Genomic DNA, 55692 nt, shown 5'->3' with positions numbered 1-55692 from the left:
CGATCTCCTGAACCAGGGAAAGTCCGATCCCGAGGCCTCTCAAATCTCCAAGGGGCTTTTTCTCTCCTTGGAAAAATCGGGTGAAGACCTCTTGATGGGATTGGTGAGAGATCCCGATGCCGGTGTCCTGGATGCGCGCCACCGCGGACCGATCATCTTCCGTCAGGGTGACGACGATCTTCCCGCCAGGACGGTTATATTTGATGGCGTTCGAGAGCAGGTTGTTGAAGAGCTGGTCGAGCTTGTCCGGCACGCCCTCAATGATCAGGGGGCCCTCTGGGATTTGCCTCTCCACGTGGATTTGATATTCCTTGGCCAGGGGTTCGATCGTCGCACAGGCGAATTGGATCGTCTTCACCAGATCGACCGGCTCGAAGACATAGCCCTCTTTTCGGATCCCGATCTCCGCCAGCTCCAGAAGGTTGTCGATGTTCTTTCCCAACTTGTGGAGGTTTTTATAGGAAATCTCCAAAAACCTCTTCTGTTGTTCCGTGAGGGGGCCGACCTTCTCCGCGAGGATCATCCCGATATAGCCCATGACGGAGATCATCGGGGTTTTCAATTCATGGCTAACGTTGGAGAGGAAATCATCCTTCAGGCGGTTTAAGCGGACCAACTCTTCGTTGGCCGCCTCAAGCTTTTTGAGGGCTTCCCTCAATCTCTCCTCCCCCTTCTTGCGCTCTGTCACCTCCTGAGAGACCACGAGGGTGCCCAAATATCGATGGTCCGGCCCATAGACAGCCGTGTAGGTGTTGTCATAAAACTTTCCCTTAACCAGCTGGACGTTCATCAGGTGGTGGCCTTCGATTTTCCCCGATTTCAGCTCTTCGATAATTTTTAATAGTTTCGCATGGACCTTTTCGGGATGGCAGTCCAGGATGGAACGGCCCACCATCTCCTTCAGGGAGGTATCCCGGTGTCGTTCGGCGGCGGGATTGAAGTAGGCGATCCGGTTTCGGTCGTCGATAAAGACGACCCCTTGCTCCATGGCCGCGAAAATCTGGTGGAGGACCGAAGGAGGGATCATGCGTTCGGTTTAAAATTAACATAGAGTTCGGCTTCTTACAAGAGACGTGGCCGCAGGGGAGAGGGTTGCTTGACTTTTGGCCGAAGATACCCTATGATAATTTCGTGAAAAGTTTTGCGAGGCTTTGGCTATTTTTCGTATTTACCTTCGCCATGGCGGCATGGGCTGACCCGGGGGAGAAAAGGGAGGTGGCTTCACCGTATCCTTCTTATGAAGGAAGGCTGTTTACGGGTCCCGAGGACCCGGATTATAAAGCGTACGAGATCATTTTGAAAAACCGGCAGAAGGAGCGCCTGCGAAAGCTTTTCGGGGTGGAAATTCCTTCGGAGGCCTATTCCGGTTTTGACCTCTTGGAACTCGAATCCTTCCTCCGCCTGCGAAGGCCTGAAGAATCCCTGGACCACCTACTCAAGTTATTTCCCAGGGCCCCTTGATCCATCGATCGTTCGTCGATCGACCCTCGCCTCTGAAACACCCTCCCCTCCCCATCGAGAGAGGGATCGCCAGTCCCCCTTGACAAAGGGGGAATTTCTTTTATATTTAACAGTCTAATTTCTTGCTCGACGGGCTAAAAATGCTGACCCTAAAATTGGAAGACATCCCAGAGGAAGGATTGGAGCTCAAATGGCAAGAGGATCCCCTGGAGCTTGCGGGTTATCTGGATCAACTCTCTGAGATCGATTTTTCTTTTGAGGGCCCCTTAAAGTCCGAGGTGAGCATCAAGAAGGTGGGACGATCGGTCCTGATCCGAGGAGAGGTGGAAGCGGTGGTCCTGTTACGGTGTGGTAGGTGTCTCAAAGAATTTCCTCATCCGATCGCCACCTCTTACGATCTCCACCTCCACCCGTTAAAGGGGGCGACGTTCAAGGAAGAGATGGACCTCTCCCACGATGAACTCGATATGGGTTTCTACGAAGGAGGAGAGATCCAACTTTCCGAGATCGCTTGCGAACAGATCTTCCTGGAAATCCCCATTCAGCCCCTCTGTCAGGAGGGATGTCGAGGGCTCTGCTCCCAATGCGGAACGGATCTCAACGTTTCGACGTGTCAATGCGTTCATAAGGGGCTGGATTCGGCATTTCAGGTTCTGAAGGCTTTCAAATTACCCTAACCCCTCCCCCCTATCGCAAATGCGTCCAGGGGAGATGGAGAAAGGAAAGGAAAGATGGGAGTTCCGAAGAGGCGGCATTCTCCTTCAAGAAGGGATAAGCGAAGGGCCCACGATCGGTTACGCGGTCCGACTTATACCCACTGTCCCCAATGTCACGAACCGCTATTGCCACACCATGTCTGCCCCCATTGCGGGACCTACAGAGGAAGGGAGATCATCCAGGTTACCGAAGAAAAATAGGAAATGAGCGAGCAATGAAAATTGCTGTCGATGCCATGGGCGGCGATTATGCCCCGCAGACAACGGTTGAAGGTGCGGTTCGGGCGGCCAAAGAGCATGGGGTGAAGGTGGTGCTGGTGGGAGACGAAGATCAGATCAGCCGGGAACTCTCCAAATATCCCACCTCCAAACTCCCGATCTACGTCCACCATACCTCTCATGTCGTGGCCATGCACGACTCCCCCTCCACCGTCCTCAGACGGATGAAGGAGAGCTCGATCAAGGTGGCCATCGATCTCGAAAAAGAGGGGCAGGTCAACGGCGTGGTGACCGCAGGCAACTCCGGCGCCGCCATGGCCTTGGCCATGTTCATTTTTAAGAAGCTCGAGGGGGTGGACCGGCCGGCCATCGCCACGATCCATCCGGCCTTTAAGGGGCATACGGTGCTCATCGACTCGGGGGGCAATGTCGATTGCAAGCCCTGGCATTTGGTTCAATTCGCCCTGATGGGCGATGCCTATGCCAAATATATTCTGGGCGAAAAGGAGCCCCGGATCGGACTGCTGAGCAATGGCGAGGAGGAGGGGAAGGGCAACGACTTGACCCGCGAGGTCCATGAGATCCTCTCCCAGATGGACCTCAATTATGTGGGATATGTCGAAGGAAGAGACCTCAATAGCGGAAAGGTCGATGTGATCGTCTGCGACGGGTTTGTCGGCAACGTCGCCCTGAAGATCAGCGAGGGGTTGTGGGAGACCATCCACGGCCTTCTGAAATGGGAGGCCAAGGACAATCTCAGGGCGAGGATCGCCTACTTCTTTATGAAACGGGCCATCCGACGCCTGGAAAAACGTTTCGACTACTCAGAATACGGGGGAGCCCCCTTGCTCGGGGTGAATGGGAATTGCGTCATTTGCCACGGCGCCTCCAACGCCAAGGCGATCATGAATGCCATTGTGTTGGCCGCCAATTTGGCGAAGAACAAATTGAACGAACATCTCACCCAGGAATTGAAGGAGAAACAGGACCTCCTCCAATTGGGGCAGAGATTGAAGAACGGTTTCAGGAGACCCGGGAATACGACACCGATCAATCGATAGGAGGAAGAGAGCGTGGACTATTTTCTGACCCCTGATCAGCAATCGATCAAGGACCTGGCTCGAAAGATCGCCCTCGAGAAGATCCTGCCCGTTCGGGCAGAATTGGACGAGACCGGAGAATTCCCCTGGGAGATCCTGAAGGTCTGTGCAGATGCGGGGCTTTTCGGGGTCTCCATCGAAGAGGAGTACGGCGGATTCGGCGGGGGGGTGCTCGAGAATTGTCTGGCCGTCGAAGAGCTGAGCCGCGTCTGTCTGGGCGTGGCGACCAGTTATGCGGCCAGCGGATTGGGAGCCCATCCCATCATGCTCTTCGGGAGTCCCGAGCAGAAGCGAAAATATCTACCGGACATCGCCAGCGGAAAGAAACTGGCGGCCTTCGGGTTGACCGAGGCCGATGCGGGAAGCGATGCCGGTTCGATCCGGACCACCGCCACGCGGACGGAGGGTGGATATCTTCTCAACGGGACGAAGCAGTGGATCACCAACGGAGGAGAGGCCGAGATCTATACCGTCATCGCCATGACGGACCGCTCCAAAGGGCCAAGGGGGGCGAGCGCCTTCATCCTCGAAAAAGGGATGCCAGGTTTCAGCTTCGGAAAGAAAGAGAACAAGATGGGGATCCGGGCCTCGGCGACCCGGGAGTTGGTCTTTCAGGACTGCTTCGTGCCGAAGGAGAATCTCATCGCCAAGGAGGGCATGGGGTTCATCATCACCATGAAGACCTTCGATCGCACCCGGCCGGGGGTGGGCGCCCAGGGCGTTGGCCTGGCCCAGGGGGCGTTGGATGAGGCGGTCCGCTACGCCAGGGAGAGGGAGCAGTTCGGAAAGAAGATCATCTCGTTTCAGGCGATCCAGCATATGCTGGCCGATATGGCCACCTTGGTCGAAGCGGCCCGGGCCCTAGTCTACTCTGTGGCCCGATACATAGACCTCTCAAAAGACCCCAAGGAGATCTCCAAAGTCTCAGGGATGGCCAAGGTCTTCGCCAGCGATACGGCCATGAAAGTGACGACGGATGCCGTCCAGATCTTCGGGGGGTATGGCTATATGAAGGAATATCCTGTCGAGAAGATGATGCGGGATGCCAAGATCCTCCAGATCTACGAAGGGACCAATCAAATCCAGCGAAACGTCATCGGCCTCGAGCTGAGCAAGGAGTATGCGGGAAAGCGATGATCTGACCTTCCGTCGAGCCTTAAAGGGGGACGGAAGGGGTTCAGGGGAAGAGGAGGACCATGGAGCCGAAGAAGACCGCTTTCATCTTTCCGGGCCAAGGTTCCCAATCGGTCGGAATGGGCAAGGACCTTTACGACCATTTTAAGGTGGCCCGTGAGGTGTTCGAAGAGGCCGACGAGGCCCTCAAGTTTCACATCTCAAAGCTCTGCTTTGAAGGTCCGGAGGAGGCCCTGAAATTGACGGAGAACACCCAGCCCGCCATTCTGACGGTCAGCATCGCCGCCCTTCGGGTGCTCCAGAGCGAGAGAGAGGTCAAGCCCGCGCTGATGGCGGGACATAGCCTTGGAGAATACAGCGCCCTGGTCGCCTCGGGGGCTTTTTCCTTTGCCGATGCCGTTCGGGTGGTTCGTCTGCGGGGCAGGTTCATGCAGGAGGCCGTTCCGGTGGGCGAGGGGGCCATGGCCGCCGTCCTCGGCATGGAGAGAGAGGACGTGGAAAGGATCTGCCAGGAGGCCTCGGACGGTGAGGTCCTCACCCCTGCCAATTTCAACTGTCCCGGCCAGATCGTAATCGCTGGCCATGCCAAGGCCGTGTCACGGGCCATCCATCTGGTCAAGCAGAAAGGGAAGAAGGCGATCCCTCTTCAGGTAAGCGCCCCCTTCCATTCCCCATTGATGAAATCCGCTGGACTCCGGTTGAAAGAGGTGTTACAAGAGACACCGGTCTTCTCGCTCCAGGTGCCGGTCGTCACCAACGTAGAGGCCAAAACCAATTCGGAACCGGAGAGGGTCAAACCCCTTCTAGTGGAACAGGTGTCGAGCCCGGTCCGATGGGAGGAGTCGATGCGCCTGATGATCGAGGAGGGGGTGGAGAGGGTCATTGAGATCGGGCCGGGAAAGGTCCTTACGGGTTTGATGAAGCGGATCGATCCGAAGGTCGAAACGGCCAACGTCGAGGATATTCCATCGCTTCAACAGCTTTCATGAAAAGGAGATCGAGGTGGAACTCTCAGGGAAAGTCGCCTTGGTGACCGGGGCGGCCCAGGGGATCGGAAGGGCCATCGCCCTGCTTCTCGCCGAAAACGGGGCGGATGTGGCGATCTCGGACATTAACATCGAAAAAGCCAAGGAAACAGCTATGGAAGTCGAGGCCCTCGGAAGACAGGCCTTGGCCCTCCAGGCCAATGTGGCCCTCTGGAACGAAGTCGAACAGATGGTCGAGACCATCGTCGGACGATTTGGCCGGATCGATATCCTGGTCAACAATGCTGGCATCACCCGCGACCGTCTGATCTTGAGGATGACCGAAGAGGATTGGGACTCGGTCCTCGATGTCAACCTCAAAGGGACCTTCCACTGCACCAAAGCTGCCCTTCGCCACATGGCCAAACAGAAGAGCGGGAAGATCGTCAACATCGCCTCTGTCTCCGGCGAGATGGGAAACCCGGGTCAGGCCAACTATGCCGCCTCCAAGGCGGGGGTGATCGGCTTCACCAAAACGATCGCGAGGGAATTTGCCTCCAGGGGGATCAACGTCAACGCGATCGCCCCGGGGTTCATCCAGACGGCCATGACCGATGCCATCCCCGAAAAGGTAAGGGAGACCTTGATTCGGATGATCCCGATGGAACGACTGGGGCAGCCGGAGGATGTGGCCCAGGCCGTGCTCTTCCTCGTTTCCGAGCGATCCCGTTATATCACCGGACAGGTATTGAATGTGAACGGTGGCATCTACATGTGAGGAGGTAGATCCGATGGACATTGAGAAAAGGGTCAAAGAGATCATCGTAGAACAGTTGGGGGTGAACGAGAGCGAGGTGACGCCCGAAGCCAAGTTTGTCGATGATTTGGGGGCCGACTCCCTCGACCTGGTGGAACTGGTCATGGCGCTGGAAGAGGAGTATAACATGGAAATCTCCGACGAGGATGCAGAGAAGATCCAGACCGTGGGCGATGCGATCGAATATATCAAGTCCCATATCGCCCAGTAGAGGCAGGTCCTCGCTTCTTCGGACCTTTTTGCGCTTCGGAAGGGGATCGAGGAGGTCGGGGGAAGGGACACCCCTTTCCCCCGCTCAACCCTGTAAGGATCGATCCCCAAAGGGGGAAGGAGATTGAGAAGGAGAGTCGTCGTCACCGGATTGGGGTTGGTCATCCCGACGGGCATCGGGGTCGAGACGGCCTGGAGGAATATCTGTGAGGGCAAGACGGGCATCGGCCGGATTACCCGATTCAACCCGGAGAAGTTTGAAACCCAGATTGCCGCCGAGGTGAAGGGTTTCAACCCCGAGCTCTATATCGAGAAGAAAGAGATCAAGAAGATGGACCTCTTCATCCAGTATGCCCTCGCGGCGACGAAGGAGGCCATTGAAGACGCCCGATTGACCATCACGCCGGAAAACTGTGAGCGGGTCGGCGTCATCGTCGGGACGGGGTTGGGAGGCCTTCCCACGATCGAAAGATACCACCAAATCCTCCTGGAAAAGGGGCCAGGGAGGATTAGCCCCTTTTTCATCCCCATGCTCATTGCCAATCTGGCCTCGGGTCAGATCGCCATCCATTACGGGGCCAAGGGACCGAACACATGCCTCGTGACGGCCTGCGCCACCGGAGCGCACTGCATCGGAGATGCCTTCCGGGCGATCGTCTATGGGGACGCCGATGTGATCATCGCAGGAGGGACGGAGGCCAACATCACGCCCCTTACCGTCGGCGGGTTTAATGCCATGAAGGCCCTCTCCACGCGGAACGACGAGCCGGAGAAGGCCTGCAGGCCCTTCGAAAAGAACCGGGATGGGTTCGTGATCGCCGAGGGCGCGGGGATCATGATCCTCGAGGAGATGGAGTTCGCCCTGAGGAGAAACGCAAAGATCTATGCGGAATTGGTTGGCTATGGCTACACCGGCGATGCCTACCACATCACCGCTCCTTCACCGGATGGGGACGGGGCGATCCGGTGCATGAGGATGGCCATCCAAGATGCGCGATTGGAGCCGGAGGAGGTCGATTATATCAATGCCCATGGGACCTCCACCCCCCTTAACGACCTCACCGAGACCTTGGCGATCAAGGCGGTCTTCGGGAAACGGGCCAAAGAGATCCCCATCAGCGCCACCAAATCGATGACGGGTCACCTCTTGGGCGCCGCAGGGAGCACGGAGGCCATCTTCACCGTCCTGTCGATCCGAGATGGGATCCTCCCGCCCACTCTCAACTACGAGGAGCCCGACCCCGAATGCGATCTCGACTATGTGCCCAACGTGGCCAGGCGGCAGGAAGTGAAGGTGGGCATGTCCAATTCGTTTGGCTTCGGGGGAACCAATTGCACCCTCATCTTTAAAAAATTCACGGGCATGGATTGATGCAGATCGGCTTGGCCTGCGACCACGGGGGATATGAGCTCAAGGAGGCCCTTAAATCCTTTCTCCGGGAGCTGAACCATGAGCCCCTCGATTTTGGGACCTTCAGCGGAGAGGCCGTGGATTACCCCGACTACGGGATCCGGGCCGCCGAAAAGGTCTCCAGAGGGGAATTGGAAAGGGCCATTCTGATCTGCGGGACGGGGATCGGGATGTCGATCGTCGCCAATAAATTTCGGGGGGTGAGAGCGGCTCTGGTCCAAGACCTCTTCTCCGCACGGTTGAGCCGCGAACATACCGATGCCAACATCCTGGTCATCGGCGGGAGAATCGTCGCCCGAGAACTGGCCAAGGAGATCGTCAAGGTGTGGTTGGAGACCCCCTTCAGCGGAGGGAGACACAAGCGTCGGCTCGAACAGATTGAAAGGCTCGAGGAAAAGAATTTCAGGCCCCCCATCTCGGCCGAAGGAGATCTCCCAGGGGATCCTTCCGGCGTCACCCAGGACAAAACGGGCTGAAGCGGAGGGGCCAAACCCCGACCCCCGCATCGCGATCGAACCCCTCCCCTGGCCACCCTGACCATGTTCTATTTAGGAACGGGAAGAGGGTAGGGGGCCTTCTTCAGGCAATCCTCTCAAGGTTCGCCGTGAGTTCAGGCAAAAAGCGAAGAGACGATCCCCGTCGACCGACCTGGGATGAGTACTTCATGGACATCACCCATCTGGTGGCGAAGCGGTCGACCTGTCTTCGGAGACAGGTGGGGGCCATTCTCGTCAAAGACAAGAAGATATTGACGACGGGATATAACGGGGCCCCCTCTCAGCTCCCCCATTGCCTCGACATCGGTTGCCTCAGGGAGACCCTCGGCATCCCCTCTGGAGAACGGCATGAACTCTGCCGGGGGCTTCACGCCGAGCAGAATGCCATCATCCAGGCCGCCTATCACGGGGTCGAAATCTGCGGGGCCACCCTCTATTGCACCAATCATCCATGCATCATCTGTTCCAAGATGATCATCAATTCCGGCATCGTCCGGGTCGTCTATGAAGAGGGGTATGCGGATCCCCTGGCCAAGGAGATGCTCAGGGCCTCGAAGGTGAAGATCGAACAGTTCAGTCGGAGACCGAAAAGGGGGACCGCCTCCAAAGGGCCATCGCATCACTGAGATGAAGTGTCCTTTCTGTGGGCATTCCGAGAGCAAGGTGGTCGATTCCCGGTTGGCCAAGGACAAAGAGACGATCCGGCGGAGAAGGGAATGCCTGAGGTGTCAGAAACGGTTCACCACGAGCGAGCGGGCCGAGGAATCGCTCCCCATGGTGATCAAGAAGGACGGGAGGCGAGAGCCTTTCAACCGGGGCAAGATTTTAAACGGGTTGAGGAAGGCCTGCGAGAAGAGGCCCATCAGCATCAACGTCCTGGAGAAGATCGCCAATCGAATCGAATCCTATTTTCAGGAGAGAGGGGAGAGGGAGGTTCGGAGCGCGGAGATCGGAGAGAAGGTGATGGAGGAACTGCACCGTCTCGACGGCGTGGCCTATGTCCGTTTTGCCTCGGTTTACCGGCAGTTCAAAGACATCCAGGAATTTATGGATGAGTTGAAAGAGCTTCTCGGAAACAGGGAAGAGGCGAAGCCTCGAAAGTAGAGGGATGCCCCACCCGTTCCCAACGGAAGACGCCTATTGGATGAAGCGGGCCCTGAGGCTTGCCGAAAAGGGCAGAGGTCGGACCTCGCCCAATCCGATGGTCGGGGCGGTCCTGGTGAAAGAGGGGAGGGTGGTCGGCCAAGGCTACCATGTTCGGGCGGGTGAGGATCACGCAGAAGTCGTCGCCTTAAAAAAGGCGGGGCCTGAAGCCAAAGGGGCCACCCTTTATGTCAACCTCGAGCCCTGTGTCCATCAGGGTCGAACCCCGCCCTGCGCGCCCGCGCTGATCCAGGCCGGGGTGAAGCGAGTGGTCGTGGGGATGGTCGATCCCAACCCCCTGGTCCAGGGACGGGGGATTGGCTTGCTTCGGGAAGCGGGCCTTCAGGTGGACGTGGGCGTCTGCGAAGAGGCCTCCCGGGCGTTGAACGAGGCCTTCTCAAAGTATATTCAGAGCGGACTGCCCTTTGTTTCTTTAAAGGTCGCCTCGACTCTCGACGGAAAGATCGCCACCCCCTCTGGAGAGTCGAAGTGGATCACCGGGGAGGAATCGAGACGCTTCGTCCATCGGTTGAGGAACGAGGTAGACGCCGTGGTCGTAGGGGTCGATACGGTTCTGAGAGACGACCCTCTGCTGACGGCGCGGATCAGGGGCGGGCGGGATCCGTTTCGGGTGGTGCTCGACAGTCGTCTCAGAACCCCTGAGGGAGCGAAGGTGATCGAAGAGCGGCCTGAGAAGACGATCATCGCCACCACCTCGCTTGCCCCCGCAGAGAGGATCGAATGCTTTGCGAAAAGGGGGGTGAACCTCCTGATCGTCGATCCCATAGAAGGAAGGGTCGACCTCAACGCCCTTCTTCGAAGACTGGGACAGATGGAGATGGTGAGCCTCATGGTCGAGGGAGGAGGACAGATCAACAACGCCTTCCTCAGCGTGGGGCTGGTCGACAAGATCTTCCTCTTTCTTGCCCCTAAGTTGATCGGAGGTGACCAAGCCCCGGGGATTTTTAGCGGCAGGGGAGTTGATAAGCTGGAAGAGGCCATCCGGGTTGAGCGAATGCAGGTCAGGAGGCTGGGAGAAGACCTTCTGGTCGTGGGATATCCGAGACGGCGATGTTCACCGGAATCGTAGAAGGAACGGGGAGGGTATTGAGAATCGATCAAAGAGGAGAAGGGAAAAGGCTTACGGTTCTTTTCCCCGATCGATTGACAGAGGTGCAACTCGGTGATAGTATTAGTATAAATGGGGTTTGCCTGACCGTCACGGAGCAAAAGGGAATGGCCTTCGCATTCGATCTCTCCGAAGAGACGGTCAAAAAGAGTACCCTGGGGCAGTTGAAGGTGGGAGAGAGGGTCAATCTCGAAAGGGCGCTTCGGATTGGCAGCCGCCTGGGAGGTCACTTCGTCACCGGGCATATCGACGGCACCGGCACGATCGTTGAAAAGAAGGTCGGAAGAGAATTCATTCGCCTCGAGATCGAGGTCCCAAATCATCTCTTACGCTATTTCGTGCCCAAGGGTTCCATCGCGGTGGATGGGGTCAGTTTGACGGTCAATGAGATCCGGGGAAACGTGATCTCCCTCTTGTTGATCCCCCACACCCTTGAGAAGACCACCTTGATCGATAAAAGGGTCGGCGATGCGGTCAACCTCGAAGCCGACCTCTTGGGGAAGTATGTAGAACGCCTCCTCGGGCATCCACCCCGGGGGGCCGAGGGTTTGACCCTTTCCTTCTTAAAAGAGCATGGGTATGTCGAAGACGATGGAGGCTCAGATGATCAGCACCATTGAAGAGGCGCTGGAGGATATCCGGCAAGGAAAGATGGTGATCCTGGTCGACGATGAAGACCGGGAAAACGAGGGCGACCTCACCATGGCGGCGGAGAAGGTCACGCCCGAGGCCATCAATTTCATGGCGAAATACGGCAGGGGATTGATTTGCCTCTCCTTGACCGAGGAGCGGTTGAACCAGTTGAAACTTCCGATGATGGTCTCGGACAATACCTCTCGGTTCCAGACGGCCTTCACCGTTTCGATCGATGCGAGAAAGGGGGTGACCACCGGCATCTCCGCGGCAGACCGGGCCACGACCATCCTAACGGCGGTCGACGACAACGCCAAACCCGAAGACCTGGTCTCGCCCGGCCATGTCTTTCCCCTGAGGGCGAGGCCCGGAGGTGTCCTGGTCCGCACAGGACAGACCGAGGGCTCGGTCGATCTGGCCCGGCTCGCTGGCCTCAAACCGGCAGGCGTCATTTGCGAGATCATGAACGAGGACGGCACGATGGCCAGGATGCCGGACCTAAAGCGATTTGCAGAACAACACGGCCTGAAGATCGTCACCATCGCCGACCTGATCAAGTACCGACTTCGGAAGGAGAGGCTCGTCCGGCGAATTGCAGAGGCCAACATTCCGACAAAGTACGGAGGTCTTTTTAAGGCCATCGCCTATGAAAACGATGTCGATCCCTTCCACCATCTCGCCCTGGTCAAGGGAGACATCCATCCGGAGGACAGGGTCCTGGTCCGGGTCCATTCCCAGTGCCTGACAGGGGACGTCTTCGGATCGAAACGGTGTGATTGCCAGGAGCAGCTCCATCAGGCCATGGCGATGGTCGAAAAGGAGGGCAAAGGGGTGATCCTCTACATGAGACAGGAGGGACGGGGCATCGGCCTGGTCAACAAGTTGAAGGCCTACTGCCTCCAGGATATGGGGAAGGATACGGTGGAGGCCAACGAGGCCCTCGGGTTTCAGGCCGACATGAGGGATTATGGGATCGGGGCTCAGATCCTGGTCGACCTCGGCCTCCGCAAGATCCGGTTGATGACCAACAACCCCAAAAAGATCAAGGGCCTCGAAGGATACGGGATCGAGGTGGTGGAAAGGGTTCCGATCGAGACCAAGCCGCATCAGGAGAACATCGAATATTTGAAGACCAAGGCCAAGAAGATGGGGCACATCCTCTCCATCAAAACGGTCGAGTAGAGGAGGACCGAGGGGACGACGGGGGAGACGGCCGGGGGGTGGGATCTGGGAAAGGAGCGGGAGATGATCAGAGTGATCGAAGGCAAGCTGACAGCAAAGGGGCTCAAATTCGGGATCGTCGTGAGCCGGTTCAATCATTTCATCAGCGATCGTCTATTGGAAGGCGCCCTCGATGCCCTGCGGCGGAGCGGAGCCGTGGAGGAGGACCTCACCGTGGTGAGGGTCCCCGGGTCCTTTGAAATTCCTCTGGCGGCCAAAAAAATGGCCAAAAGCGGACACTACGATGCCATCGTCTGCCTCGGGTGCGTGATTCGAGGGGCTACGCCGCACTTCGACTATATCGCGACAGAAGTGACCAAGGGGATCGCCAGCGTCGTCCTCGAGCACGAGGTGCCCGTCTCCTTCGGTGTGCTGGTGACCGACAACATCGAACAGGCGATCGAACGGGCTGGGACGAAGGTGGGCAACAAGGGATTTGATGCAGCCATGACCGCCATCGAGATGGCCAATCTCATGAGGGAGATCGGGAAGGAATAAGAGGGTCGTTGGGTCGGCGAAGAAGAGCGAGGGAGATCGCCCTCCAGGTTCTTTATCAGATCGAAATCACGAAGAAGAATGCCCTCCTGGCCCTGGAGGAGATGAAGGGGCACTTCCCCTCTGCCGGAGGGGATGAAGAATTGACCCAACGGCTCGTCCTCGGGGTCGTCGAGCACCAAAAGGAGATCGACCCGATCATCGAAGGACATTCCGAGCACTGGCGCCTGGACCGAATGACGATCATCGACCGGAATATTTTGAGGATGGCCATCTACGAACTGCTCTACTGCAAGGACATCCCTCCCAAAGTCACCCTCAACGAGGCCATCGATCTCGGGAAGCGGTTCGGGACGGAAGAGTCGGGAAATTTCATCAACGGCCTCTTGGACCGCATCCAGAACGAGGTGATCCGGAAGCCCCTCTGAGAGAACGGATCGATGGATGTGATCGTCACCAAAGAAAGGCCGGTCGAACAGGAAGGGGATCTGTTGATCTCGGGTTTCTTCGGGGACGAAAGGCCCCTGAAGGGCACTGCTGGCTTGCTGGATTGGAGGCTCAACGGAAGGCTTTCCCGACTCCTTAGGGAGGGGCGGCTTACGGGGGAGTGGATCGAACGGACCCTCATCCCTTCGCAGGGGCGGATCCTTCCCCAATGGATCCTCCTCTTCGGGCTGGGCAGCGTCCGGGCTTATAGCTATTTCACCGTGAGGCGGCTTGCCCCAACCCTCATCCAGACCATCGGAAACCTGAAGGCTTCCCATATCTGCCTCTCTCTTCCTTATGGAGAGGCTTACGAGGTCGATTGCGGGAAGCTGGCAGAGGTCCTCCTCGAGGGGTTCGTCGATCACCTGGACCGATTCCCGGAGGATCGGCCATGGATGGACCAGCTGAGCCTCTCTTTTGGGGAGGGGGAAGATCGCTTCTCCGAGCTCCTGTTCGGGGTTCAGACAGCGAAATCGATCCTTTCCCACCGGCTCCCCATTCGCCTCCTCACCCCCTCCGAACCATCTCTTTAGGTCCTTCAAACAGACCGAAGAATGTTTTGACAATTGGACCAAAATGGTGTAAAAAGGGGTTTCACACAGTCGAGACCGAGAGGGAGGGGAGCGGGTATGGTTCAAAAACTTGAGACCATCTGGATGGACGGAAGGTTGATCCCTTGGGACGAGGCAAAGGTCCACGTCTTGACCCACACGTTGCATTATGGTCTGGGCATCTTCGAGGGCATTCGTTGCTACGAATGCGAGGATGGGAGGTCTGCGATCTTCAGGCTCAGGGAGCACATCGACCGGTTTTTCGACTCCGCCCATATCGGCACGCTGCGATTGCCCTATACGAAAAAGGAATTGGCGGAGGCCTGTAAGGAGACCCTTCGGGCCAATCGGCTCAAGGCCGGCTATATCCGTCCTCTTGCCTTCATCGGAGAAGGGGCCATGGGCGTCTACCCCGGAGAGAACCCGGTTCGGGTGGCCATTATCGTCTGGTCATGGGGGGCCTACCTCGGTGACGAGGCCCTGGAGAAGGGCATCCGGATCAAAACCTCCTCCTACACTCGCCATCATGTCAACGTGATGATGACGAAGGCCAAGATCGCGGGGAATTATGTCAACTCCGTCCTTGCCAAGAAGGAGGCGATCGAGCTGGGATTTGACGAGGCGTTGATGCTCGATACCGAAGGCTACGTCGCCGAAGGGAGCGGGGAGAACATCTTTATCGTGAAACACGGGATGTTGAAGACGACCCCCCTTACCTCCGTGCTCCCTGGGATCACCAGGGATTCGGTGATCCAGATCGCCAAGGCGAGGAAGATCCCCGTAGTGGAGGACAAGTTCACCCGGGACGAACTCTACACCGCCCACGAGGCCTTTTTTACGGGAACGGCCGCGGAAATCACCCCTATCCGCGAAGTCGACGGCCGCCAGATCGGGGAGGGAAGGCCGGGCCCCATCACACGGGAACTCCAGGCCGCTTTCTTTAACATCGTCAAGGGGAAGGATCCGGAGTTCAGAGAGTGGTTGGAATATCTTTGAGCGGCCCTTCCCGGCCTTCGGAAGGGAGAAGGAATAGAGGCGAGCTGGCCTCGAAAGGTGGGTATGCTTCTGCTCATCGATGGATATAACCTCCTCCATTCCGGTCGCCCCTCCACCCCTTTCAGCTCCTCCAGGCTTCAGATGGAGAGGGATCGCCTCCTCGAAACCCTTTCCCGGTATCGGCAAATCCGGTCTCTGGATATCCTCGTCGTCTTCGATGGATGGCAGGGGGGTTGGCCCACCGAGAGGAAGGAGCGGAGGAAAGGGGTCGAGGTCCTCTTTTCGAAGGCAGGGGAGAGGGCGGACGAGGTGATCAAAAGGATCATCCAGGAGAAGGGATCCGGAGTGGTGGTCGTCTCCTCAGACCGGGAGATCGGTTCTTTTGCCAACCGAAGATCGGTTGCTGTCGTCTCTTCGGAGGCGTTTCGAGAAAGATTGTCGGCGATCGATTCCGGTGGGGAGGAGAGGCTGGCGGAAGAGACAGAGGAAAGGGAAAGGCCGGGGAGGAGGCTTTCAAAAAGGGAGAGGCGAACCCGAATGGCCTTGAAAAGGCTTTAGGTCGGCCTTTGAAGGCCAATCATCCCCTCCATTTATGTTCCGTTCCTTGGAGTAACCTCCCGATATTGGCCTGGTGTCGGAAGAGGATCAGGCCTGCCATGATGACGCTCATGACGAAATAGGCCTGAGAATCGCTTCGAAAATAGGCAATCAGGATGGGAATCGTTCCGGCACAGAGGATCGATCCGAGGGAGACATACCTCCATTTCCAGAGGACCACGGCGAAGAGGATCGCTTCGATGAGGACCGCCATGGGAGAGAGGGAGAGATAGATCCCCAAGGCGGTGGCCACGCCTTTTCCACCCTTGAACCCGAGGAAGATCGAGAAGACATGGCCGAGAAACGGGCTCAATCCGATGAAGGCGATCCACTGATCCGCGCTCACTCCCCACTGATCCTCAATCCCCCATCGAAGTCCTATCCAGACAGGAAGGATCCCTTTGAGGATGTCGCCGAGGAGGGTGAGGAGGCCCAAGGTCTTCCCAGAGGTGCGGTAGACATTGGTGGCCCCGATGTTCTTGCTCCCCGACGTCCGGGGATCGGGCGCGGAAAACCATCGGGTCAAGAGAAGTCCGGTTGGGACCGAACCCAAAAGATAGCCGAAAAGGGCGATGAAGATTGCGGGCGGCATCCCGGGACCGTCTCAGCGAGGGATGGAATAGAGTGGTCGGGGAGAGCGGATTTGAACCGCCGGCCTCTTGGTCCCGAACCAAGCGCGCTACCAGGCTGCGCTACTCCCCGCGAGTGAAGTTTAAAATAAACGATTTCGTCTAAAATGTCCAGCCTCCGGGCCGAAAAAATGGGCCAGGCCAGAGGGAGGTCATGATCGGAGAACTTGACAACCCACGAGAAACTCGTTAAGAAACCATAAGACGTGTTTAATCTCAGAAAGTTACCCGGCCCGCCGTGGAGTGGACATTACTTCTCAATTCGACCTACGAACCCTTGAGAGTGGTGACCTGGAAAAAGGCCGTGGTGATGGTCATGCTCGGGAAGGTCGAAGTGATCGAAGTCTACGAGAGGGTGGTCCGGGGCGTCCACATTTCCATCCAGCTTCCCGCAGTGATTCGCCTGTACCGTTTGGTCCGGAGGAGGACGCCCACCGTCAAATTCTCGAGACAGAACCTCTATGTCCGGGATAAGGGGGTGTGCCAGTATTGCGGACACCCCTTCGACCCGAAGGAGCTGACCTATGACCATGTCCTGCCCCGTTCCAGAGGGGGTCAAACGGAATGGACCAATGTGGTCACGTGCTGTTTGAGTTGCAATCTCAAAAAAGGGGGGAGGACGCCCGAAGAGGCCGGCATGCGTTTGATGAAGAAACCTAAGGCCCCGATCTGGATTCCCTTATTGACCCAGTGTCTGGGGATAGAAGATCCTCCTCCGTCCTGGAGGCACTATCTCTACCTCGATCAGGGTCGTTTTGTCTGAGCCCCCCATGGACTCTCAGCCCCATCCCCCTTCTGTTTCCCACCCCGGAAAGCCTAGGCCAGCAGGCCGTTACGCAACGGATGTTCCCACTTTTTGGAAGGAGAGGCGATGAAACATCTCTGGGCCCCATGGAGAATGGACTACATCCTCGAGAAAAAGGGGAATGGTTGTATTTTCTGTTTTCCACCGGATCCGAAAACGGACCGAGAGCGACTCGTCCTCTTTCGTGGGACGCATGGCTTCGTCATGATGAATCGCTATCCGTACAACAATGGCCACCTCATGGTGATGCCCAGCCGCCACCTAACCGATCTGGAGGCGCTGACCCCTTCGGAGTCGAAAGAACTCATGGATCTGTTAAAGATTTCTCTCCGGGTCTTAAAGGCCTCCCTTCGACCCGAGGGATTCAACATCGGGGTCAACATCGGGAAAGTGAGCGGGGCGGGCGAGAATCACCTCCATTTCCATATCGTCCCCCGTTGGTCTGGAGATACCAATTTTATGCCCATCATCGGGGAGACGAAAATCATGCCCGAACACCTTTCGAAGACCTTCCAAAAACTTCGTCAGGCCTTTGTGAACCAGGCCCCAAAACGGAAAGGGAGGGGTGGAAGGAGAACGACATGAGCTGGGTCAAAACCATTCTGATGATGATCGTCTTCGTCTTTGTCATCCTTTTTTCCCTCCAGAACCGGGCGGAGGTCTCTCTCCGGTTTGGCCTTTATCCCCTGTACGATCGAAGCTGGGAGGCCCCTCACCTTCCCCTCTTTCTCATCATTCTCCTCTCCGTGTTTCTCGGGATCTTAATCGGGGGGATTGGAGATTTTTACCAGAGATATCAGCTCAAACGATCCCTTCGGCAGAACGAGCGGATGATCCGCAGACTGAGCCGCGAAATTGAGATCCTCCGTGGGCCCGGGTCCACCCCACCTCCCTCCCTGGACCAGTTGGATTAATGGGTCGATGAAGGGGGCCCCCTCGCCTTTCCTCTTCGGGATCGCCGAGGAAGCCCGAACCTCCCGGGAGGAAATCTTCTCGAAACGGCTTGCATTTGTAAAAAAAGTGTAGTATATAATAGTTGATAATGAGGGTCTGCTGAAAAAGCGGGCTTGGGTTGCCCGCTTTTTTTATAGCCCTTGAGGGAAAGGGGAGTCCATGTCCCGCGAGTCCATCATCCAGCGGGTATCCGAGCTTCTCACCCCCATCCTTGAAGAGGAGCGGATGGAGTGCGTGGAGATCGAATATCGAAGGGAGGCGATGGGGTGGGTCCTTCGCCTCTACCTCGACAAGGAAGGCGGGGTGACATTGGACGATTGTAGCCGAGTCAGTCAAACCCTGAGCAGGATCCTGGATGTGGAGGATCTCATCGCCAATCCTTATCGCTTGGAGGTCTCTTCCCCAGGGTTGACCCGGCCCCTCAAGTCCAGGAAGGATTTTCTGAGGTACCAAAACCGGCTGATCCAGGTGAGCACGAACGAGCCCATCGGCAACCAGCGCCATTTTAAAGGCAGGCTCATGAGGGTGGTCGATCAGGGCATCGAACTCAACGTCAACGATACCATGGTTCATATTCCGCTCCAATCCATCGCCAAAGCCAGATTAGAATTGGAGTAAGGAGGAGAGAGGAACTATGCCAAGCAATCTGAATTATGTGATCGAGCAGGTCGGAAAGGACAAAGGCATCGATCGAAAGGTGATCATCGCGGCCCTCGAGCAAGCCGTTCTCACGGCCTCCCGGAAGAAGTACGGCCATCATGGGGAGATCGAAGTTCGGTACAACGAAGAGATCGGCGAGGTCGAGCTGTTCCAATTTAAACAGGTCGTCGAGGAGGTGACCGACCCGGCCACGGAGATCCAGCTTGAAGAGGCCAGAGAACTGGACAGCGAGGCCCAGGTGGGGGACAGCTTAGGGGTAAAGCTCAACACCGACTTCGGTCGGATCGGGGCCCAGACGGCCAAACAGGTGATCATTCAGAAAGTCCGGGATGCGGAGCGAGAGAACGTCTACAATGAATTTAAGGATCGAAAGGGAACCCTCGTGAGCGGAACGGTTCAGCGGATGGAGAAGGGCCACCTCTACATCTCCATCGGAAGGGCCGAGGCCATCTTGATGGCCAAAGAGCAGATTCCCGGAGAAGTGTACCGGCAAGGAGACCGAATCCGGGCGTTCATCCTCGACGTCCAGAAGAATACCAAGGGCCCTCAGATCTTCCTCTCCCGAACCCATCCAGGGTTTCTCATCAAGCTGTTCGAATTGGAGGTCCCCGAGATCGCGGAGGGGATCATCAAAATCATCAGCGCGGCCCGGGAGCCCGGAGAGCGGGCTAAGATCTCGGTCTATAGTTCAGCCCGGGATGTCGATCCGGTAGGGGCCTGCGTGGGGATGAAGGGCTCGAGGGTCCAGAATGTCGTCCAGGAACTCCGGGGGGAGCGGATCGATATCATCCCCTGGTCCCAGGACCCCGCCAAATATGTGTGCAATGCCCTGGCCCCTGCCAAGGTCTCCAGGGTCTATATCGACGAGGAGGAGCGACATATGGATGTGGTCGTGCCGGATGACCAGCTTTCGTTGGCCATCGGCAAGAAAGGCCAGAATGTACGTCTGACCTCCAAGTTGACCGGTTGGAAGATCGATATCAAGAGCGAGTCGAAGATGGAGAAGCTTTCGGCCGAGATTATCGAGAGCTTCAAAAGACTTCCTCACATCGGAGAGGTCGGAAGTCGCCTCCTTCATCAAGAAGGGTTCCGATCCCTCCGGGAGATAGGGGAGGCCGATCCAGACGACTTGGCGAGACTTCTGGGGATCGATCGGGAAAAGGCCGCGGAGATCGTCCAGACGGCCGGCCAATTGGCCCACTCGAAAGGGGAGGAGGGAGGTGCTCCTGCGGAGGGCGAGGCCTTGGGAGACGATCCCATCGAGATGCTGGAAGGGGTGGGTGAGAAACTTTCCGATCTGCTGAAAAACCACGGGTTCCACCATATCCAGGATCTCCTCCGCACCGACGTCGAACAGCTCGCCCTGCTTCCGGGGATCGGTGAAAAGAAGGCCGAAAAGTTGATCCAGGCGGCCAAGGAATACCTCGATCGTAAAACCCCATGAGTCGAAGAGGCCATCTCCCGGTTCGGATGTGTATCGGTTGTCGGGCCAGAAGGAAGAAGTCGGAGATGATCCGTTTCGTCCGCGTTCTCGAGGGCGGACAGACCAAGTTGGTCCGGGGACAGGGGGGAAAGGGGGTCTATCTGTGTCCCGAGATCTCCTGTTTAAAGGCGGCCCAAAAGAGGCTGGCCTTAAAGAGGATCGAGGGCCAGGAGCAGATCCAAACCCTTTCAAACCCCACGGTTTGAGGTGGAAGACAATCGACAGAGGGTTGACGCTCCTCGAGCATGGTGATCCTGAATCGTGTGAAGATTTGAGGAATCCATCGATCGCAAGGCGGATAAGGAGGAAAATGGGATGGGGAAGGTAAAAGTCCTCGACCTGGCCAGCGAAGTCGGCGTAGGGGATGATAAGCTCCTGAAGAAGTTGAAACAGATGGGTGTCAAGGTCAAGGAGAAGAAGGCGGAGGCTTCGGAAAGCCCTTCTCTCCCCTCGGATGAGAGGATTATCGAAAAGGACGATCAGAAAGAGGTGGTGGAGAAACGGATTAAGCCCACCGTCATCCGGCGGAGAACGAGAAGCCTTGAAGTCCAACCCCAACCTTCCCCTCCACCGACCCTGGAGGCCCCGGCACCGCCTGCCGAACCTCATGCCGAACCTCCTTCCGCACCTCCCAAAGAGCCCGCCAGACCGAAAGCCAAACCTTCCCTTGGCGAAGAAAAAGCGCCGGAGGCGACCAAGAAAGAGGCCAAGAAGGAGGTCAAGAAAGAGGTCAAAAAGGAGGAGAAACCGGAGGGGGCGGTGGCGAAGCCGGAGAGGACAGAGCCACCGGTAGAAAAAGTGGTCAAAGTGGAAGGAGAGGTAACGGGGATGAAGGTCGAGATTCGAGACCTCTCCCAGGAGAAGGCCTCGGCCGAAGAGAAGGCGCCGGCGGAGGTCGAAGCCGAGAAGGAAGTCAAAAAGGCGAAGAAGACCCTGGTCGAGGAGAAGGGAAGCGCCGAGACCCTCAAAAAATTGGGTGCCAAATTCCTCACCAAAGAGGAGCTCCTCCAATCCAAGAAGATCGGGGTCTTGAAGAAGAGAAAACAGATCGAGGAGAGGAGGATCCAGGAAGAGGACTTCTTCCTGGATGAGACGGAAGATAAGAAACCCCCCGAGGTCGAACCCGAGATACCAACCCCGAGGCCCTTCAAGCCCGTGAAGAAGAAGCTGGTGGTCCAAACCTCCCAGAAGCCGGAGATCACCGTCCCCAAGCCGATCAAGAGGATCATCCGGATATCCGAGGCCATCTCGGTGGGCGATCTCGCCAAACGAATGGGGGTGAAGGGATCCGATGTGATCAAAAAGTTGATGGACATCGGGGTGATGGCGACGATCAATCAGATGATCGATCCCGATGTCGCCTCCTTAGCGGCCAGCGAATTCGGGTATGAGGTCGAGCGGGTCTCCATCGAACAGCAGGAGATCCTCGAAAGAAAGGAAGACCGGCCCGAGGATTTGAGACCCCGTCCCCCTGTCGTTACCATCATGGGACATGTGGACCACGGAAAGACCATGCTCCTCGATGCGATCCGCAAAACGAACGTCGTCGAGGGAGAGGCCGGTGGCATCACCCAACATATCGGGGCATATGATGTCCATCTCGACCACGGGAGGGTCGTCTTCATCGATACCCCTGGTCACGAGGCCTTCACGGCCATGCGGGCCCGAGGGGCTCAGGTGACCGATGTCGTGGTCCTGGTGGTGGCGGCCGACGATGGTGTGATGCCCCAGACGAAAGAGGCCATCGACCACGCCAGGGCCGCGAAGGTTCCGATCGTCGTGGCCATCAACAAGATTGACAAACCCAATGCCAATCCGGAAAAGGTGAAAAAGGAGCTGTCGGAACTGGGATTGGTCCCTGAGCAGTGGGGCGGGACGACCCTTTTTGCCGAGATCTCGGCCAAGCAGAAGATCGGGATCAAAGAGCTTCTGGAGTTGATCCTACTCCAGGCCGAAATCCTGGAACTGAAAGCCAACCCGAACAAGCCTGCCCGGGGCGTGGTGATCGAATCCAAACTGGATAAAGGCCGAGGTCCTGTGGCGACGGTGCTAATTCAGGAAGGGACCCTCAGGCCAGGCGATGTCTTCCTTGCAGGGGCCCACTACGGCAAAGTGAGGGCCATGCTCAACGACAAGGGGCAGAAGATGGACGAGGCCGGACCCTCCACGCCGGTGGAGGTGCTGGGGTTTAGCGACGTCCCGGAGGCCGGGGAGGCCTTTATCGTCGTCCCGGACGAGAGAATCGCAAGACAAATTAGCCTCTACCGTCAGGAGAAGATCCGGTCTAAAGAGCTGGCCAAGCTGAGCAAGGTCTCCCTCGAAGAGCTCTACGAAAAGATCAAGAAGGGGGAGATCAAGGAACTGAACGTGGTCCTCAAAGCGGATGTTCAGGGGTCGATCGAGGCGATGAAAGAGGCCCTGAAAAAACTCTCCACGGACGAAGTCAAGGTGAACATCATCCACGACGGCGTGGGCGGCATCACGGAGACCGACGTCAACCTGGCCTCTGCCTCAAACGCCGTCATCATCGGGTTCAACGTTCGACCGGTGCCGAAGGCCCAGGCCCTCGCCGAGCAAGAGAAGGTCGACCTCCGGACCTATTCTGTCATCTACGATGCCATTTCGGACATCAAGAAGGCCATGGAAGGGCTCTTGGAGCCCACCTATCGGGAGCATATCTTGGGGAGGGCCCAGGTCCTCCAGCTCTTCAACATCCGGAAGGTGGGCGTGGTGGCCGGCAGCATCATCACCGATGGAAAGGTCGTCCGGGGTTCCCACGCCAGACTGCTCCGAGACAATGTCGTGATCTACAACGGGAAGATCTCCTCCCTCCGGAGATTCAAAGACGACATGAAGGAGTGTACCCAGGGTCTGGAATGCGGGATCTGGATGGAGAATTTTAACGACATCAAACCCGGAGATATCATCGAGTCTTACGAGATGGAGGAGGTCCGTCCCCGTTTAACCTAACGGGAAGGGTCCTGCGGGAGGGAAGCGATGGTGATTGGAATCTGCCAAGTCGATCTTCGTATCCCCGAGAATCACTCCCTGAAGGGAAAGCGCCACGTCCTCAGGAAGATCATCGACAGGGTGAGGCACCGGTTCAACGTGTCCATCTCGGAGGTCGGGGATCACGATCTCTGGCAAAGGGCTCAGATCGGGATATGCACGGTGGGGAACGATCGAAGGCATATCAACTCCAGTCTGGACAAGGTGATCGATTATATCGAGCGGATGAGCCTCGGAGAGCTCATCCACACGGAGATGGAAATTCTCTCCGTGTAAGCCTTTGGGACCCGAGGAGATGATCAAGGGTTTAAAATGAGGGGGAGGGGGTCGTTCTCACCTCCCGAAGAAAGGCATGGAAGGGAAACGCATCGACAGGGTGGCGGATTTGATCCGGAAGGAAGTGGCCGAGCTGTTTCTCAGGACGGTCAAGGACCCCCGGGTAGAACAGGTGACCATCACGCGGGTGAAACTCACCGGAGACTTCCGCTTGGCGAGGATCCGCTTCAGCGTCCCCGGGACCATCGAAGAGAGGGAAAGGGCGTTGGAGGGTTTGAACAGCGCCAAGGGGTACATCCGGCGGGAGCTGGCCAGGCGGGTCAACCTTCGCCACACGCCCGAATTACGCTTCGAGTTCGATCCTTCCATCGAATATTCGGTCCGGATCGGTCAGGTCTTCCACGCCTTACATCGGCAAGAGGGGGAGGGGAAGGATGAGGATTGACGGTCTCCTCCTCGTGGATAAACCCGAGGGCCTCACCTCTCTCGATGTGGTCCGGGAGATCAAGTCCAGGTTCTCGATCCGAAAGGCCGGCCATGTAGGGACCCTCGATCCCTTTGCTACGGGCCTTCTCCCTGTGGCCTTGAACGAGGGCACCAAGCTGATCCCCTTTCTGCCGGAGGAGCCCAAGGCCTACGAGGGAGCGCTCAAGGTCGGTGAGGAGACCCGGACCGATGACCTCACGGGAGACATCGTCCGGCGAAAACCGTGGGAGGACCTCACCCCGGAGCGGATCGAGGCCGTCTTTCGCTCCTTTCGTGGAGAGATTGAACAGGTCCCTCCCATGTTTTCTGCAGTGAAGGTAGGAGGAAGGCCGCTCTACAAGATCGCCCGAAAGGGGTTGGAGATCGAAAGGCGGCCGAGGGTGGTGGTGATCCATGAACTGGAGGTCGATCACGTCGCGCTTCCGATCGTCCTTTTTAGGGTCTCCTGTTCCAAGGGGACCTACATCCGGGCCCTGGCAAGGGACATCGGACAGCATTTGGGATGTGGGGCTCACCTCGTCTCGCTGAGACGGACCCGGAGCGGACCGTTTACCCTCGAAAAGGCCCTTTCGATCGAGCGATTGAGGGCCATGGGTCAGGCAAGGGAGCTTCTTCCGCATCTGATCCCTCTGAGGGAGGCCCTGGAGGATCTTCCCGAGATGGTCGGGGATGAGCGGCTGATTCGAAAGGTACGGCAGGGACAGGAGCTACGCGTCGGGGATTTGCTTCCCCAACCCCTTCTCCCCCCTTTTGAAAAAGGGCAGAAGATCCGCATGACATCCCCCCACCTGGGATTGGTGGCGATTTTGGAGACGGCCTTGAGGGCCGATGGGATCGATCCCGCTGACCCCGGCCAGTCGGTTTTACGACCTTTGAGAATCTTCCATTCGACCGGCCGATCCCAGGCCCAGGGAGGGTGAGGAAAACCCAAGAGGTCCAATTTCCATTCAAGGAGGCCATTCATGACATTGGCTCAGGAGAAAAAGAGAGAGATCATCGAGAAGTTTCGAGTCCACGAGAAAGACACGGGATCCCCGGAGGTGCAGATTGCCCTCCTCAGCGAACGGATCCGATATCTGACGGACCATTTCAAGGTTCACCGGAAGGACCACCATTCCCGGAGGGGACTGTTGAAGCTGGTCGGCCAGAGGCGGAGGCTGCTGAACTACCTCAAGGAGCACCGGGTGGATCGGTACCGGACGATCCTCGATCAGCTCGGGCTACGCAAATAGAGCCGAACTGGGACCAACGAACAAGAATCTTTACAGGAGCGTGATCAAACCTATGATTCAGAAATTAGAGATCGATCTGGCAGGCAGGCCCTTTTCCATCGAGACCGGGAAGGTGGCCCGGCAGGCCAACGGCGCGGTAGTGGTCCGTTATGGGGAGACCGTCGTACTGGTCACTGCCGTCTCTTCGGATGAGACGAGGGAGGGGATCGATTTCCTTCCCTTGACCGTCAATTACCAGGAGATGACCTATGCGGCGGGGAAGATCCCTGGAGGATTCTTTAAACGAGAAGGAAGGCCCACAGACCGGGAAATCCTCATCTCCCGTTTCATCGATCGTCCCCTGCGGCCCCTCTTTCCCAAAGGGTTCATGAACGATACCCAGATCATCGCCACGGTCCTTTCGGCCGATTCGGACAACGACCCCTCCATCCTCGGGATGGTGGGGGCCTCGGCCGCCCTCTACCTCTCCGATATCCCCTTCGATACCCCTATCGGAGGCGCCAAGGTGGGAAGGATCGATGGCGAATATGTCCTCAACCCTGCCCCGGACGAATTGGAGTTGAGCGACATCGACCTCTTCGTTGCCGGAAGCGAGGAGGCCATCATCATGGTGGAGGGAAGTGCCAAGGAGGTCAAAGAGGAGGAGATCCTTGAGGCCATTCTCTTCGGTCATCGATCGCTCAAACCGGTCATCGACCTTCAGAGGGAGTTGAGGCAAGGGTGTGGAAAACCGAAGTGGGAGGTCGAGCTTCAAAAACCTGACCCGGCCCTCCTCGAAAAGGTGATGGCCCTTGTCCAAGGGCGGCTGGAAGAGGTCTACCGGATCCGGGAGAAGGTGAAGCGGCGCGAGTCCCTTGAGAAACTCTATGAGGCAATCCTGACCGAATGTCAGGCCGAGGATGAGGCCACCCAGAGGATGGTCCGAAAGGCCTTCGAGGAGGCTGACCGTCGGTGGCTCCGCCGGGCGATCCTTGAAAAGGGGGTGCGGATCGATGGCAGGGGGCTTTCCGATATCCGGCCGATCTCCTGCGAGGTGGGCATCCTTCCGAGGACCCATGGGTCTGCCTTGTTCACGAGGGGAGAGACCCAGGTCCTGGCCGTGGTCACCTTTGGAACCTCCGAGGATGAGCAGAAGATCGACTCCCTGCTCGGGGAGACCTACAAGTCCTTCATGCTCCATTACAACTTTCCTCCCTTCAGCACCGGAGAGGTTTCGCCCTTGCGGGCGCCCTCCCGAAGGGAGATCGGCCATGGGGCCTTGGCCGAGCGGGCGATCGCCCCTGTCCTGCCCTCGAGCGAGAAGTTCCCTTACACGATTCGAATCGTCTCGGAGGTCTTGGAATCGAACGGCTCCTCGTCCATGGCCACTGTCTGCGGCGCCTCCCTCTCGCTGATGGACGCGGGCGTTCCCATCAAGGCGCCGGTGGCCGGGGTCGCCATGGGGCTCATCCTCGAAGATGGCCAGGAGGCGATCCTCACCGACATCTTGGGCGACGAAGATCACATCGGCGACATGGATTTCAAAATGGCCGGAACGGCCGAAGGGGTTACGGCCATTCAAATGGATATCAAGATCAAAGGGATCTCCAAGGAGATCCTGAGCCGGGTCCTTCAACAATCCCGGGCGGGAAGGCTCTTCATCTTGGATCGGATGAGGGAGACCATCGCAGAACCCCGAAAAGACCTCTCCCGCCATGCCCCCAGGATCGTGACCCTCCAGGTGAAGCAGGAGAAGATTCGGGAGATCATCGGACCGGGGGGGAAGACGATCCGATCCATCATCGACCAGACAGGGGTCAAGATCGATGTGGAGGACTCCGGCCTTGTCAAATTGGCTTCGCCCAATTATGAGTCGATTGAAAAGGCGATTCAAATGATCAAGAGGCTCACCCAAGAGGTGGAGGTGGGGGGCATCTACACGGGAAAGGTCGTCAGGATTTTGAGTTTCGGTGCGATCGTCCAGATCTTTCCGGGCACCGATGGGCTCGTCCACATCTCCCAGCTGGCGGACTACCGGGTGAAAGAGGTCAAAGACGTGGTCAAAGAGGGCGATGAGATCACCGTCAAGGTCATCGATATCGATCCCCAGGGCCGGATCCGGCTGAGTCGCAAGGCTGCCCTGAAAGAGGGGAAAAGATCCGAGAGAGGATGAGACGGGAAGGGATGATGGAATCGAACAGGGGTTCTCAACTGGCGACGATGTTGGATGGATCGGGATACCGAAAAACGGTCCTGGGCAATGGGGTGAGGGTCATCACCGAAGAGATCCCTTATCTCCAGTCGGTTTCCATCGGACTGTGGGTCACCACAGGGTCAAGGGACGAAGAACCCCATGAGAACGGGATCTCCCATTTCATCGAACATCTTCTCTTCAAGGGGACGGAGCGGAGGACGGCGCAGGACATTGCCCGGGCGATCGATTCGGTCGGGGGCACCTTGAACGCCTTCACCGGCAGGGAATATACCTGCTACTATGCCAAAGTGCTCGACAAAAATCTTCCCTTGGCGATGGACCTTCTTTCGGACATCTTCCTCCATTCCCTCATGGACGAAAAAGAGATCGAAAAGGAGCGGATGGTCATCCTCCAGGAGATCAAGATGGTGGAGGACACGCCCGACGATTATGTCCACGACCTCTTCAACCGGACCTGCTGGGGAGACCACCCCCTCGGATTTCCCATCTGCGGGACGGTCGAACGGGTTCAGTCCTTCAGCCGCCGCCAGATCCTGGACTTTTTCCACACCCATTACCAGCCTGACCGGATCATCCTCTGTGCCGCAGGCAATCTCCAGCACGAGCGGGTGGTCGATCTGGCGGAGAGCACCTTCGGCCAGATCTCGAAGACGGGCCAGACGAGGCAGCGAGAGAAACCCCTGTCCATCTCCACCACACACCTCCTGAGGAGGGATCTTGAACAGGTCCATTTCTGCCTGGGGACCCATGGTCTTCATTACAATCACTCCCTGAGGTTCGCCTCCTATGTCCTGAACACGATCTTAGGGGGCGGGATGAGTTCGAGGCTCTTCCAGGAGATCAGGGAGAACCGGGGATTGGCCTATTCGGTCTATTCCTACCTGCCCACCTATATCGACACCGGCCTGGTCGTGGTCTACGCCGGGACGGACCAGCAGTCTTTCGAGGAGGTCTATCGCCTCATCCTCGAAGAGTTTAACCGGCTCAAATCGGAGCCCTTCAAGAACGGGGAGCTGGAGATCGCCAAGGAACAGTTGAAGGGAAACCTCCTGCTCAGCCTGGAGAGCTCCGACAACCTGATGACCCGTTTGGCCAAGAACGAGATCTATTTCGAATCGTATCAGACCATCGGGTCGATCCTGAAGGGCATCGACGAGGTCGACGAGGAGATGGTCCGGGGGCTGGCCGACCAGTTCTTCGACGAAAAATATTTCTGTCTGACCGTGCTGGGTCCCATGGAGGAACGCCAGCTGCGGGGTTGCCTGCCTCCTTTAAACTCATGGAAGAGATAAAGATCCATCTCAAGCGAGTCCGAGAAGACCCCTCCCTTCCCCTACCTCGATACATGACCCAGGGCTCCTCCGGAATGGATCTCTGCGCCTTTCTGCCCGAAGAGGTGACGCTTCATCCGGGAGAACGGAGGCTCATCCCAACCGGGATCGCCTTGGCGATTCCCGAGGGATTTGAAGGGCAGATCCGTGCTCGAAGCGGTTGGGCCCTTCAAAAGGGGATCGGTCTGGTCAACGGCATCGGAACGATCGATTCGGATTATCGGGGGGAGGTGGCCGTCCTCCTCATCAATATGGGCCAGGAGCCGGTCACCATCCGACACGGCGATCGGATCGCCCAGTTGGTGATCACCAAGGTCTTCCGATCAACCCTCATCGAGGTGGAAGAGCTGCCGGCCAGCCCGAGGCAGGAGGGGGGGTTTGGTCATACGGGGAGGGGACCGGGAGGAGGCCCATAGGGAGTGAGGTTGGCCCAACCAGGAGCGCCATCGATGCATCCATGGCTGGATCGATTTCTTCATTACCTTCTCGTCGAAAAGGGCCTTTCCAAGAACACCCTCGAAGCCTACAGCCATGACCTTCAGAGGTTTCTCGACCATCTTCAAAGGCAAGGGAAGGGAGGGATCGAGGAGATCTCCAAGCTGGATATCAGGGCCTTCCTCCTCTCCTTGAAGAGAGAGGGGCTTTCGAGCAGGACGGTGGCCAGGACCCTCGTCTCCCTTCGGGTTTTCTTCAGATTTCTTGTGGAGGAGTCCCTCCTCGGATCCAACCCCGCTGAGGAGATCGATGCCCCGAAACTGGCCAAGACCCTCCCGGACGTCCTCTCCCTGGAGGAGGTGGAGCGCCTCATCGAGCAACCTCCGGTGGAGGTCCCCCAGGGGTTGAGAGACCGCGCCATGTTGGAGCTGCTCTATGCCACAGGGATGAGGGTCTCCGAGTTGGTTCGGCTTCGGCTCGACCATCTCCACCTGGAGCCGGGCTATGTCCTTCTCTATGGCAAAGGCTCGAAAGAGAGGATCGTCCCGATCGGTCAGGAGGCCATTCGATGGGTCCGGACCTATCTGAGCGAGGCCAGAAAGAAACTCCTCAAAGGCCGAGAGAGCGTTTACCTCTTCGTCAATCGCCTGGGGAGGCCCATCAGCCGACAGCACTTCTGGAAGATCATCAAGAGGCACGGCCGTGCGGCCGGGATCCGAAAGAGGATCACACCGCACCTGTTGCGACACTCCTTCGCCAGTCATCTTTTGGAAAGGGGTGCGGATCTCCGATCGGTCCAGCTGATGCTCGGCCATGTCGACATCGCCACCACCCAGATCTACACCCACGTGAGAGGTGAACGCCTGAAGAAGATCCACCGACAGTATCATCCTCGTGGCTAAACCCCCGAAGGAGGTCCCAGGCCCTTTCGGGCCTCCTCACGCGTGATCGGATGCAAGAGACATGGAGGTCATCACCACCCATCTCAATGCCGATTTTGACTCATTGGGCTCGATGCTGGCCGCCAAGAAGCTCTACCCAGAGGCGGTGCTGGTCTTCCCCGGCTCCCAGGAGAAGAACCTTCGGGATTTCTTCATCCATTCCACCTTCTATGCCCTCGAGGTGGAGCGCATCAAACAAATCGATCTGGAACAGGTCCATCGGCTGATCCTGGTGGACACCCGGCAGGTGAGCCGCATCGGAAAATTCTCCGAGATCCTGTCGAAGCCGGGCCTGGAGATCCATATTTACGACCACCACCCTCCCTCCGCCGAGGATATCCGGGGATCTCTCGAGGTGATCGAAGAGGTCGGGGCCAACGTCACCCTCCTCCTCAAGCTTTTGAGGGCCAAGGGGATCCCCATCACCTCCGAAGAAGCGACCCTCATGCTCCTCGGCATCTATGAGGACACGGGAAACCTCACCTTTCCCTCCACGAAGGAGGAGGATTTCATCGCCGCAGGGTACCTCGTGCGACAAGGGGCCGACCTCAATATCCTTTCCAACGTCATCACCAAGGAGCTGACAGCAGAGCAGGTCTTTCTCCTGAACGATTTGATGGAGGCAGCCACGCGTTACGATATCCACGGGATCGATGTCGTCATCAGCCAGGCCTCGGTCGAACGTTACGTGGGAGACATCGCGGTCCTCGTCCACAAACTGATGGACATGGAGAACCTCAACGTCCTGTTCGCCCTCGTCCAGATGGAGGGTCGGATCTACCTGATCGGGAGGAGCCGGATCGAGGAGGTCAATGTTTCAGAAATCGCCTCGGAATTCGGAGGCGGGGGCCATCCCTCCGCTGCCTCGGCCACGATCAAGGGGATGTCCTTGATCGAAGCCCAAAGCCGACTTCTGACGATCTTGAGGGAGGCGGTCAGGCCGAGGAAGTTGGCCAGGGACCTCATGGTCTATCCCGTCAAGACCGTCGATCCGGAACAGACCCTCGAGGAGGCGGCAGAGGTCCTCTCCCGTTACCTCCTGGACGCCCTGCCCGTCTATAGGGAGGGAAAGGTATTGGGCTTGATCACGAAGGACGTCGTCGAAAGGGCCATCCGGCATGGGCTGAAGGAGGGTCTCGTCCGGGACTATATGGTGACCGAATTTTCTACGCTGACCCCTGAGGAGCCTTTTTCAAAGATCCAGGAGCTGGCCTTCGCGCAGAACCAGAATCTCATCCCCATCGTGCAAGAGGATCGGTTGGTAGGCGTCATCTCCCTGGCCGAGGTGATGCGAACCCTTCAAGAGGGGATGGCCCGATCCGGGAGGGATCATCAACCCCTCTATGCCCGGAAGAGGATGATCCCGAAATTGATCGAGGAACGATTCCCCGAGAGGATCCGAAATCTCCTCGTCGAATTCGGAAGGGTAGGGGAGGAGCTGGGATATTCGGTCTTCGGGGTCGGGGGGTTTGTCAGGGACCTCCTGATGCGGGTGGAGAATTTTGACATCGACATCGTCGTCGAAGGGGACGGGATCCGTCTGGCCGAGGAGTTCGGGAAGCGATTCCCCTGCCGGATTCGCACCCATAAAAAGTTCGGGACCGCCCTGGTCCTCTTTCCAGACGGGTTGAAGGTAGATGTGGCGACCGCCCGTCTGGAGGTCTATGAGTCCCCGGCCGCCCTTCCTACGGTGGAGCGGGGGTCGATCAAAGCGGACCTCTATCGAAGGGATTTCACGATCAATGCCTTGGCCGTGCATCTCAACCCCCGCTCCTTCGGAGAGCTGATCGACTTCTTCGGCGGGGTGAAGGATATCAAAGAGCGGATCATTCGGGTCCTCCACAACCTCTCCTTTATCGAGGATCCCACCCGCGCCTTCCGGGCCATCCGCTTCGAACAACGCTTCAAATTCCAGATCTCCAAGCATACCCAGCAGCTGATGAGGAATGCGGTGAAGATGAGGATCTTCGATCGACTTTCCGGAGGGAGGATCCTTTCCGAATTTCTCCTCCTCTGCCAAGAGGAGAATCCCCTCCCCGCCTTCCGGAGGATGAAGGACTTCAACCTCTTCCCGGTCTTCCATCCGAAGCTCCAGGTGGGGGAGGAGACCTTCGTCTTGTTCGACCAGATCCACCATGTCCTCTCCTGGTTTGACCTCCTCTTCCTCGATGAGAAGTATGAACGGTGGCTCATCTACCTCTATGGCCTGGTGGACGGTCTGACGGAGGCCGAGGCTTCCGAACTCTGCGAACGGTTAGGGATGAACGCACGGCTCAAGGACCGGGTGATGGAAGGCAAGCGCCAGGCCCACCTCACCCTGTCGACCTTCTATTCCTGGATCAACGCTGGGAAGGAGCCCAAACGGTCGGAGATCTACACCCTCCTCCATCCCCTGCCCACCGAGGTCAAACTCTTCATGATGGCCAAGACGAGTCAGGTCGCCACCCGGCGATACCTCTCTCTCTATTTCACCCAGTTGAAGGATACCAGACCCCTTTTGAAAGGGGCCGACCTCGTTCAGATGGGGTTGAAACCCGGCCCGATCATCCGGAAACGATTGGAAGACCTTCTCAAGGCCCGTTTAGACGAATTGGTCGTCACCCGGCAGGATGAGGTCCAATTTGTGAATCGATTGACGGGGATGGGGTGATGGAAAAAGACCTTTCCGCTCGGGACATTCCTCCCTACACGGTGCGCCTACAGACCTTCGAGGGTCCCTTGGACCTCCTGCTCCATCTCATTCAGAAGAACGAGATGGACATCTTCGACATCCCCATCGCCCAGATCACCGAACAGTATCTCGAATACCTCAAGTGGATGAAGATCCTCAACCTCGATGTCGCGGGCGAATATTTGCTGATGGCTTCGACCCTGCTCCACATCAAATCGAAGATGCTCCTGCCCCAACCCTCGCCCGAAGAGGAGGAGCCCGAAGACCCCAGGACCGAGCTGGTCCGGCGGCTGATCGACTACCAGAAATATAAGAAGGCCGCCACGGAGTTGAACGAGAGGCCCCAGCTTGAGCGGGACGTCTTCGTCCGTCTGGTCTCGGAGGTCCCCGAGGGGCGGGAGGAGGAATACCTCGAAGTCAACCTCTTCGAACTCATCGATGCCTTTCGCAAGGTGTTGGAGCGGGCCAAAGAGGAACCGGTGCACGAGGTGGTGCTGGAACGGCTGACCGTGGAAGAGAAGGCGCAGGAGATCCTCCTACTTCTTCAGAGGGAGAGGCGAAGCCTGCCCTTCCACCTCCTCTTTCCCGATCAGGCCTCCCGCCGGGTGATCATCATCACCTTTCTGGCCGTCCTCGAGCTGGTCAAAGCGAAATGGATCAGGGTGTTTCAGGCCGCGCCCTTTGAAACGATCCGGATCTCTCCCCTCTAACTCAAGGGGTTACCGTCAAGGAGGGTTTTATGAAGCGAAAGCGAATCTTGGTGGGGTTGATGGTGATCGCAGGGTTGCTGACCTTCTTTTTCCTCCTCCTCTTTTTCATCGGTCAGCACGCCTTGAGGTCCACGGCTTCCACCTTCGCCTTTGGTGACAAGATCGCCATCATCGAAATCCGGGGGTTGATCACCCAGTCCCAGGCCATCATCGACGAGCTCCATCAGCATCGGGATGATGCGGGGGTCAAGGCCATCGTGTTGAGGATCGACTCTCCAGGGGGCGGGGTGGGGCCTTCCCAGGAGATCTACCGGGAGGTCATGAAGGTCAAGACGGAGCACCATAAGAAGGTGGTCACCTCCATGGGATCGGTGGCCGCCTCCGGTGGCTACTACATCGCCAGCGCCTCCGACCTGATCGTGGCCAACCCCGGGACGATCACCGGTTCGATCGGCGTCCTCATGGAATTCACCAACATCGAAGAGCTGTTCAAAAAGATCGGCATCAAAGGGGTCGTCATCAAGAGCGGCGAGCACAAAGATCTCGGTTCTCCGTTCCGGGAGATGACCCCCGAAGAGAGGAGGCTCCTCCAAGGGGTCATCGACAACGTCCACGAGCAATTCATCCAGGCGGTGGCCGAGGGGAGGAAGATGGATCGCGCCAAAGTGGCCCAGGTGGCCGATGGTCGCATCCTCACGGGCGAACAGGCCAAGGCCCTTGGCCTCGTGGATCAGCTGGGCAACCTTCAGGACGCCATCGATGCCGCGGCCAAGATGGTGGGCATCGAAGGAGAGCCCCAAATCGTCTACCCCAAAAGAAAGTTTTCTCTTCTTGAACTGCTGATCGAGGGGGTCACGGATGCCCTTCTGAAAGGCCTGAGGGAGAAGGGGGTAGAACTGAATTATCGGCTTCACCTATAGGCCTTCGGGGGAGATTGCCTCCCGATCGCAAGAGGAGGGCCTTTCAAATCTCTCTGGGTCACCGTTCTGCACCGGCAAGGGCCTGGGCAATCCGTTTCATATCCTCCCAGACCTCGCGCTTCTTATCCGGATTCCTCAGGAGATAGGCGGGGTGATAGGTGGGGAAGACGGGGATGCCCGAAACCTCGAAAGATCGTCCTCGCAAGGCCGTGATCTTCGCATCGGTCCGGAGAAGCGTTTGTGCCGAGACCGTCCCCAAGGCACAGATGACCTTGGGCCGGATGGCCTGGATCTGCTTCCACAGGAAAGGAGAACAGGCCTCGACCTCCTCGGGCTCGGGATTTCGGTTCTGGGGAGGACGGCACTTCACGATGTTGGTGATGTAGACTTCCTCCCTTTGGAGCTGAATGGCCTGGAGGATCCTCGTCAAAAGCTGCCCGGCCTTTCCCACGAAGGGTCTTCCTTGGACATCTTCTTCATAACCCGGACCTTCTCCGATCAGCATCAGCCTGGCCTGCTCGTTTCCTTCGCCAAAGACGATCGTCTTGCGGGTCCGGTGCAGGGGACACCGCCTGCAGTCGCCGAGCTCGCTTCGAATCTCGGAAAGCCCGATCCGCTTAGCGGTTGAAGACCGGGAGGGAGGAGGGAGGTCTTTGCGACCCGTGTCCCGGGGGGCTTCGCATGAGGGGCGAAGCGGGTCGATGGTTCCGGGGAGGACGAGCTCGTTGACCCCCAGCCCTTTCAGGTATTGGAAATAGGCTTTCAAGTCGGAGATGGTTTCGTAAAAAAGAGGGTTCATGCCTTACACTCCCTATAATCCCCTTCTTCTCTTCTTGTCAAGCCTAACCGGTGAGATCGCCCCGGGGACTTTACGGGCCTTCTGAGGGGACGAAAAAAATTCCCTCCCATCTTGACGGATGAGACAGAACATTATATTTTAATGCCATGCCCCTGTAGCTCAGGTGGATAGAGCAACGGATTCCTAATCCGTGTGCCGCCCGTTCGAGTCGGGCCAGGGGCGCCAGAGCTTGTCATTGACTTCATTACCTTCCTCGAAGGACCTGTCCAAAAAGGAGCGCTCCATCCTTAAGGGGCTGAAATCTTTTCGGCCAAATGAAGACGCCCCTTCACCTCTATCGCCCTCAAAAAGAAGCCACCAGGATTCCACGGAAAGGAAGGCATTTCGTTGTCCCAAGTGGCACCGGATCGGGAAAAACCTTGACTTATTTCGTTTCCTATTTGAGGCGATCCCGAGGACTCAGCCGGAGGAGGCAAAAAACCATGCCACGGAGAAGGAGATGGATCTATTTTTGTGAGAAATTAGGTTTGATTGCCATGGCAAGACCTTCTGGGTGTTGGAAGAGAAAGACATTCGCCAATTGGGGGAGGATCGACACCGAAGCTTGGTTTTGGGAGGGTATTTTCGCCAAAGAGACCGGATGGGGCTTTAGAGAGGGCAGAAGGAGTGATGATTCACACGACCTCAAAAACCGCCTGAAATGGAATTTGAAAGCCTTAGAGATAGGTACGTTGATAGGAATGAGGGACCCCCTCGACATTTTGACCTTTCGTAGGAGGGGTTAAAAAAGATTTACCCACTGCAGGGGGAGGACGGGGGCGGTGAGGCTCCCTTGAAAGGGATTGGTCGATCTATGGCTGACTATAAAGAGATTCTATTATCGAAGGCCTTCAGGGTGATCCCTGGAATCGATTATAACAGGGTTTCCTACGAGATGAGGCAAGAGGAGGCAGGTTTCCTCCTTTATGAAGTGGTGCTCAAGGAGGGCGACCCCTGGGACTATTTGAGGGATCGAATTTATCCCAATCTCGCAAAGTATTTAAAAGAGAAAGGCATCGACCCGGCCTCGGGCGAAGGGTTTGTCATCTCCCTCTTCTTTAAAGATTACGTTTACTTTATCAGGGGCTCCGATTTCATCCAGGGGTTCTGCGAGATGGAAGGGTTGAACCCTTCGGCCTTCCACTTTCGCGTCTTGAGATGGCTGTCGAATTGACTTTTCGGTCAAGGAGGGCTCTTTTGAATCCTCCTAAACATGAGAAGAAGGAGGAGACTGCTCGCCTTGAGGAGGGCAAGGGCCAGACAGGTCCGATGGAGGCCGAGGACAGGGAGCAGAAGGACCCCTCCCAAAAGCCCTCCGAAGAATCCCCCCACAAGATCCGCTCCATAGAGCAACCCGGCCGTGTGTGCCACTTTTCCTTTCCCAGATCGGGTGCCCAGGTAGAGTTTGGCCGATAAAGGAAACTGGAACCCCACCAAGGTCCCACAAAAGAGGGACATCAGCAGAAACATTCCGAAGAGCGTAACGGATATAGCGGGCTTTTCAAGATGGCGCGCTGGAAATGTGAGGATCGTGGGGAGAAGGGCTGAAAAGAGGATCAAGGCCAGCTCGGAGGCCAGAAAGAGGCCCACGGCGTTCCTGATTCGATCGAGGGACCGGGTGACCCCGAAACTGCCCAAGGCAACGCCGACCATGAAGACGGTGATGAGAAGCCCGATCTGATGATAGAGGTATCCGAAGAGGGTCTGGAAGGTGAACAGGAGGGCCAGATCGAGGATCATATCTGTGACGCCGGAGGTCAGGATCGCATAGGGAACGGCATAGCCCGAGAGCGCCGGCTTTTTGAAGAAGAGGAGTACAAGAATCGAGGTCAGCGGGACCAAGAGCCATAGAAACCAGGTTAGATTCAAACCGGAAAACCAGGCGAACCACGGAGAGAGAGGGGGAGAGAAGAGGGCGGTCCAATAAGAGAGGCTGAAAAAGACGGCCAGGGGTTTAAAATCGGAGTTGATGTGGACCCCTTCCCGTTTCATCGACTCCTCATACCAGCGTTGCCACCTCTCATGGAGCCGGTATTCCACATAGTTTCGGGTGAAGAGGTGGGTCCGCACCTTTCTCTCTTCCAACCTCTTCATCAGGTCCTGGGGGGTGAGCCTGGGCAAGGTTTCGGCGTCCGAACCGAAGTAGAGGTTGGTCTCGCCTGGGATGACCCTCACGTGACGAAAGACCCTCTTCAGGGTATCGAGGAGGCAACCATTGAACCTCTTCAACTCAGGGCTGATATAAGTCAATGAGCCGGGAAGGGTGAAGACCAGGAGCCCCCCGGGATACATCCTCTTTCTGGCCATGTCGAAAAATTCTTCTGAAAAAAGCCTGTTGGTCTGCAATTCCTGTGGGGAGGGGATCCCGATGAGGATGAGGTCGTAGCGCTCCGAAGTCCGTTGGAGGAAGAGACGGCCGTCGGTATGATGGATCTTCACTCTCGGATCGGAAAGCTCGGATTGGGTGAGGGGGGTCGGATATTTTTTGATGAGGGTGAGCAGGAGGGGGTCGAGCTCGACATAGTCCACCTTCGAAACGGCATATTTTAAAATTTCGTGAATCACCCCGCCCGCCCCTCCGCTCAGGACGAGAATGGAGCTCGGCCTTTCGTGGAAGAGCATTGAAAAGTGAACCAGATCTTCTATCGAGGCGAGATCCGGCACCGGCGTCGTAATCGAGGGGACGCCGTCGGTAAAGAAGGTATATTGCTCTCCTCTCCGGGTGACGGTGAGGTTTCCATAGATGGAGTTTTCATTGTGAAGGACGGTCAATCCTTTCCACTGTTGCTGGAGGGAGAAGCGGTGGATCCGGTCCGACAGGGGGCTGAGGATCAGGACGAGGAACAGGAGGGTGTAGACCAGGCAGAGGAGAAAGGAAAGGTTCCTCGTTCGGCACCAGGGTCGCCCCAAGGGCCAGAGGAGGTAGGCTGAGATGAAGGCGTTCGTTAAAGAGACCATGAAAGCGATCTCAAAGGATTGGAAATGGCGAAGGAGCCAGAAGGTGATGAGCAACCCCCCCAGGATAGAGCCTATGGTCTCAAGAAGGTAAACCCTGCCGATCGAGGGCGCCTGGCCTCCCTCGGCCTGCGAATGGAGTTTGCTTCCGTAGGTGAAGAGGGCGCCGTGGGACATCGAGACCGGCAGGAGGATGAGAAACGAAGCGTATAAGATCGGGAGGATCCCGAGGCCCTCGCCTGGGGTGAGGCCGACCATATTTTTGAAGGTCCGACAGAGGTAGATGGAGAAGGGGAGGGCGACCGAAAAGAAGATCTGGAGGAAGACATAGACCTCCAGCTTCTTTCCCGTCCACTCCGCCGTCTTTCCGAGCAGGAATGACCCCAGGGCCTCCAGAAGGAGCCAGTTCGCCAGGATGATGCCCAGGGTGAGCTCGTTGCCCATGAAAGAGACGAGGAGTTCCCTGAGGAGAAGGATCTGGGCGACGATGCCGCTTGCGCCCATGATGAGAAGGGAGAGGTGGAGAGGAAACATGGCCATCCTCTTCATTCCATATCAGGATGTGCGTTCTTTGTAAAGGGGACGGTTTCGATCAGGCGATAGGGGGGACCTTCGAAGGTTATAGGACAAGATACTTTTTGACGATCTCCTCGTCCTGCCAGATCTCTTCCATCAGGCCCTGGTATTGGACCCTTCCCTTTTCGAGGATATACCCTCGATCGGAGGTCCTTCGGCAGAATTTTAGGTTCTGGTCGGCCAAGAGAATGGTTACCCCTTCGTTTCGAATCCGTTCGATCACCGAGGCGAGATTTTGGACGATCAGCGGGGCGAGCCCTTCAGAGGGTTCGTCCAGGAGGAGAAGTTCGGGATTCTTCATCAAGGCCCGACCGATCGCGAGCATTTTCTGTTCCCCGCCGCTCAGCTGGGTCCCTTTCCTCGTCTTCAGCGAGACGAAAACGGGGAAGAGGTCGTAAATTTTATCGTAACTCCATTGGATCTTGCCTTTGCTCGATAAGCGCCGGGCCATTTCGAGATTTTCAACAAGGGTCAGATCCGGGAAGATCCGGCGGTCATCCGGTGCATAGCCGATACCGATCTTGGCAATTTCATAGGGGGGTTTTCGGGCAATCGGAATTCCCTTGAAAAGAATCTCCCCCGATCGTGGGGGGGTCAGACCCATGATGGATCGAAGGGTCGTGGTCTTTCCCACCCCATTTCTTCCGAGAAGGCAGACCACCTCGCCCTCCCGAATGGAGAGGGAGATTTCTTGGAGGACATGGCTTTGGCCATAAAACGTATCCATTCGGTCCACGATGAGGATGGGAGGTTGGGTTTTTTCGGTCATCTCTTTTCCCAGTAGATTTCCTCGCCCAGATAGACCTTCCGGACCTCTTCATTCTGCCGGATCTCCTCGGGGGGGCCGTCGGCGAGGATCTGTCCCCGGTGGAGGACGACGATCCGATCCGAGAGGGAGAAGACGATGTCCATATCGTGTTCAACGATCACAAAGGTGGACTCCTTCTCTTTCGATAGCCTCCGGATGTTCTCGAGGACCTTCACCCTTTCCACCGGATTCATCCCGGCCGTGGGCTCATCGAGGAAGAGGAGCCTCGGCTCGGGGGCCAAGGCCAGCCCGATTTCGAGGAGCCTCTGGTCTCCGTGGGATAGGGTTCCTGCCAAAAGGTGTTTTTTATCCGACAGGCCGATTTCCTTCAACAACTGCTCCACCCTTTCATTGGCATCGGCCTGGCGATGGGCGGGGGTGTAGAACCTCATGCTTCGATTGAGATGGGAAAGGACCGGGATGAGGAGGTTTTCAAAGACGGTCAGCTTGGGGAAAATATTCATGATCTGGAAGGAACGGCAGATCCCCTTTTTGACTCTTTTATGGATGGGAAGCCGGGTGATCTCCTCACCGTTAAAAAAAACCCTTCCTGAGTCCGGCAGGATATTGCCGGTGAGGAGGTTGATAAGGGTCGTTTTCCCCGCGCCATTGGGGCCGATGATGGAAGTGAGCACCCCCTTCCGAAGGGTGAGATCGACCTCATCGGTGGCCGGCACCATCCCAAAATACTTTCTCAATTTTTCTGTTCTAAGAAGTTCCTCCATCGAGAACCTTCCGTGTTTTCCCCTGTAACCGTGGCAAAATTTTTTCCGAAAGGAAGATCACCACCCCCCCTCGGAAGACCAAGACCAGGAAGATGACGATCGCCCCAAAGAGAATCAACCAATACTGGGTGACCCGGACGATGAGGTCTTTCAGGAGATAAAAAATGACCGAGCCTACGATGGGACCAAAGAAGGTATGGATCCCGCCCAGGAGGGTCACCATGACGGGTTCAGCAGAGTGGGTCCAGTGGGCAATCGGAGGAGTGACGGTGTTCTCGAGTGGGGGGAGGAAAGCCCCTGCAAGTCCGGCATACAGGCCGGCAATCGTGAAGGCCAACAGGCGATACGCCCTCACCGAAATCCCTGCATAGGCTACCCGGTTTTCGCTATCCCGGATCCCCTTCAGGGTCAGGCCAAAGGGGGAATGGACCATTCGGTAAAGGATGAAAATCGCTATGAGGGAGAGGGCCAGGACGAAATAATAGTAATGGCTCAGGGGATTCATATCCAGGCTGAACAATCCAGGAAGGGTCAAGGGGGCCCTTGGGATCCCCACCAACCCATCGTCGCCTCCCGTCACCTCTCGCCATTTCCAGGCCAGAGAGTAGATCATCATGCCGAAGGAGAGGGTCAGCATGGAGAAATAGATTCGGGTGTGTCTGACGCAGAGGTAGCCTAAGAGGAGGGCGGAGAGTCCCCCCGCGAGGGTTCCCGCGAGGATACCCAAAAGAAGGGAAGGGGTCAAGAGGAGGATTTTAGCACAGGTGTAACTCCCGATGGCGAAAAATCCGGCCTGGCCAAAAGAGAGGAGGCCCGTATATCCCAGGAGGAGATTGAACCCAAGGGCGAAGACCGAAAGGATGAGCATGTGGATCAACATGTAGAGGAGATATTGTCCTCCGAAGGCCGGGAGGATCAAGAGGAAAAGAAGGAAGGCCCCGAGGAGGAGGCTTCGGAGTTTCGTGTCCATTTTTCTCCGTCCAAGCAGATTATTTTCCAAACAGTCCTTCGGGTTTAACCAACAATACCACCGCCATCACGACGAAGATGATGAAGAGTTCGAAGATGGGAAAGAGCAACACGCCAAAGGAGGTGAGGACACCCACGATCAAGGCTCCTACAAAAGCCCCCTTCAGATTGCCCAGTCCGCCGATCACCGTGATCACAAAGGCCTGGATGATCATGGAGGTCCCGATTCCAGGGGCGACCACCCGAACCGGCGTTCCCAAGGCCCCTCCGAGTGCCGCCAGCATGGCCGCAAAGACGAAGACCGTGGTAAAGAGAAAGGGGATATGGACACCGATCGCTCCTGCCATTTCCCGGTCAGAAGCGGCTGCCCGAATCATTTTCCCCCACCAAGTCTTTTCGAGGATGAGCCAGAGGATGAGGGCTACGGCCAATCCGGCAACGATGATAAAAACATTATAGATGGGATAGGGGCGTCCGAGGATCGAGAGGTTCCCCTCGAAGAAGGAGGGCATCGGAGGGATCATCGCCACCCCTCCCCAGATCATCTTGACCAAATCGTCGAATACGAGGATGAAGCCGAAGGTCAGAATTAATTGATAGGGGAGATCGATCTCGTAGATCCGGCGGAAGAAGAAGCGTTCGAGGATGGCCCCGATGATCCCTACGCCGATTAAACTGAGCAAGATGGAGAGCCAGAAATTGAGGCCCATCTTCCCATAGAGGGTAAAGGTCGCGTAAGCCCCCAGCATAAACAGGCTGCCATGGGCGAAGTTCAAAACGCCCAAAACCCCGAAGACGAGGGTCAGGCCGGCCGCCAGTAACCAAAGGTACATCGAAAAACTGAGACCGATGAGGCCTTGAAAAATTAGCTTTTCCAGCATAACGAATGGCGCACCTTTTCCACCCCTCCCCCTCGGGGGAGGGGTGGCCATCCATAGGGAGAAAAAGGGACGTCTCTATTTTGTCGTTGCAATGGGTGTGAATGGGGGATGGCGGAAATAGTCTTTCGCCGGGATCACCTTGAGGTCTCCTAATACGGGGATCGGATAATCCGGGCTTTTGACCGCTCGTCCTGCAGGGACGGTATAGACCGCCTGATGGTCTTCCTTTCGGATGAGGCGGATGCCCGCGGGAGTCTTCAATTCCATGCCTTCCAAGGCAGCCCCGACTTTTTCTCGGTCTAAAGATTTGGCCTTTTCCACCCCCGCTTTGATCGCATAGATGGTCGCATAACTGGCCTCTGCCGAGTAGTTCGGGAATTTGCCCCATCTCTTTCGGAAGGCTTGGACAAAGGCTTTGTTTTCAGGAGAATCGGGGTAGTTGTGTAAATACCGGGCCGTTCCCCAAAGTTTCCCCTTAAACCGATCGGCCTCGATCTCTCTCGAGATTCCTTCGAGAATATCGACCGATCCGCCCGTGGCCTGCCACCAGGCATGGATCTTGTCGAAGACCCCGAGCATCAGGGCCTGTCTCAAAAGCATGACCCCTTCGCCTGCCCAGGGGGTGGCAAAGATGGCATCGGGTTTTTCTGCCATCACGGCCGCGATATGGGAGGAGAAGTCCATCGTCCAGAAGGGGGCCCAGGCCGCCGCGACAAACTCCACATCGGGCCTGAACTTTTTTATATTTTCCTTGAAGAGGTTCCAAGCCACGTATCCGAACTCATAGTCGCAATTGATCCCTGCAATCCTTTTGACCTCGGGCATGTCCTTGAATACCCATGCGGCGAGGGCGTCCTGATAGATCGGAGCCGACATCCTGAAGATATGGGGGATCCCCTTCTGGGCCACCAGTTCCTCGGTCAATCGGTGGGTGGCCGCATGGCAGAAGAAGTGGAGGCGGTTCAATTCCGTCAGGACCGGGCCGACCGCCATGGCGCTTCCGCTGGAGTCCACGCCGAAGAGAAAATCTGCGCCCCAATCCGTGACGAGATATCGGGCGTTCTTGACGGCGGTGGCGGGTTTAAGCTCCTCGTCCATGAACTTCAATTCGAGTTTCCTTCCCAGGATTCCGCCCTTGGCGTTCACCTCTTCAATGGCGAGCGTGGCCCCTGCCATCATCTGCCAACCGTAATCGGCATGGGCCCCCGAAAGGGCCCCCTGGCCGCCGATCTTGATCGGGCCTGCCGACTTCTTGGCCTGGCCGTAGGTGACCCGGTAGTTGCCCAAACCGGCGCCAAGGGCGATACTTCCTATGAGCGCCTCCTTTATAAACTTCCTCCTCGTAAGTTTTTTGCTCATCGTTTCCTCCTCCTCTCCTCAATCTTCAGGCATTTTAAGGTTCGCCCTTTCCTATCAGATTTGGGTGGCCTTGTCAATAAATATTTTTCATTCCGGAATCCCTTCGGCGTTCCATCCTCTCAGGCTATAATAATCCTGGAGCATTTTTCGAAAATGTTCTCTGGAGATGGTCTTTCCATCTTGGCCGAGGGGTTCGTCAAAGAACCGCTTAGGAAGGGTATCCTCCTTGGGAGACATTCCCTCCCGGAGGTTGAATCTCCGGATTTCATTTTGGATGGTGGAGGAGATTTTTCTTAAACCTTTCTCGTCCAACTCGAGGCCGGTCGTGATTTCCACGATGGTGGAGAGGTACTTCCAATCCCAGTAGAGGTCCCGGTAAAACCGGCAGAGAATGAGGGAGTCATGGATATTGAAGCGGTCTTCGAATTCGAGGAATAGTTTGGCCTTCCCTTCGATCTGGTCGGGCGGGATCATATGGCTGAGCTCGGCCTTGTAAAAGGTCGATCGGAGATGGCAGGCCCCTCGATCGGAGGTGGCATAAGCCAACCCCATCCCTTTTAGGACCCTCGGCTCGTATCCTGCCGGGTCAAGGCCTTTGACATGGATGGCGATGTCTTCCATGTCCCAGGCTTTGGCGGCATGGCGGATCCCTTCGGCCAAAATGGCACCGATCCCTTTTTTGAAAGCGATGTCCTGAAGAAGCTGGGCAATCTTATCCACGTCGCCCCAGGGGATTTTTTCCGAAATCCGCCCCATCTCCGAGGCTTCCATGGCGAAGGCGCAGAGGCTTCCGGCGGAGATGGTGTCCAATCCTAACCGATCGCAGATGTCGTTGAGGTAGGCGATTTCCTCGATCTCGTGGACCATGCAGAGTCCCCCGAAGGAGAAGATGGTCTCATACTCCGGGCCTTCGATCTTAAGCCCTTTATGCCGACCCTCCTTGACCAGACTCAGATTCCCGCAGGCCATGAAGCACCGGAGGCAGGCGCTGGGTTTCACCTCGCAACGTTCCAGAAGGGCCTCGGCACTGATTTTTTCCCAGCCCTCGAACGTCCCCAGATGCCAGTATTTCGAGGGAAACCCCCCAACGGCGTTGTTCATCGCCACGAGCATGGGCGTACCGAGTCTTTTATAATTCTGGACTCCGGGGTTGTCTTTTCCTCTTTCGAAGGTTTCCCTGGCGAACTGTTCCATGCGGTCGGGGTGGGCGATCTCCCGCTTTTTCTTTCCATGAAAGACGATCGCCTTCACCTTTTTGGACCCCATCACCGCACCGACTCCGGTCCTTCCGAGGGAACGCCAGTAGTCGTTTTCGATCACAGCGAAACGGACCAAATTCTCACCGGCAGGGCCGATGACCATGGCCCCGGCCCCTTTTTTATCTGTCCGTTTTAACACTTCGTCTTCCGTTACAAAGGTATCCTTCCCCCAGAGATCTTTGGCCTCGTGGAAGGTCACCTTCTGATCGGAGATCTCGATCCAGATGGGCTCTGCCGAAGCCCCTTCGAGGACAAAGGCATCGTAACCCGTTCGGCTCATGGGTTCCGCCAGCCTTCCGCCCGAATAGGATTCGGAGAAAATTCCGGTCAAAGGGGATTTGGTAAAACACCCATGCCGGCAGGAGCCGTAAATCCGGCTATCGGTCACGGGTCCGAGGGCGAAGATCAGGCGGTTTTCGGGAGAGAGGGGATCAATACCCACAGGGTTTTCCCTCAGCAGGAGACGAATCCCAAGGCCTTTCCCACCCAGGGAGGTTTCATAGACAAGGTCTGGAAGATGGTCTTCTTTCAAGGTCTTGGTCTTAAGATCAAGTCGCAAAAATTTATTAAAAAAACCCTTCATCGTCCTATGCCCTCTCCCTCAGGCTTTCCGCCAACGAAGCGGAGGAACGTATTTGGCCTTTTTGCCCAACTCTTCCTCAATCCGCAGGAGCTGGTTGTACTTGGCCACCCGGTCTGTCCTCGAGGGGGCGCCGGTCTTGATCTGGCCCGCGCCGGTGGCCACGGCCAGGTCGGCGATGGTGGTGTCTTCGGTCTCGCCCGAACGGTGGGAGATGATCGTTCGGTAGCCCGCCTTTCTGGCCATCTCCATCACTTTGAGGGTTTCGGTCAGGGTCCCGATCTGGTTGAGTTTGATCAGGATGGCATTGGCCACCCCCCTTCGGATCCCCCGGGAGAGCCTTTTGGGATTGGTCACAAAAAGGTCGTCTCCGACCAGCTGGATCTCCTTCCCCAGGCGGAGCGTCATGGCCTTCCAGCCCTTCCAGTCATCCTCGGCCAGCCCATCTTCGATGGAGAGGATCGGATACCTTTTCAAAAGGCTTTCGTAGTAGGCGATCATCTCTGTCGGGGTCTTTTGCGGCTCTTCTTCCGCCTTCAGGACATAGACTCCGTTTTGGTAGAATTCGGTTGCCGCGGCATCGAGGCCCAGGCCGACCTCTCTCCCAGGGCGGTATCCGGCCTTCCGGATGGCCTCGACGATCAGGGAGAGGGCCTCCTCGTTCGACTTGAGGTCAGGGGCAAACCCGCCCTCGTCTCCGACAGTCGTCTTATAGCCTCTTGCCTTTAGAATCGATTTGAGATGGTGGAAGACTTCGGCGCCCATCCGGAGGGCTTCCCTGAAACTTTTCGCCCCGACGGGAAGGATCATAAATTCCTGGATATCGAGGTTGTTGTCCGCATGGGCCCCGCCGTTGAGGATGTTCATCATGGGAAGGGGAAGTTGACAGGCCGAAGGCCCTCCGAGGTATCGAAAGAGGGGGAGGCCCTGGTCATGGGCCGCTGCTCTGGCGCAGGCCAGGGAGACGCCCAAGATGGCATTGGCGCCCAGGCGGGATTTGTTGGGGGTTCCGTCGAGGCGGATCAGGGTCTCGTCGATCTTTTTCTGGTCGGCGACCTCCAGACCGACCAGGCTCGGTGCGATCGATTGGTGGATATGTTGGATCGCTTTGCGGACGCCTTTGCCGAGGTAGCGTTTTGAATCCTGATCCCTCAGTTCAAGGGCCTCGTGGGTGCCCGTGGAGGCCCCCGAAGGGACCGCTGCCCTCCCTTTGATCCCGTTGCTTAAAATCACCTCCACCTCCACGGTGGGATTTCCACGGGAATCGAGGATCTCTCGTCCGATCAGGGTGGCGATGGTCGTCATGGCGATTCTCCTTTTCGAGGGGGATGGCTCTTTTGATTCAGGAAGCGGGTGCCGAGAAAGATGTAATGGATTCCGGAGAGGATGGTCAAGAAGGTCGTGAGGGAAATGGCGATGGGCGTGAGTTGTTGGAAGAGGGGATTGTATCCCGCCATCAGGGCCACGAGGACCGTCAGGATCTGAAAGACGGTGGTGACCTTGCTGACGAAACTTGGACGGATCGCCGGGGGACGGCTGATGAGGGAGATGACGAGGATGCCGAGGAGGATGATCACATCGCGCGTGATGACGATCACCGCCAACCAGTCGGGAAGGATCTCGACGATGGCCAGCGAGAGATAGGAGGAGATGAGGAGCAGCTTGTCGGCGATGGGATCGAGGTAGGCCCCCAATTCGGTCTTTCGACCCGTCAGGCGAGCCAGAAGGCCGTCGAGACCGTCGGTGAGGCCCGCGATGGCAAAGACGGCCATGGCCCAGCCGAAGGAGCGATGGATGATGAGGATGACGAAAGCAGGGATCAACAGGACCCGAAAGATCGTCAGGGTGTTGGGCAAGTTCATGGGCGTCTATTCGTAATAAAAACCGGTCTCGCCCTTGTATAGGTTTTTAAAGGCGGTGAGTTTGTCGATAAAGGCCAGATCGACTTTTCCGATCGGACCGTTCCGTTGCTTGCCGATGATGATCTCGGCTTTGCCCTGGTTCTCCTCCGTTCGGTTATAGACCTCTTCTCGGAAGACGAAGAGGATGACGTCGGCGTCCTGTTCGATGGCGCCCGATTCCCGCAGGTCCGAAAGCTGGGGACGATTCCCGTGCCGCTCTTCGGGTTTTCGGCTGAGCTGGGAGACGGCGATGACCGGAAGGTCGAGCTCCTTGGCCAGGGCCTTCAACGACCGGGAGATTTCAGAAATCTCTTGCTGGCGGCTCTCGGCCTTGGCCCTTCCCTTCATGAGCTGGAGATAATCGATGACGATGAGCCCCAGCTGGTGCTCGGCCTTCAGGCGCCTGGCCTTCGCCCTCAACTCGAGCACGGAGAGGGCAGGGGTGTCGTCGATGAAGATGGGCGCTTCGTAAAGCGTGCCCGCCGCCAGGGTCAGCTTGGCCCAGTCGTTCTCCTGAAGGAATCCTGTCCTCAATCGCATCCCCTCGACCTCGGACTGGGCACAGAGCATCCGGAGGACCAGCTGTTCCTTCGACATCTCCAGGGAGAAGATGGCCACCGGGATCTTCCGTTCGACCGCCACATGCTGGGCGATGTTGAGACAGAAGGCGGTCTTTCCCATGCTGGGCCTTCCGGCCACGATGATCAGGTCGGAGGGTTGAAATCCGGCGGTCATGCGATCGAGCTCTTTGAATCCGGAGGGGACCCCCGTGATCAGTTCCTTCTTTTCATAGAGCTTCGAGATGGTATCGAGGCTCGTCTTGATGACCTCCCGGATGGAATAGAAGGAAGGTTTGACCCGTCTCTCGGTGATCTCGAAGATGGACTTCTCGGCCTCGTCCAAAAAGCTCTCCACGTCCGTGCGGTCCTGATAACTCTGCGTGATGATCTCCGTGGAGGTCTCGATCAGCTTCCGAAGGATCGCCTTCTCCCGGACGATCCGGGCATAGTATTCGATATGGGCGGCGGTGGGAACGGTATCGATGAGGGAGGCCAGATAGGAAGCCCCTCCGATCGCCTCGAGCTGGTCCCTTTTTCGCAGTTCATTGGAGAGGGTGATGAGGTCGGCCGGTTCGTCCCTCTCGGAAAGGTCGATCAGGGCGCTGAAGATCTTCCGGTGGCTCTCCCGGTAGAAGTCGTCCGGGGAGAGGATCTCCATCACCTTGTTGATGGCTTCGTTTTCGATCAGAATGCCCCCCAAGACCGACTGTTCGGCCTCGATATTCTGAGGAGGCACCTTATGGGAGAGGAGATCCATCGCGTCGAGCATCACTCCTCTTCGACCCAGACCTTGAGGTGGGCGGTGATTTCCGGATGGAGTTTAATGGGGACCGTGTGAAGGCCCAGGCTCTTGATGGGCTCCTCGAGGTGGATTTTTTTGCGATCCACCTCAAACCCCTTCTCCCGGAGAAAGGCTTCGATCTCCATCGAGGTGACCGAGCCGAAGAGCTTGCCGCTTTCGCCCACGTGCTTCTTGAAGGTGCAGGGGAGGTTCTCGATCTCTTGGGCGATCCTCAGGGCGTCCTTTTTGATCCTGTTCTGGCGTTGTTGAACCACGGCCTTCTGATGTTGGAGCGCCTTGAGATTCTTTTCGTCGGCCAGGACGGCCTTCTTCTTCGGAATCAAATAGTTTCTTCCGTAGCCGTCGGAAACCTTGACCAGATCTCCCACCTTTCCCAGGGAAGGGATGTCTTCCAATAAGATGACTTGCATAGGAAACCTCCTCGATCTCTCTTATACCACTCCATGGCGCCTGTTCCCCTTAGGGGCCGGAGAGATTACTGGACGGCGGTCGTGAAGGGGAGGATGGCGATATTCCTTGCCCGTTTGATGGCCACGGTGATCTGTCGCTGATGTTTGGCGCAGTTCCCGGAGATCCTCCTCGGGATGATCTTCCCCCGTTCCGTGATGAAGTACCGGAGGATTTTTGGATTTTTATAGTCGATCTCCAGTTTCTTGTCGGTGCAGAACCGACAGACCTTTCGCCTTAAGAAGGGTTTCTTCCTCTTTTCCGGAGCGGGTTTTTCTCCAGGCTTTTTCATCTGTTTCTCCTCTCTCGACATCATTGGTTTTCGAATCCTACACAGGGGTTCGGGGTTCCTCGACCACCAGGAGTTCGGAGGCGATCACCTCCACCCGGGACCGGATTCTCCCGTCGGCCAGTTTCCAGCGTCTCTCGGTCAGGCGACCTTTGACGCAGAGGCGCTGGCCGTCCCGAAGCAGGGCTCCTTCTTGGGCGAGGGGCCCGAAGGCCACGATCTGGATCGAACTTGGAGGCATGACCTCCGGTTGGCAGGGACGGTCTTTAGAACCCCGATCCGGCGATCTCCTCGTAGTCTCCTCGGGATCGTCCACTTTTAGAAAGAACTGGAGCACAGGGGTTCCGTTCAGCTGATGGTGGAACTGTGGAGACTTCACCACCCAACCGGTGAGCATGACCTGGTTTCTCCCAGGCATCCCCGAGCTCGAGAGGGTCATGCCGTCCCCTCCCCTTCTTCTTCCGGTTGATCCTCGGGAGGGGCAAGGGTGGCGTGGGAGGCTTTCCGTTCATCGAGACGGACCGATTGGAATTTGATCACCGGGTCCATCACCCGATAATTCCTCTCAAGCTCAGAGAGCAGCTCGGGAGTGCCTGAGAAGTGGATGAGGATGTAGTGGCCTTTCGATTTCTTCCGGACCTTGTAGGCGAGCTTTCGCTTTCCCCAATCCTCCACCTTCAGGATCTCTCCGCTTCCTTGGGTGATGACCCCTTTGATCTTCTCAAGGGCGGATTGGGCGACCTCTTCTTCGATGTCAGGGTCGAGGATGAAGATGGTTTCGTACTTTCTCTGAGGCTGGAGCGATAGAGACATGGGTCACCTCCTCGTGGATTATAGCCCTAACACGACGGTTAGAGCAAGGGGTGTGGGTCTCCCATCTTTGGGAAAAGGATTCGGGGGGTTATACCGAATCCGATTTGATGACCGCCGCGATATGACCCCGATTCACTTTGACTCTCACCCGATCGGAGATCTCGACGGTGATTTTGTCATCCTTGATCCCGGTAATCCTGCCATAGATCCCCCCGCTCGTCAATACCTGATCTCCCTCCTTCAAATTGGCCAGGAGATTGCGGTGCTCTTTCGCCCTCTTCTGCTGGGGGCGGATGAGGAGAAAGTAGAAGATGACGAAGATCAGGATGATGGGGATGAAATTCAGCCATGCCGCCCCCTGATTTCCACCCCCGGGCTGGGGGCCCATGGCGTAGGCAAACTCAATCCACATAATTTCCTCCTCTCTGAATTTAGGAACTCTCCCGGACCAAGACCGGTCCGTCCTCTGAAGGTCCGGCCTCCTCCGAGGCTGGCCATTCTCCCTTCACCGATTCGTAGAGACCCGTCAGGCGATCCTCCTCGATGGCCTTCCGGATCCTCCTCATCCAATCCATATAATAAAAGATATTGTGGATCGTATTCAACCTCGAGGAGAGGATCTCGTTGGCCAGAAAGAGATGGCGCAGATAGGCTCTCGAATAGTTCGAACAGGTGTAACACCCACACGATTCGTCCAGAGGCCTCGGATCCTCTGCATAGCGGGCCTGTTTGATCGAGACCTTTCCAAAGGAGGTGAAGAGGGAGCCGTTTCGGGCATTCCGCGTGGGAAGGACGCAGTCGAAGAGGTCGATCCCCTGGAGGACGGCCCACAGGATCTCTTCGGGAGTGCCCACACCCATCAGGTATCTCGGCCGGTCTTCCGGCAGAAGAGGGACGGTCTGCCTCAACACCGATTCCATCACCGCCCGGGGCTCTCCGACACTCAGCCCCCCGATGGCATAACCGTCGAATTCGAGGCCGAGGAGGTCTTGGGCGCTCTGCCGCCGGAGATCCGGATAGGCCCCTCCTTGAACGATTCCGAAGAGGGCGGGATCGCCGTTTTGCCTCACCTTGAGACTTCTCTCCGCCCATCGGGCCGTCCGTCCGATGGAGGCCTTCACATATTCGTAAGGAGAAGGGTAGGGGACGCATTCATCCAGGACCATGGCGATATCGCTTCGGAGCTTCCTCTGGATCTCCATCACCTTCTCAGGGGTGAGCACATGCTCCGACCCATCAATATGAGACTGGAAGGTGACGCCTTCCTCGGAGACCCTCCGCAGTCGGGCCAGGCTGAAGATCTGGTATCCCCCGCTGTCGGTCAGGATGGGCCTTCCCCAGTGCATGAAACGGTGAAGCCCTCCCAATCGGTCGATCGTCTCGTGGCCTGGCCTGAGGTAGAGGTGGTAGGTGTTTCCGAGGATGCCTTCGACGCCGAGATCGATCAACTCTTCAGGGGTGAGGGATTTTACCGTCCCCTGGGTGCCCACAGGGAGAAAGGCGGGGGTCTGGATCACGCCGTGATCGGTTACGATCCTCCCCAATCTCGCGCCGGATGCGGCCTCTTTTTTAACCACCGTAAATTGGAAAGGCATCTTTTGCACCGATAAACTTTCGCGCTCCTCGATCCCTCTGTTAAAGGATCAACATGGCATCGCCATAGCTGTAAAACCGGTATCTCTTCTCTACGGCCTCGCGATAGGCCCTCATGATGAAGTCCCTCCCTGCGAAGGCGGAAACCAGCATGATCAGGGTCGATTTTGGAAGGTGGAAATTGGTGATGAGACCATCGATGATCTTGAATTCATAGGGAGGGCGAATGAACAGGGAGACGAGGCCTGCTCCAGGGTTCGCTCGCCCCCTCCCCGCTGCAAAGGATTCGAGGGCACGGGTGGTGGTCGTCCCCACGGCGATCACCCTTCGCCCCTCCTGTTTGACCCGGTTGATCGTCGCAGCCACCTCTTCCTGAATCTCTACCCATTCCGGCTCCATGCGGTGTTCTTCAACCTCCTCGGCCTTGATCGGAGCGAACGTCCCCGGACCCACATGGAGTGTGATGAAGGCGGTCTCGATCCCCTTTTCCTTGATCTTCTGGATGAGGGAGCGGGTGAAGTGGAGGCCTGCCGTGGGAGCGGCGATGGAGCCCTCTTTCTTTGCATAGACGGTTTGATACCGTTCCCGATCCAGGGGTTCCTCCTCCCGTCGGATATAGGGAGGGAGGGGGATATGACCCCATCGGTTGAGAAGCCTTTCTGGAGATTCCCCCTCGGGGAAGAGGACTTTCACCTTTCCATCCTTTTTCCTGGACAAAATGAGGTGGGTCTTCTCATCCAAAAAGACCAGGGTCGGTCCCTTCCCCTTTCCGAGATTTTTGACCAGGGCCTCCCATTCCCCTTCCGAACCGTTCCGAGGGGGGATGAGAAGGAGTTCCACCTTTCCCCCCGTCTCTTTGTGACCGATGAGTTTGGCGGGAAGGACCCGCGTATTATTCATCACAAGGAGGTCACCCGGCCGGAGGTATTCGATAAGGTCGCTGAATTTCCGGTGCTCGATCCTTTCCTCGTCTCTCCGGAGGACCATGAGACGGCTCTCTCCCCGTCGGAGGGGAGGGTATTGGGCGATCAACGTTTTAGGGAGGTGGAAATCAAATGCCTCGACTTTCATCTATCTCCGTTCAAGCCTTGGGGGTGGAGCCCTTATTGAAATCCAATCCCGGTTTCAATGGGTTCGGGATTGGAGGGTCACCCCAATTATAACCTTATTCTATTAATACCTTACCCGTTAAACCGCAAGCCTCGGTTGGTTCCTATAAGAGGAACGGCCTCAAAGAAGGGCCGCCTGGGACGCGGAGGGAGGTCCGTTGATCGAAAGGCTTTCCTTCAGCGAAAGAGGGCTTTTATCGGATCTAACCGAGTTTTAAAAGTTGACAATTGAACGTGGCTTGTGATAATTACGGGTTATCAGGGCCGAGGATTGCTCTTCAGAAGAAGGTGGGTCCCCCGTAAGCATAGTTTTTTCAAAAGCCATCTCCGTTGCCTTTTTACGGATTGCTCGGGGAAGAGGGAGAAGAAAATGGCAAGAGAGGTTCTCATCGCTGAGTCGGACAAAGGGGTTCAAAATGAGCTAAAGAGGATCTTTGAGCCGGCGGGATACCATCTCTTCTTCACCTCAAATGATGAAGAGGCCCTCGTTCGGGGAAGGCTTTTGAAACCGGACCTCGTCATCGGAGGCAAAGGCCTTTGCGAGAGGATGAAGACCGAAGAAGGCCTGGCCCGCATCCCTTTTATCCTTCTCCTTGACCCATTCGAAGAGCTTTCGGAACCGGAAAGGAGGTTCTTGAAACCCGAGGGGGTGATCACCAGGCCTTTTAGCGAGGAAGCGGTCCAACACCTGATCGGGCAACTGAGCGAAAAAATCGACCAGGAGGGCTTCTCGCTCGAGGAGTCTTGGGAGAGCGATGAGGAGATCATCGAGCTTGTGGATGTGATCGAAGAGCCTGAATCGAAGATGAGCATCGAGGATCTCGCCCTCCAGACGGAAGAGGAGCCCCTCGGAGAGATGCCGGCCATCGAGACCTGGGAGAGCTCGCAAAAAGAGGCCCAGGAGACCCCAAAAGAATTTGAGATGGTTCTGGAAGGGGGAGGGAGGCAGGAGGAGGAAACATCGGAACCTATAGGGAGGGCCGCGGGGTTGCAGGGACCCGAAGAAATCGACCTCTTTCAGAGAATCGATATGGAAGAGGTGATGCAGAAGGTCGAACAACTTCGACCCACCCTTGAGAAGGAGCTCGGGATGGAGGGGGCCCACACCCGCCCCGAGGCTCCCACGCCCTCCACGAAGCTGCCCGATCCCTATTCCCTCCTTCAGGAGTTCGAGACGACGCTTCAGGCGGAAGAGGCCGTCTCCTCCTTCTCTTATCGGGAGGAGCAGCAGGAGGCCTTGGCTCCCACGCCTGCTGAGACGGTTGAGCTGGCCTCCTCGGAACTTCAGGAGCTTGGGGAGGATGAGTTTCCAGAGGCCTTCTTGGAAGAACTGACGGACGAATTAGAAAAACTTGAGGAGGTAGAGGAAGAGGCGGTGGTCGCTGAGGAAGAGGTGGGGGCCCTCGAGGAATTCGAACAGGAATTCCCGGAAGAATTTCAGGAAGAATTCGAGGAAGAATTCGAGGAAAAATTCGAGGAAGAAACCAAAGAAGAGATTCTTCCCCCTCAGCCTCGCTTCGAAGAGGCCCTCGAAAGGGAGTTCACCCTTCTTCAAGAGATCTCCCCCACTTCGGAGGAATTCCCTTCGGCCGAGGCCTTGACACCGGTGGAACCCTTCGAAGAGGCCTTGATTCAAGCCCCTAAAGAAAAGGAGGAGCCGCCGGAGATGGCCCTTGAGAGGATCCCGGCTCCGGAGAAAAGGTTCGAACGTGCGATCGAAGAGGTGGTCGTCAAAGGGGTCCAGGAAATGATGCAAGATTTTATGGGCAAGGTCATTCCCGAGATCGCCACCCAAGTGATTACCCACACGATGGAGCGCATCGAACAGTTGGTTCGAGAGATCGTTCCCGAGCTGGCAGAAAAGGCCATCCGGCAGGAGATCGAGAGGCTTCAGAAAATGGATGAGGGATAAGGAGGCATCGGGTTGCGGACATGGGTTCGAAACTTCTGGACAAGGCTTACGATCCACACCTGGTGGAGGAAAAATGGTACCGTTTCTGGACGGAGCGGAATTATTTTCGCGCCGACGAAAATTCCCAACGACCGGCCTATTCGATCGTCATCCCTCCCCCGAATGTCACCGGCGTCCTTCACATCGGCCACGCCCTGAACAATACCCTCCAGGACATCCTCATCCGTTTTAAAAGAATGGAGGGCTTCAACGTCCTCTGGATGCCCGGGACCGACCATGCGGGCATCGCCACCCAAAACGTGGTCGAGAGGCAGCTGTTGGAGGAAGGTCTCGACCGGCACGCCCTCGGCAGGGAGAAGTTTATCGAACGAGTTTGGCAGTGGAAGGAACAGTCGGGCCGAACCATCATCAACCAGTTGAAGAAGCTCGGCGCTTCCTGTGATTGGTCCCGGGAAAGGTTTACGATGGACGAAGGCCTTTCGGAAGCGGTCCGGGAGGTCTTCATCCGGCTCTACCAGGAGGGATTAATTTACCGGAGTTATTATATCATCAACTGGTGCCCGAGATGCCAGACCGCCCTTTCCGATTTAGAGGTGGAGCACCACGAAATCGGAGGGAAGCTCTACTACCTCCGGTACCCTTTCAAGGAAGGGGACGGTTTTCTCGTGGTCGCGACGACGCGGCCTGAGACGATGTTGGGCGATACGGCCGTCGCCGTCCATCCAGAGGATGGGCGATACCGGGAATCCATCGGCCGGAAGGTCCGCCTACCCCTTCTCGGCAGGGAGATCCCCGTCAT

Annotated in this window: 62 protein-coding genes and 2 tRNA genes (2 of these 64 running past the window's edge); 43 read left to right on the top strand and 21 right to left on the bottom strand. The window is 56.9% G+C overall.

Annotation, left to right across the window (positions count from 1 at the left end; all coding sequences use genetic code 11):
- A protein-coding gene (locus N3G78_00540; protein MCX8116402.1) for an ATP-binding protein crosses the window boundary here: on the bottom strand, positions 1-1027 show its 5' portion. Its footprint begins 113 nt before the window's first position; the window shows 1027 of its 1140 coding nt (coding positions 1-1027); the start codon lies at positions 1025-1027; its stop codon lies off the left edge, out of view.
- A 188-nt stretch (positions 1028-1215) separates the two neighbouring features.
- Between N3G78_00540 and N3G78_00535 the strand changes: the two genes are divergently transcribed.
- From N3G78_00535 to N3G78_00440, 20 genes are all read left to right on the top strand, one after another.
- On the top strand, positions 1216-1461 hold the full coding sequence (locus tag N3G78_00535; GenBank protein MCX8116401.1) for a hypothetical protein: 246 nt from the start codon (positions 1216-1218) through the stop codon (positions 1459-1461).
- Between the two features lie 122 nt (positions 1462-1583).
- On the top strand, positions 1584-2138 hold the full coding sequence (locus N3G78_00530) for a DUF177 domain-containing protein (protein ID MCX8116400.1): 555 nt from the start codon (positions 1584-1586) through the stop codon (positions 2136-2138).
- 54 nt (positions 2139-2192) lie between these two features.
- Entirely contained in the window at positions 2193-2378 is a 186-nt protein-coding gene (rpmF, locus tag N3G78_00525; GenBank protein ID MCX8116399.1) for a 50S ribosomal protein L32, read from the top strand.
- A 14-nt stretch (positions 2379-2392) separates the two neighbouring features.
- On the top strand, positions 2393-3457 hold the full coding sequence (gene plsX, locus N3G78_00520; protein ID MCX8116398.1) for a phosphate acyltransferase PlsX: 1065 nt from the start codon (positions 2393-2395) through the stop codon (positions 3455-3457).
- A 12-nt stretch (positions 3458-3469) separates the two neighbouring features.
- Complete coding sequence (locus tag N3G78_00515) at positions 3470-4633, top strand: acyl-CoA dehydrogenase family protein (protein ID MCX8116397.1); 1164 nt, start codon at positions 3470-3472, stop codon at positions 4631-4633.
- Positions 4634-4692: 59 nt separating this feature from the next.
- Positions 4693-5619, top strand: a complete 927-nt coding sequence (gene fabD / locus N3G78_00510) for an ACP S-malonyltransferase (protein ID MCX8116396.1) — start codon at positions 4693-4695, stop codon at positions 5617-5619.
- 13 nt (positions 5620-5632) lie between these two features.
- Positions 5633-6373: a 3-oxoacyl-[acyl-carrier-protein] reductase gene (fabG, locus tag N3G78_00505; GenBank protein MCX8116395.1), complete on the top strand. Its 741-nt coding sequence runs from the start codon at positions 5633-5635 to the stop codon at positions 6371-6373.
- Positions 6374-6386: 13 nt separating this feature from the next.
- The gene (gene acpP, locus N3G78_00500; GenBank protein MCX8116394.1) at positions 6387-6623 is read left to right on the top strand and encodes an acyl carrier protein; all 237 of its coding nucleotides are present in this window, start codon (positions 6387-6389) and stop codon (positions 6621-6623) included.
- A 123-nt stretch (positions 6624-6746) separates the two neighbouring features.
- Positions 6747-7994 carry a beta-ketoacyl-ACP synthase II gene (fabF, locus tag N3G78_00495; GenBank protein ID MCX8116393.1) on the top strand — a complete coding sequence of 416 codons (1248 nt, stop codon included), beginning with the start codon at positions 6747-6749 and terminating at the stop codon, positions 7992-7994.
- The gene (gene rpiB / locus N3G78_00490) at positions 7994-8509 is read left to right on the top strand and encodes a ribose 5-phosphate isomerase B (GenBank protein MCX8116392.1); all 516 of its coding nucleotides are present in this window, start codon (positions 7994-7996) and stop codon (positions 8507-8509) included. Before fabF ends, rpiB begins: the two co-directional genes overlap by 1 nt.
- A gap of 128 nt (positions 8510-8637) precedes the next feature.
- A complete protein-coding gene (locus N3G78_00485; protein ID MCX8116391.1) occupies positions 8638-9156 on the top strand; it encodes a cytidine/deoxycytidylate deaminase family protein in 519 nt (172 codons plus the stop codon).
- Position 9157: 1 nt separating this feature from the next.
- Positions 9158-9634, top strand: a complete 477-nt coding sequence (nrdR, locus tag N3G78_00480) for a transcriptional regulator NrdR (protein MCX8116390.1) — start codon at positions 9158-9160, stop codon at positions 9632-9634.
- Between the two features lie 4 nt (positions 9635-9638).
- The gene (gene ribD / locus N3G78_00475) at positions 9639-10763 is read left to right on the top strand and encodes a bifunctional diaminohydroxyphosphoribosylaminopyrimidine deaminase/5-amino-6-(5-phosphoribosylamino)uracil reductase RibD (protein ID MCX8116389.1); all 1125 of its coding nucleotides are present in this window, start codon (positions 9639-9641) and stop codon (positions 10761-10763) included.
- Positions 10745-11422, top strand: a complete 678-nt coding sequence (locus N3G78_00470; protein MCX8116388.1) for a riboflavin synthase — start codon at positions 10745-10747, stop codon at positions 11420-11422. Before ribD ends, N3G78_00470 begins: the two co-directional genes overlap by 19 nt.
- Positions 11406-12617 (top strand): bifunctional 3,4-dihydroxy-2-butanone-4-phosphate synthase/GTP cyclohydrolase II, encoded by a 1212-nt coding sequence (locus N3G78_00465; GenBank protein MCX8116387.1) that lies wholly within the window; start codon positions 11406-11408, stop codon positions 12615-12617. The genes N3G78_00470 and N3G78_00465 overlap by 17 nt, the downstream gene beginning before the upstream one ends.
- Positions 12618-12680: 63 nt before the next feature.
- Positions 12681-13154, top strand: a complete 474-nt coding sequence (ribE, locus tag N3G78_00460) for a 6,7-dimethyl-8-ribityllumazine synthase (GenBank protein ID MCX8116386.1) — start codon at positions 12681-12683, stop codon at positions 13152-13154.
- 8 nt (positions 13155-13162) lie between these two features.
- Entirely contained in the window at positions 13163-13579 is a 417-nt protein-coding gene (nusB, locus tag N3G78_00455; protein MCX8116385.1) for a transcription antitermination factor NusB, read from the top strand.
- Positions 13580-13591: 12 nt separating this feature from the next.
- Entirely contained in the window at positions 13592-14170 is a 579-nt protein-coding gene (locus tag N3G78_00450) for a hypothetical protein (GenBank protein ID MCX8116384.1), read from the top strand.
- A 96-nt stretch (positions 14171-14266) separates the two neighbouring features.
- On the top strand, positions 14267-15184 hold the full coding sequence (locus N3G78_00445) for a branched-chain amino acid transaminase (GenBank protein ID MCX8116383.1): 918 nt from the start codon (positions 14267-14269) through the stop codon (positions 15182-15184).
- Between the two features lie 63 nt (positions 15185-15247).
- Complete coding sequence (locus N3G78_00440) at positions 15248-15742, top strand: NYN domain-containing protein (protein ID MCX8116382.1); 495 nt, start codon at positions 15248-15250, stop codon at positions 15740-15742.
- Between the two features lie 19 nt (positions 15743-15761).
- Here the strand turns inward: N3G78_00440 and plsY are convergent, their stop codons facing one another.
- Together plsY and N3G78_00430 are read right to left on the bottom strand one after the other, a co-directional pair.
- Positions 15762-16373 (bottom strand): glycerol-3-phosphate 1-O-acyltransferase PlsY, encoded by a 612-nt coding sequence (plsY, locus tag N3G78_00435; GenBank protein MCX8116381.1) that lies wholly within the window; start codon positions 16371-16373, stop codon positions 15762-15764.
- Positions 16374-16406: 33 nt separating this feature from the next.
- A tRNA-Pro gene (locus N3G78_00430) sits at positions 16407-16483 on the bottom strand.
- Between the two features lie 165 nt (positions 16484-16648).
- Between N3G78_00430 and N3G78_00425 the strand changes: the two genes are divergently transcribed.
- From N3G78_00425 to sppA, 18 genes are all read left to right on the top strand, one after another.
- Positions 16649-17173 (top strand): HNH endonuclease, encoded by a 525-nt coding sequence (locus tag N3G78_00425; protein ID MCX8116380.1) that lies wholly within the window; start codon positions 16649-16651, stop codon positions 17171-17173.
- 108 nt (positions 17174-17281) lie between these two features.
- Positions 17282-17800 carry an HIT domain-containing protein gene (locus tag N3G78_00420; protein ID MCX8116379.1) on the top strand — a complete coding sequence of 173 codons (519 nt, stop codon included), beginning with the start codon at positions 17282-17284 and terminating at the stop codon, positions 17798-17800.
- A complete protein-coding gene (locus N3G78_00415; GenBank protein MCX8116378.1) occupies positions 17797-18129 on the top strand; it encodes a LapA family protein in 333 nt (110 codons plus the stop codon). The genes N3G78_00420 and N3G78_00415 overlap by 4 nt, the downstream gene beginning before the upstream one ends.
- Positions 18130-18328: 199 nt before the next feature.
- Complete coding sequence (locus N3G78_00410; protein MCX8116377.1) at positions 18329-18787, top strand: ribosome maturation factor RimP; 459 nt, start codon at positions 18329-18331, stop codon at positions 18785-18787.
- 16 nt (positions 18788-18803) lie between these two features.
- Entirely contained in the window at positions 18804-20273 is a 1470-nt protein-coding gene (gene nusA / locus N3G78_00405) for a transcription termination factor NusA (protein ID MCX8116376.1), read from the top strand.
- Entirely contained in the window at positions 20270-20518 is a 249-nt protein-coding gene (locus N3G78_00400) for a DUF448 domain-containing protein (GenBank protein MCX8116375.1), read from the top strand. The genes nusA and N3G78_00400 overlap by 4 nt, the downstream gene beginning before the upstream one ends.
- A 109-nt stretch (positions 20519-20627) precedes the next feature.
- On the top strand, positions 20628-23282 hold the full coding sequence (gene infB, locus N3G78_00395; GenBank protein MCX8116374.1) for a translation initiation factor IF-2: 2655 nt from the start codon (positions 20628-20630) through the stop codon (positions 23280-23282).
- Between the two features lie 27 nt (positions 23283-23309).
- Entirely contained in the window at positions 23310-23597 is a 288-nt protein-coding gene (locus tag N3G78_00390; GenBank protein MCX8116373.1) for a DUF503 domain-containing protein, read from the top strand.
- Between the two features lie 76 nt (positions 23598-23673).
- Positions 23674-24042 (top strand): 30S ribosome-binding factor RbfA, encoded by a 369-nt coding sequence (gene rbfA / locus N3G78_00385; GenBank protein MCX8116372.1) that lies wholly within the window; start codon positions 23674-23676, stop codon positions 24040-24042.
- On the top strand, positions 24032-25003 hold the full coding sequence (gene truB / locus N3G78_00380; protein ID MCX8116371.1) for a tRNA pseudouridine(55) synthase TruB: 972 nt from the start codon (positions 24032-24034) through the stop codon (positions 25001-25003). The genes rbfA and truB overlap by 11 nt, the downstream gene beginning before the upstream one ends.
- Before the next feature lie 42 nt (positions 25004-25045).
- Positions 25046-25315 carry a 30S ribosomal protein S15 gene (gene rpsO / locus N3G78_00375; GenBank protein MCX8116370.1) on the top strand — a complete coding sequence of 90 codons (270 nt, stop codon included), beginning with the start codon at positions 25046-25048 and terminating at the stop codon, positions 25313-25315.
- 52 nt (positions 25316-25367) lie between these two features.
- A complete protein-coding gene (pnp, locus tag N3G78_00370; GenBank protein MCX8116369.1) occupies positions 25368-27467 on the top strand; it encodes a polyribonucleotide nucleotidyltransferase in 2100 nt (699 codons plus the stop codon).
- Positions 27468-27481: 14 nt separating this feature from the next.
- A complete protein-coding gene (locus N3G78_00365; GenBank protein MCX8116368.1) occupies positions 27482-28801 on the top strand; it encodes an insulinase family protein in 1320 nt (439 codons plus the stop codon).
- Positions 28789-29256 (top strand): dUTP diphosphatase, encoded by a 468-nt coding sequence (dut, locus tag N3G78_00360; GenBank protein MCX8116367.1) that lies wholly within the window; start codon positions 28789-28791, stop codon positions 29254-29256. Before N3G78_00365 ends, dut begins: the two co-directional genes overlap by 13 nt.
- 33 nt (positions 29257-29289) lie before the next feature.
- Positions 29290-30177, top strand: coding sequence for a site-specific tyrosine recombinase XerD (gene xerD / locus N3G78_00355; protein MCX8116366.1), 888 nt, complete (start codon positions 29290-29292; stop codon positions 30175-30177).
- Between the two features lie 61 nt (positions 30178-30238).
- Positions 30239-32866 carry a CBS domain-containing protein gene (locus N3G78_00350; protein MCX8116365.1) on the top strand — a complete coding sequence of 876 codons (2628 nt, stop codon included), beginning with the start codon at positions 30239-30241 and terminating at the stop codon, positions 32864-32866.
- Complete coding sequence (locus tag N3G78_00345) at positions 32866-33597, top strand: segregation/condensation protein A (protein ID MCX8116364.1); 732 nt, start codon at positions 32866-32868, stop codon at positions 33595-33597. The genes N3G78_00350 and N3G78_00345 overlap by 1 nt, the downstream gene beginning before the upstream one ends.
- A 29-nt stretch (positions 33598-33626) precedes the next feature.
- Complete coding sequence (gene sppA, locus N3G78_00340; GenBank protein MCX8116363.1) at positions 33627-34517, top strand: signal peptide peptidase SppA; 891 nt, start codon at positions 33627-33629, stop codon at positions 34515-34517.
- Between the two features lie 58 nt (positions 34518-34575).
- Here the strand turns inward: sppA and N3G78_00335 are convergent, their stop codons facing one another.
- On the bottom strand, positions 34576-35316 hold the full coding sequence (locus N3G78_00335; protein ID MCX8116362.1) for a uracil-DNA glycosylase: 741 nt from the start codon (positions 35314-35316) through the stop codon (positions 34576-34578).
- A gap of 148 nt (positions 35317-35464) precedes the next feature.
- Here N3G78_00335 and N3G78_00330 point away from each other — a divergent pair.
- From N3G78_00330 to N3G78_00320, 3 genes are all read left to right on the top strand, one after another.
- Positions 35465-35541 (top strand) — tRNA-Arg (locus N3G78_00330).
- A gap of 257 nt (positions 35542-35798) precedes the next feature.
- Entirely contained in the window at positions 35799-36101 is a 303-nt protein-coding gene (locus tag N3G78_00325) for a hypothetical protein (GenBank protein MCX8116361.1), read from the top strand.
- Positions 36102-36169: 68 nt separating this feature from the next.
- On the top strand, positions 36170-36529 hold the full coding sequence (locus N3G78_00320; GenBank protein ID MCX8116360.1) for an STAUR_1299 family protein: 360 nt from the start codon (positions 36170-36172) through the stop codon (positions 36527-36529).
- Positions 36530-36537: 8 nt separating this feature from the next.
- On the opposite strand, the gene N3G78_00315 is transcribed toward N3G78_00320, so the two are convergent.
- The 17 genes from N3G78_00315 to queA form a co-directional block, all read right to left on the bottom strand.
- Complete coding sequence (locus N3G78_00315) at positions 36538-38844, bottom strand: spermine synthase (GenBank protein ID MCX8116359.1); 2307 nt, start codon at positions 38842-38844, stop codon at positions 36538-36540.
- An 85-nt stretch (positions 38845-38929) separates the two neighbouring features.
- Complete coding sequence (locus N3G78_00310) at positions 38930-39655, bottom strand: ABC transporter ATP-binding protein (protein MCX8116358.1); 726 nt, start codon at positions 39653-39655, stop codon at positions 38930-38932.
- The gene (locus tag N3G78_00305; protein ID MCX8116357.1) at positions 39652-40419 is read right to left on the bottom strand and encodes an ABC transporter ATP-binding protein; all 768 of its coding nucleotides are present in this window, start codon (positions 40417-40419) and stop codon (positions 39652-39654) included. Before N3G78_00305 ends, N3G78_00310 begins: the two co-directional genes overlap by 4 nt.
- The gene (locus tag N3G78_00300) at positions 40403-41389 is read right to left on the bottom strand and encodes a branched-chain amino acid ABC transporter permease (protein ID MCX8116356.1); all 987 of its coding nucleotides are present in this window, start codon (positions 41387-41389) and stop codon (positions 40403-40405) included. Before N3G78_00300 ends, N3G78_00305 begins: the two co-directional genes overlap by 17 nt.
- Positions 41390-41408: 19 nt before the next feature.
- Complete coding sequence (locus N3G78_00295; protein ID MCX8116355.1) at positions 41409-42269, bottom strand: branched-chain amino acid ABC transporter permease; 861 nt, start codon at positions 42267-42269, stop codon at positions 41409-41411.
- A 75-nt stretch (positions 42270-42344) separates the two neighbouring features.
- Positions 42345-43628, bottom strand: coding sequence for an ABC transporter substrate-binding protein (locus N3G78_00290; protein ID MCX8116354.1), 1284 nt, complete (start codon positions 43626-43628; stop codon positions 42345-42347).
- Positions 43629-43715: 87 nt separating this feature from the next.
- Positions 43716-45470 (bottom strand): aldehyde ferredoxin oxidoreductase family protein, encoded by a 1755-nt coding sequence (locus tag N3G78_00285; GenBank protein MCX8116353.1) that lies wholly within the window; start codon positions 45468-45470, stop codon positions 43716-43718.
- An 18-nt stretch (positions 45471-45488) separates the two neighbouring features.
- Positions 45489-46772, bottom strand: coding sequence for a phosphopyruvate hydratase (eno, locus tag N3G78_00280; protein ID MCX8116352.1), 1284 nt, complete (start codon positions 46770-46772; stop codon positions 45489-45491).
- Complete coding sequence (locus N3G78_00275) at positions 46769-47329, bottom strand: CDP-alcohol phosphatidyltransferase family protein (GenBank protein MCX8116351.1); 561 nt, start codon at positions 47327-47329, stop codon at positions 46769-46771. Before N3G78_00275 ends, eno begins: the two co-directional genes overlap by 4 nt.
- 6 nt (positions 47330-47335) lie before the next feature.
- The gene (dnaB, locus tag N3G78_00270) at positions 47336-48697 is read right to left on the bottom strand and encodes a replicative DNA helicase (GenBank protein ID MCX8116350.1); all 1362 of its coding nucleotides are present in this window, start codon (positions 48695-48697) and stop codon (positions 47336-47338) included.
- Positions 48697-49140 carry a 50S ribosomal protein L9 gene (gene rplI / locus N3G78_00265; protein ID MCX8116349.1) on the bottom strand — a complete coding sequence of 148 codons (444 nt, stop codon included), beginning with the start codon at positions 49138-49140 and terminating at the stop codon, positions 48697-48699. Before rplI ends, dnaB begins: the two co-directional genes overlap by 1 nt.
- 65 nt (positions 49141-49205) lie before the next feature.
- A complete protein-coding gene (rpsR, locus tag N3G78_00260) occupies positions 49206-49490 on the bottom strand; it encodes a 30S ribosomal protein S18 (protein ID MCX8116348.1) in 285 nt (94 codons plus the stop codon).
- Positions 49491-49506: 16 nt separating this feature from the next.
- Positions 49507-49905 (bottom strand): single-stranded DNA-binding protein, encoded by a 399-nt coding sequence (locus N3G78_00255; protein MCX8116347.1) that lies wholly within the window; start codon positions 49903-49905, stop codon positions 49507-49509.
- Positions 49902-50279 carry a 30S ribosomal protein S6 gene (rpsF, locus tag N3G78_00250; protein ID MCX8116346.1) on the bottom strand — a complete coding sequence of 126 codons (378 nt, stop codon included), beginning with the start codon at positions 50277-50279 and terminating at the stop codon, positions 49902-49904. The genes N3G78_00255 and rpsF overlap by 4 nt, the downstream gene beginning before the upstream one ends.
- 88 nt (positions 50280-50367) lie before the next feature.
- On the bottom strand, positions 50368-50691 hold the full coding sequence (yajC, locus tag N3G78_00245) for a preprotein translocase subunit YajC (GenBank protein MCX8116345.1): 324 nt from the start codon (positions 50689-50691) through the stop codon (positions 50368-50370).
- A gap of 19 nt (positions 50692-50710) precedes the next feature.
- Positions 50711-51874, bottom strand: a complete 1164-nt coding sequence (gene tgt, locus N3G78_00240; protein ID MCX8116344.1) for a tRNA guanosine(34) transglycosylase Tgt — start codon at positions 51872-51874, stop codon at positions 50711-50713.
- 40 nt (positions 51875-51914) lie between these two features.
- On the bottom strand, positions 51915-52943 hold the full coding sequence (gene queA, locus N3G78_00235) for a tRNA preQ1(34) S-adenosylmethionine ribosyltransferase-isomerase QueA (GenBank protein MCX8116343.1): 1029 nt from the start codon (positions 52941-52943) through the stop codon (positions 51915-51917).
- A 408-nt stretch (positions 52944-53351) separates the two neighbouring features.
- On the opposite strand from queA, the gene N3G78_00230 reads away from it, so the two are divergent.
- Together N3G78_00230 and N3G78_00225 are read left to right on the top strand one after the other, a co-directional pair.
- Entirely contained in the window at positions 53352-54893 is a 1542-nt protein-coding gene (locus N3G78_00230) for a hypothetical protein (GenBank protein ID MCX8116342.1), read from the top strand.
- 20 nt (positions 54894-54913) lie between these two features.
- On the top strand, positions 54914-55692 hold the 5' end (the start) of the coding sequence (locus N3G78_00225) for a valine--tRNA ligase (protein ID MCX8116341.1). The gene runs 1888 nt beyond the window's last position; only the first 779 of its 2667 coding nucleotides appear in the window; its start codon is at positions 54914-54916; the stop codon falls past the right edge of the window.

It is taken from the genome of Thermodesulfobacteriota bacterium (assembly GCA_026415035.1).
Taxonomy (GTDB): Bacteria; Desulfobacterota; BSN033; order BSN033; family UBA1163; genus RBG-16-49-23.
The sequence above is the reverse complement of the archived record's forward strand: the minus strand, read 5'-3'. Positions and strand labels throughout refer to the sequence as shown.

Coding starts and splice junctions, on each gene's coding strand:
- rpmF (MCX8116399.1), top strand. CDS start 2,193: ATGGGAGTTCCGAAGAGGCGGCATTCTCCTTCAAGAAGGGATAAGCGA.
- plsX (MCX8116398.1), top strand. CDS start 2,393: ATGAAAATTGCTGTCGATGCCATGGGCGGCGATTATGCCCCGCAGACA.
- fabD (MCX8116396.1), top strand. CDS start 4,693: ATGGAGCCGAAGAAGACCGCTTTCATCTTTCCGGGCCAAGGTTCCCAA.
- acpP (MCX8116394.1), top strand. CDS start 6,387: ATGGACATTGAGAAAAGGGTCAAAGAGATCATCGTAGAACAGTTGGGG.
- rpiB (MCX8116392.1), top strand. CDS start 7,994: ATGCAGATCGGCTTGGCCTGCGACCACGGGGGATATGAGCTCAAGGAG.
- nrdR (MCX8116390.1), top strand. CDS start 9,158: ATGAAGTGTCCTTTCTGTGGGCATTCCGAGAGCAAGGTGGTCGATTCC.
- ribD (MCX8116389.1), top strand. CDS start 9,639: ATGCCCCACCCGTTCCCAACGGAAGACGCCTATTGGATGAAGCGGGCC.
- N3G78_00470 (MCX8116388.1), top strand. CDS start 10,745: ATGTTCACCGGAATCGTAGAAGGAACGGGGAGGGTATTGAGAATCGAT.
- N3G78_00465 (MCX8116387.1), top strand. CDS start 11,406: ATGATCAGCACCATTGAAGAGGCGCTGGAGGATATCCGGCAAGGAAAG.
- ribE (MCX8116386.1), top strand. CDS start 12,681: ATGATCAGAGTGATCGAAGGCAAGCTGACAGCAAAGGGGCTCAAATTC.
- N3G78_00450 (MCX8116384.1), top strand. CDS start 13,592: ATGGATGTGATCGTCACCAAAGAAAGGCCGGTCGAACAGGAAGGGGAT.
- N3G78_00445 (MCX8116383.1), top strand. CDS start 14,267: ATGGTTCAAAAACTTGAGACCATCTGGATGGACGGAAGGTTGATCCCT.
- N3G78_00440 (MCX8116382.1), top strand. CDS start 15,248: ATGCTTCTGCTCATCGATGGATATAACCTCCTCCATTCCGGTCGCCCC.
- plsY (MCX8116381.1), bottom strand. CDS start 16,373: ATGCCGCCCGCAATCTTCATCGCCCTTTTCGGCTATCTTTTGGGTTCG.
- N3G78_00420 (MCX8116379.1), top strand. CDS start 17,282: ATGAAACATCTCTGGGCCCCATGGAGAATGGACTACATCCTCGAGAAA.
- N3G78_00415 (MCX8116378.1), top strand. CDS start 17,797: ATGAGCTGGGTCAAAACCATTCTGATGATGATCGTCTTCGTCTTTGTC.
- N3G78_00410 (MCX8116377.1), top strand. CDS start 18,329: ATGTCCCGCGAGTCCATCATCCAGCGGGTATCCGAGCTTCTCACCCCC.
- nusA (MCX8116376.1), top strand. CDS start 18,804: ATGCCAAGCAATCTGAATTATGTGATCGAGCAGGTCGGAAAGGACAAA.
- N3G78_00400 (MCX8116375.1), top strand. CDS start 20,270: ATGAGTCGAAGAGGCCATCTCCCGGTTCGGATGTGTATCGGTTGTCGG.
- infB (MCX8116374.1), top strand. CDS start 20,628: ATGGGGAAGGTAAAAGTCCTCGACCTGGCCAGCGAAGTCGGCGTAGGG.
- N3G78_00390 (MCX8116373.1), top strand. CDS start 23,310: ATGGTGATTGGAATCTGCCAAGTCGATCTTCGTATCCCCGAGAATCAC.
- rbfA (MCX8116372.1), top strand. CDS start 23,674: ATGGAAGGGAAACGCATCGACAGGGTGGCGGATTTGATCCGGAAGGAA.
- truB (MCX8116371.1), top strand. CDS start 24,032: ATGAGGATTGACGGTCTCCTCCTCGTGGATAAACCCGAGGGCCTCACC.
- rpsO (MCX8116370.1), top strand. CDS start 25,046: ATGACATTGGCTCAGGAGAAAAAGAGAGAGATCATCGAGAAGTTTCGA.
- pnp (MCX8116369.1), top strand. CDS start 25,368: ATGATTCAGAAATTAGAGATCGATCTGGCAGGCAGGCCCTTTTCCATC.
- N3G78_00365 (MCX8116368.1), top strand. CDS start 27,482: ATGGAATCGAACAGGGGTTCTCAACTGGCGACGATGTTGGATGGATCG.
- dut (MCX8116367.1), top strand. CDS start 28,789: ATGGAAGAGATAAAGATCCATCTCAAGCGAGTCCGAGAAGACCCCTCC.
- xerD (MCX8116366.1), top strand. CDS start 29,290: ATGCATCCATGGCTGGATCGATTTCTTCATTACCTTCTCGTCGAAAAG.
- N3G78_00350 (MCX8116365.1), top strand. CDS start 30,239: ATGGAGGTCATCACCACCCATCTCAATGCCGATTTTGACTCATTGGGC.
- N3G78_00345 (MCX8116364.1), top strand. CDS start 32,866: ATGGAAAAAGACCTTTCCGCTCGGGACATTCCTCCCTACACGGTGCGC.
- sppA (MCX8116363.1), top strand. CDS start 33,627: ATGAAGCGAAAGCGAATCTTGGTGGGGTTGATGGTGATCGCAGGGTTG.
- N3G78_00335 (MCX8116362.1), bottom strand. CDS start 35,316: ATGAACCCTCTTTTTTACGAAACCATCTCCGACTTGAAAGCCTATTTC.
- N3G78_00325 (MCX8116361.1), top strand. CDS start 35,799: ATGCCACGGAGAAGGAGATGGATCTATTTTTGTGAGAAATTAGGTTTG.
- N3G78_00320 (MCX8116360.1), top strand. CDS start 36,170: ATGGCTGACTATAAAGAGATTCTATTATCGAAGGCCTTCAGGGTGATC.
- N3G78_00315 (MCX8116359.1), bottom strand. CDS start 38,844: ATGTTTCCTCTCCACCTCTCCCTTCTCATCATGGGCGCAAGCGGCATC.
- N3G78_00310 (MCX8116358.1), bottom strand. CDS start 39,655: ATGACCGAAAAAACCCAACCTCCCATCCTCATCGTGGACCGAATGGAT.
- N3G78_00305 (MCX8116357.1), bottom strand. CDS start 40,419: ATGGAGGAACTTCTTAGAACAGAAAAATTGAGAAAGTATTTTGGGATG.
- N3G78_00300 (MCX8116356.1), bottom strand. CDS start 41,389: ATGGACACGAAACTCCGAAGCCTCCTCCTCGGGGCCTTCCTTCTTTTC.
- N3G78_00295 (MCX8116355.1), bottom strand. CDS start 42,269: ATGCTGGAAAAGCTAATTTTTCAAGGCCTCATCGGTCTCAGTTTTTCG.
- N3G78_00290 (MCX8116354.1), bottom strand. CDS start 43,628: ATGAGCAAAAAACTTACGAGGAGGAAGTTTATAAAGGAGGCGCTCATA.
- N3G78_00285 (MCX8116353.1), bottom strand. CDS start 45,470: ATGAAGGGTTTTTTTAATAAATTTTTGCGACTTGATCTTAAGACCAAG.
- eno (MCX8116352.1), bottom strand. CDS start 46,772: ATGACGACCATCGCCACCCTGATCGGACGAGAGATCCTCGATTCCCGT.
- N3G78_00275 (MCX8116351.1), bottom strand. CDS start 47,329: ATGAACTTGCCCAACACCCTGACGATCTTTCGGGTCCTGTTGATCCCT.
- dnaB (MCX8116350.1), bottom strand. CDS start 48,697: ATGCTCGACGCGATGGATCTCCTCTCCCATAAGGTGCCTCCTCAGAAT.
- rplI (MCX8116349.1), bottom strand. CDS start 49,140: ATGCAAGTCATCTTATTGGAAGACATCCCTTCCCTGGGAAAGGTGGGA.
- rpsR (MCX8116348.1), bottom strand. CDS start 49,490: ATGTCGAGAGAGGAGAAACAGATGAAAAAGCCTGGAGAAAAACCCGCT.
- N3G78_00255 (MCX8116347.1), bottom strand. CDS start 49,905: ATGACCCTCTCGAGCTCGGGGATGCCTGGGAGAAACCAGGTCATGCTC.
- rpsF (MCX8116346.1), bottom strand. CDS start 50,279: ATGTCTCTATCGCTCCAGCCTCAGAGAAAGTACGAAACCATCTTCATC.
- yajC (MCX8116345.1), bottom strand. CDS start 50,691: ATGTGGATTGAGTTTGCCTACGCCATGGGCCCCCAGCCCGGGGGTGGA.
- tgt (MCX8116344.1), bottom strand. CDS start 51,874: ATGCCTTTCCAATTTACGGTGGTTAAAAAAGAGGCCGCATCCGGCGCG.
- queA (MCX8116343.1), bottom strand. CDS start 52,943: ATGAAAGTCGAGGCATTTGATTTCCACCTCCCTAAAACGTTGATCGCC.
- N3G78_00230 (MCX8116342.1), top strand. CDS start 53,352: ATGGCAAGAGAGGTTCTCATCGCTGAGTCGGACAAAGGGGTTCAAAAT.